General features: G+C 63.0%; 56 protein-coding genes, 1 tRNA gene and 1 pseudogene (2 of these 58 running past the window's edge). 39 read left to right on the plus strand and 19 right to left on the minus strand.

What is annotated here, in order from left to right; all coding sequences use genetic code 11:
* The 9 genes from RG2_RS06375 to RG2_RS06415 form a co-directional block, all read left to right on the plus strand.
* Positions 1–328, plus strand: partial view of an SAM-dependent methyltransferase gene (locus RG2_RS06375; RefSeq protein WP_033231123.1) — the 3' end only. Its footprint begins 944 nt before the window's first position; 328 of the gene's 1272 nt are visible here — the last part of the coding sequence; its start codon lies beyond the left edge, outside the window; it ends in the stop codon at positions 326–328.
* Positions 316–1095, plus strand: a complete 780-nt coding sequence (locus RG2_RS06380) for a DUF1295 domain-containing protein (protein WP_033231122.1) — start codon at positions 316–318, stop codon at positions 1093–1095. Before RG2_RS06375 ends, RG2_RS06380 begins: the two co-directional genes overlap by 13 nt.
* Positions 1096–1157: 62 nt before the next feature.
* Positions 1158–1535, plus strand: coding sequence for a fluoride efflux transporter FluC (locus tag RG2_RS06385; protein WP_033231121.1), 378 nt, complete (start codon positions 1158–1160; stop codon positions 1533–1535).
* The gene (gene crcB, locus RG2_RS06390) at positions 1532–1876 is read left to right on the plus strand and encodes a fluoride efflux transporter CrcB (protein ID WP_033231120.1); all 345 of its coding nucleotides are present in this window, start codon (positions 1532–1534) and stop codon (positions 1874–1876) included. The genes RG2_RS06385 and crcB overlap by 4 nt, the downstream gene beginning before the upstream one ends.
* Positions 1877–1932: 56 nt before the next feature.
* Complete coding sequence (gene pgm, locus RG2_RS06395) at positions 1933–3570, plus strand: phosphoglucomutase (alpha-D-glucose-1,6-bisphosphate-dependent) (RefSeq protein ID WP_033231119.1); 1638 nt, start codon at positions 1933–1935, stop codon at positions 3568–3570.
* Positions 3571–3612: 42 nt separating this feature from the next.
* Entirely contained in the window at positions 3613–4824 is a 1212-nt protein-coding gene (locus RG2_RS06400) for an MFS transporter (protein ID WP_033231118.1), read from the plus strand.
* A 9-nt stretch (positions 4825–4833) separates the two neighbouring features.
* Positions 4834–5322 carry a MauE/DoxX family redox-associated membrane protein gene (locus RG2_RS06405; RefSeq protein WP_033231117.1) on the plus strand — a complete coding sequence of 163 codons (489 nt, stop codon included), beginning with the start codon at positions 4834–4836 and terminating at the stop codon, positions 5320–5322.
* Positions 5323–5382: 60 nt separating this feature from the next.
* On the plus strand, positions 5383–6120 hold the full coding sequence (locus tag RG2_RS06410) for a DsbA family protein (RefSeq protein WP_033231116.1): 738 nt from the start codon (positions 5383–5385) through the stop codon (positions 6118–6120).
* Positions 6121–6258: 138 nt separating this feature from the next.
* Positions 6259–6334, plus strand: a tRNA-Ala gene (locus RG2_RS06415).
* A 55-nt stretch (positions 6335–6389) separates the two neighbouring features.
* Here the strand turns inward: RG2_RS06415 and RG2_RS06420 are convergent.
* Complete coding sequence (locus RG2_RS06420; RefSeq protein WP_033231115.1) at positions 6390–8924, minus strand: alpha/beta fold hydrolase; 2535 nt, start codon at positions 8922–8924, stop codon at positions 6390–6392.
* Between the two features lie 163 nt (positions 8925–9087).
* Between RG2_RS06420 and RG2_RS06425 the strand changes: the two genes are divergently transcribed.
* The 3 genes from RG2_RS06425 to bluB are packed head-to-tail and all read left to right on the plus strand — an operon-like array spanning position 9088 to position 11385.
* On the plus strand, positions 9088–9702 hold the full coding sequence (locus RG2_RS06425; RefSeq protein ID WP_033231114.1) for a lipocalin family protein: 615 nt from the start codon (positions 9088–9090) through the stop codon (positions 9700–9702).
* A 34-nt stretch (positions 9703–9736) separates the two neighbouring features.
* Entirely contained in the window at positions 9737–10759 is a 1023-nt protein-coding gene (locus tag RG2_RS06430) for a CobW family GTP-binding protein (RefSeq protein ID WP_033231113.1), read from the plus strand.
* Positions 10756–11385, plus strand: coding sequence for a 5,6-dimethylbenzimidazole synthase (bluB, locus tag RG2_RS06435; RefSeq protein WP_033231112.1), 630 nt, complete (start codon positions 10756–10758; stop codon positions 11383–11385). The genes RG2_RS06430 and bluB overlap by 4 nt, the downstream gene beginning before the upstream one ends.
* 15 nt (positions 11386–11400) lie before the next feature.
* Here the strand turns inward: bluB and RG2_RS06440 are convergent, their stop codons facing one another.
* The 4 genes from RG2_RS06440 to RG2_RS06455 all read right to left on the minus strand — a co-directional run bounded on the left by RG2_RS06440 (position 11401) and on the right by RG2_RS06455 (position 15697).
* Positions 11401–12813, minus strand: coding sequence for a DEAD/DEAH box helicase (locus tag RG2_RS06440; protein WP_033231111.1), 1413 nt, complete (start codon positions 12811–12813; stop codon positions 11401–11403).
* Positions 12814–13047: 234 nt separating this feature from the next.
* Positions 13048–13461 (minus strand): molybdenum cofactor biosynthesis protein MoaE, encoded by a 414-nt coding sequence (locus tag RG2_RS06445; RefSeq protein ID WP_033231110.1) that lies wholly within the window; start codon positions 13459–13461, stop codon positions 13048–13050.
* Positions 13454–14446 (minus strand): bifunctional molybdenum cofactor biosynthesis protein MoaC/MoaB, encoded by a 993-nt coding sequence (gene moaCB, locus RG2_RS06450; protein ID WP_033231109.1) that lies wholly within the window; start codon positions 14444–14446, stop codon positions 13454–13456. The genes RG2_RS06445 and moaCB overlap by 8 nt, the downstream gene beginning before the upstream one ends.
* Positions 14447–14497: 51 nt before the next feature.
* On the minus strand, positions 14498–15697 hold the full coding sequence (locus tag RG2_RS06455) for a molybdopterin molybdotransferase MoeA (RefSeq protein WP_033231108.1): 1200 nt from the start codon (positions 15695–15697) through the stop codon (positions 14498–14500).
* A 117-nt stretch (positions 15698–15814) separates the two neighbouring features.
* Here RG2_RS06455 and moaA point away from each other — a divergent pair, with 117 nt between their 5' ends.
* The 3 genes from moaA to RG2_RS06470 all read left to right on the plus strand — a co-directional run bounded on the left by moaA (position 15815) and on the right by RG2_RS06470 (position 18276).
* Positions 15815–16888, plus strand: a complete 1074-nt coding sequence (moaA, locus tag RG2_RS06460; protein WP_033231482.1) for a GTP 3',8-cyclase MoaA — start codon at positions 15815–15817, stop codon at positions 16886–16888.
* Positions 16881–17138, plus strand: a complete 258-nt coding sequence (locus RG2_RS06465) for a MoaD/ThiS family protein (RefSeq protein ID WP_080711593.1) — start codon at positions 16881–16883, stop codon at positions 17136–17138. Before moaA ends, RG2_RS06465 begins: the two co-directional genes overlap by 8 nt.
* A 364-nt stretch (positions 17139–17502) precedes the next feature.
* The gene (locus RG2_RS06470) at positions 17503–18276 is read left to right on the plus strand and encodes a hypothetical protein (RefSeq protein WP_033231107.1); all 774 of its coding nucleotides are present in this window, start codon (positions 17503–17505) and stop codon (positions 18274–18276) included.
* An 83-nt stretch (positions 18277–18359) separates the two neighbouring features.
* On the opposite strand, the gene nadE is transcribed toward RG2_RS06470, so the two are convergent.
* Entirely contained in the window at positions 18360–19184 is an 825-nt protein-coding gene (gene nadE / locus RG2_RS06475; protein ID WP_033231106.1) for an NAD(+) synthase, read from the minus strand.
* Positions 19185–19217: 33 nt separating this feature from the next.
* Here nadE and RG2_RS06480 point away from each other — a divergent pair, with 33 nt between their 5' ends.
* Complete coding sequence (locus tag RG2_RS06480; protein ID WP_033231105.1) at positions 19218–19772, plus strand: nucleosidase; 555 nt, start codon at positions 19218–19220, stop codon at positions 19770–19772.
* Between the two features lie 15 nt (positions 19773–19787).
* Here the strand turns inward: RG2_RS06480 and RG2_RS06485 are convergent, their stop codons facing one another.
* Both RG2_RS06485 and RG2_RS06490 read right to left on the minus strand, forming a co-directional pair.
* Complete coding sequence (locus RG2_RS06485) at positions 19788–20567, minus strand: META domain-containing protein (protein WP_033231104.1); 780 nt, start codon at positions 20565–20567, stop codon at positions 19788–19790.
* Between the two features lie 36 nt (positions 20568–20603).
* Positions 20604–21203: a TetR/AcrR family transcriptional regulator gene (locus RG2_RS06490; protein WP_033231103.1), complete on the minus strand. Its 600-nt coding sequence runs from the start codon at positions 21201–21203 to the stop codon at positions 20604–20606.
* Between the two features lie 107 nt (positions 21204–21310).
* On the opposite strand from RG2_RS06490, the gene RG2_RS06495 reads away from it, so the two are divergent.
* Entirely contained in the window at positions 21311–21877 is a 567-nt protein-coding gene (locus tag RG2_RS06495; RefSeq protein ID WP_033231102.1) for an NAD(P)H-dependent oxidoreductase, read from the plus strand.
* Positions 21878–21952: 75 nt separating this feature from the next.
* Here the strand turns inward: RG2_RS06495 and RG2_RS06500 are convergent, their stop codons facing one another.
* A complete protein-coding gene (locus tag RG2_RS06500) occupies positions 21953–22792 on the minus strand; it encodes a siderophore-interacting protein (protein WP_033231101.1) in 840 nt (279 codons plus the stop codon).
* A gap of 302 nt (positions 22793–23094) precedes the next feature.
* Here RG2_RS06500 and RG2_RS06505 point away from each other — a divergent pair, with 302 nt between their 5' ends.
* The 3 genes from RG2_RS06505 (at position 23095) to nrdE (ending at position 26048) form a co-directional block, all read left to right on the plus strand.
* A complete protein-coding gene (locus tag RG2_RS06505; RefSeq protein WP_033231100.1) occupies positions 23095–23325 on the plus strand; it encodes a redoxin NrdH in 231 nt (76 codons plus the stop codon).
* Between the two features lie 102 nt (positions 23326–23427).
* Positions 23428–23907: a class Ib ribonucleoside-diphosphate reductase assembly flavoprotein NrdI gene (gene nrdI, locus RG2_RS06510; RefSeq protein ID WP_033231099.1), complete on the plus strand. Its 480-nt coding sequence runs from the start codon at positions 23428–23430 to the stop codon at positions 23905–23907.
* The gene (nrdE, locus tag RG2_RS06515) at positions 23865–26048 is read left to right on the plus strand and encodes a class 1b ribonucleoside-diphosphate reductase subunit alpha (protein WP_033231098.1); all 2184 of its coding nucleotides are present in this window, start codon (positions 23865–23867) and stop codon (positions 26046–26048) included. The genes nrdI and nrdE overlap by 43 nt, the downstream gene beginning before the upstream one ends.
* Positions 26049–26118: 70 nt before the next feature.
* Here the strand turns inward: nrdE and RG2_RS06520 are convergent, their stop codons facing one another.
* On the minus strand, positions 26119–26331 hold the full coding sequence (locus tag RG2_RS06520; protein WP_020969285.1) for a type II toxin-antitoxin system antitoxin: 213 nt from the start codon (positions 26329–26331) through the stop codon (positions 26119–26121).
* A 12-nt stretch (positions 26332–26343) separates the two neighbouring features.
* A complete protein-coding gene (locus RG2_RS06525; protein WP_033231097.1) occupies positions 26344–27261 on the minus strand; it encodes an SPFH domain-containing protein in 918 nt (305 codons plus the stop codon).
* A gap of 171 nt (positions 27262–27432) precedes the next feature.
* Between RG2_RS06525 and nrdF the strand changes: the two genes are divergently transcribed.
* The gene (gene nrdF / locus RG2_RS06530; RefSeq protein WP_033231096.1) at positions 27433–28398 is read left to right on the plus strand and encodes a class 1b ribonucleoside-diphosphate reductase subunit beta; all 966 of its coding nucleotides are present in this window, start codon (positions 27433–27435) and stop codon (positions 28396–28398) included.
* A gap of 89 nt (positions 28399–28487) precedes the next feature.
* On the opposite strand, the gene RG2_RS06535 is transcribed toward nrdF, so the two are convergent.
* Genes RG2_RS06535 through RG2_RS06545 form a run of 3 tightly spaced genes read right to left on the minus strand, consistent with a single transcriptional unit; the run spans position 28488 to position 31063 of the window.
* Positions 28488–28964, minus strand: coding sequence for an NUDIX hydrolase (locus RG2_RS06535; protein ID WP_033231095.1), 477 nt, complete (start codon positions 28962–28964; stop codon positions 28488–28490).
* Positions 28965–28968: 4 nt separating this feature from the next.
* The gene (locus tag RG2_RS06540; protein WP_033231094.1) at positions 28969–30033 is read right to left on the minus strand and encodes an iron-siderophore ABC transporter substrate-binding protein; all 1065 of its coding nucleotides are present in this window, start codon (positions 30031–30033) and stop codon (positions 28969–28971) included.
* Positions 30034–30070: 37 nt separating this feature from the next.
* Positions 30071–31063, minus strand: coding sequence for an ABC transporter substrate-binding protein (locus RG2_RS06545; protein ID WP_033231093.1), 993 nt, complete (start codon positions 31061–31063; stop codon positions 30071–30073).
* A gap of 359 nt (positions 31064–31422) precedes the next feature.
* Here RG2_RS06545 and ctaD point away from each other — a divergent pair, with 359 nt between their 5' ends.
* From ctaD to yczE, 4 genes are all read left to right on the plus strand, one after another.
* Positions 31423–33156, plus strand: a complete 1734-nt coding sequence (gene ctaD / locus RG2_RS06550; protein ID WP_072782333.1) for an aa3-type cytochrome oxidase subunit I — start codon at positions 31423–31425, stop codon at positions 33154–33156.
* 150 nt (positions 33157–33306) lie between these two features.
* A complete protein-coding gene (gene serB / locus RG2_RS06555) occupies positions 33307–34527 on the plus strand; it encodes a phosphoserine phosphatase SerB (RefSeq protein WP_033231092.1) in 1221 nt (406 codons plus the stop codon).
* Positions 34524–35297, plus strand: a complete 774-nt coding sequence (locus RG2_RS06560) for a peptidyl-tRNA hydrolase (protein WP_116538731.1) — start codon at positions 34524–34526, stop codon at positions 35295–35297. The genes serB and RG2_RS06560 overlap by 4 nt, the downstream gene beginning before the upstream one ends.
* A gap of 120 nt (positions 35298–35417) precedes the next feature.
* Entirely contained in the window at positions 35418–36107 is a 690-nt protein-coding gene (gene yczE, locus RG2_RS32225) for a membrane protein YczE (RefSeq protein ID WP_307718106.1), read from the plus strand.
* 14 nt (positions 36108–36121) lie between these two features.
* Here the strand turns inward: yczE and glgX are convergent.
* Positions 36122–38062: pseudogene (gene glgX / locus RG2_RS06570) on the minus strand (glycogen debranching protein GlgX); the annotation flags it as partial.
* A gap of 33 nt (positions 38063–38095) precedes the next feature.
* On the opposite strand from glgX, the gene RG2_RS06575 reads away from it, so the two are divergent.
* Genes RG2_RS06575 through RG2_RS06595 form a run of 5 tightly spaced genes read left to right on the plus strand, consistent with a single transcriptional unit; the run spans position 38096 to position 42810 of the window.
* Positions 38096–38947: an ABC transporter ATP-binding protein gene (locus tag RG2_RS06575; protein WP_033231090.1), complete on the plus strand. Its 852-nt coding sequence runs from the start codon at positions 38096–38098 to the stop codon at positions 38945–38947.
* An 11-nt stretch (positions 38948–38958) separates the two neighbouring features.
* Positions 38959–39786, plus strand: a complete 828-nt coding sequence (locus tag RG2_RS06580; protein ID WP_033231089.1) for an NUDIX hydrolase — start codon at positions 38959–38961, stop codon at positions 39784–39786.
* A 10-nt stretch (positions 39787–39796) separates the two neighbouring features.
* Entirely contained in the window at positions 39797–40576 is a 780-nt protein-coding gene (locus RG2_RS06585) for an enoyl-CoA hydratase/isomerase family protein (RefSeq protein WP_033231088.1), read from the plus strand.
* A gap of 52 nt (positions 40577–40628) precedes the next feature.
* Positions 40629–41642: a class I SAM-dependent methyltransferase gene (locus RG2_RS06590; RefSeq protein ID WP_033231087.1), complete on the plus strand. Its 1014-nt coding sequence runs from the start codon at positions 40629–40631 to the stop codon at positions 41640–41642.
* 4 nt (positions 41643–41646) lie between these two features.
* Entirely contained in the window at positions 41647–42810 is a 1164-nt protein-coding gene (locus RG2_RS06595) for a THUMP-like domain-containing protein (protein WP_033231086.1), read from the plus strand.
* Between the two features lie 13 nt (positions 42811–42823).
* Here the strand turns inward: RG2_RS06595 and RG2_RS06600 are convergent, their stop codons facing one another.
* Positions 42824–44131, minus strand: coding sequence for an outer membrane protein assembly factor BamB family protein (locus tag RG2_RS06600; RefSeq protein WP_033231085.1), 1308 nt, complete (start codon positions 44129–44131; stop codon positions 42824–42826).
* 117 nt (positions 44132–44248) lie between these two features.
* Here RG2_RS06600 and RG2_RS06605 point away from each other — a divergent pair, with 117 nt between their 5' ends.
* On the plus strand, positions 44249–45010 hold the full coding sequence (locus RG2_RS06605) for an acyltransferase (RefSeq protein ID WP_033231084.1): 762 nt from the start codon (positions 44249–44251) through the stop codon (positions 45008–45010).
* Between the two features lie 28 nt (positions 45011–45038).
* Positions 45039–45668: a maleylpyruvate isomerase family mycothiol-dependent enzyme gene (locus tag RG2_RS06610; protein ID WP_033231083.1), complete on the plus strand. Its 630-nt coding sequence runs from the start codon at positions 45039–45041 to the stop codon at positions 45666–45668.
* Here RG2_RS06610 and RG2_RS06615 read toward each other — a convergent pair.
* From RG2_RS06615 to RG2_RS06625, 3 genes are read right to left on the minus strand one after another with little or no spacing between them, the layout of a single operon-like run.
* The gene (locus tag RG2_RS06615) at positions 45654–46898 is read right to left on the minus strand and encodes a glycosyltransferase family 4 protein (RefSeq protein ID WP_033231082.1); all 1245 of its coding nucleotides are present in this window, start codon (positions 46896–46898) and stop codon (positions 45654–45656) included. The genes RG2_RS06610 and RG2_RS06615 overlap by 15 nt on opposite strands.
* Positions 46895–48430: a 1,4-alpha-glucan branching protein domain-containing protein gene (locus RG2_RS06620; protein WP_033231081.1), complete on the minus strand. Its 1536-nt coding sequence runs from the start codon at positions 48428–48430 to the stop codon at positions 46895–46897. Before RG2_RS06620 ends, RG2_RS06615 begins: the two co-directional genes overlap by 4 nt.
* Before the next feature lie 29 nt (positions 48431–48459).
* Entirely contained in the window at positions 48460–49269 is an 810-nt protein-coding gene (locus RG2_RS06625) for a class I SAM-dependent methyltransferase (RefSeq protein WP_045070389.1), read from the minus strand.
* A 247-nt stretch (positions 49270–49516) separates the two neighbouring features.
* Between RG2_RS06625 and RG2_RS06630 the strand changes: the two genes are divergently transcribed.
* The 7 genes from RG2_RS06630 to RG2_RS06660 form a co-directional block, all read left to right on the plus strand.
* Positions 49517–50317, plus strand: a complete 801-nt coding sequence (locus tag RG2_RS06630; RefSeq protein ID WP_033231080.1) for an electron transfer flavoprotein subunit beta/FixA family protein — start codon at positions 49517–49519, stop codon at positions 50315–50317.
* A gap of 48 nt (positions 50318–50365) precedes the next feature.
* Complete coding sequence (locus tag RG2_RS06635) at positions 50366–51322, plus strand: electron transfer flavoprotein subunit alpha/FixB family protein (RefSeq protein ID WP_033231079.1); 957 nt, start codon at positions 50366–50368, stop codon at positions 51320–51322.
* Between the two features lie 135 nt (positions 51323–51457).
* Positions 51458–52288: a GNAT family N-acetyltransferase gene (locus RG2_RS06640; RefSeq protein WP_033231078.1), complete on the plus strand. Its 831-nt coding sequence runs from the start codon at positions 51458–51460 to the stop codon at positions 52286–52288.
* Positions 52285–53142, plus strand: a complete 858-nt coding sequence (locus RG2_RS06645; RefSeq protein WP_051730202.1) for a lysophospholipid acyltransferase family protein — start codon at positions 52285–52287, stop codon at positions 53140–53142. The genes RG2_RS06640 and RG2_RS06645 overlap by 4 nt, the downstream gene beginning before the upstream one ends.
* Before the next feature lie 44 nt (positions 53143–53186).
* Positions 53187–54416, plus strand: coding sequence for a cysteine desulfurase family protein (locus RG2_RS06650; RefSeq protein WP_033231476.1), 1230 nt, complete (start codon positions 53187–53189; stop codon positions 54414–54416).
* Entirely contained in the window at positions 54416–55528 is a 1113-nt protein-coding gene (gene mnmA / locus RG2_RS06655; RefSeq protein WP_033231077.1) for a tRNA 2-thiouridine(34) synthase MnmA, read from the plus strand. The genes RG2_RS06650 and mnmA overlap by 1 nt, the downstream gene beginning before the upstream one ends.
* Positions 55525–56531, plus strand: partial view of a uroporphyrinogen decarboxylase/cobalamine-independent methonine synthase family protein gene (locus tag RG2_RS06660; RefSeq protein WP_033231076.1) — the 5' portion only. It continues 16 nt past the right edge of the window; the window shows 1007 of its 1023 coding nt (coding positions 1–1007); it begins with the start codon at positions 55525–55527; the stop codon falls past the right edge of the window. The genes mnmA and RG2_RS06660 overlap by 4 nt, the downstream gene beginning before the upstream one ends.

The raw sequence follows: 56531 nt of genomic DNA on the forward strand, positions 1-56531 counted from the left end.
GACCGGGCCGCATCCGGGTGGTGGGCCATTCATCGAGTCGTTCATTGCGCCCGACATGTATATGCGTCCAGTTGGGCGCACCGTGGCGATGATCGAGGAGGGTGGGCTGGAAGTGCTTGACGTTCAGGCGCTTCGGGTGCACTACGTGCGCACAGTCGACTCATGGATCGAGACGTTCGAGTCCAACTTCGATCGTGTCGTCGAGCTGGTCGGCATGGAGGTCGCGCGGGTGTGGCGTCTCTACCTCGTCGGCGGTGGCATGGCATTTCGTGACGGGCGGATGGGTGTGGATCAGATTCTTTCGGTGAGGCCGTCATGTCTTCGATGACGCTCGCTCCGATATTATTCGCGAGCTTTCTGGCGGTTGTCGTCACGATGGCGGTTACGGCGTCGATCGGTATACGTATCGGCCGGCACAATGTTGTCGACGTGTCCTGGGGCGTGGGCTTTGTGGTCATTGCCGCAGTGTCCGCAGTTGTCGGTGCGGGAGATCTGTGGCGCCGACTACTGATGCTCGCGTTGGTCGGCATCTGGGGCCTGCGATTGGCGTGGCACATGGCAGTGCGCTCGCGCGGTAAGGGCGAGGATCCTCGGTACGAGCAGATGCTGGGAAAGGCGTCCGGCAGCCGAACTCTGTATGCGATACGGAAAATCTATGTGACGCAAGGTATCTCCCTGTGGTTTGTGTCGCTGCCGATTCAGGTGTCCGCGGTGTCGTCAGGTGGGTTCAACCTGTTGGTACTCCTGGGCGTCGTGTTGTGGCTGGTCGGTGTGACGTTCGAGGCGGTCGCCGATCGTCAGATGGCCGAGTTCAAATCCGATCCCGGCAGTTACGGGCACATCATGGATCAGGGACTGTGGGCGTGGACGCGTCATCCCAATTACTTCGGTGACGCCTGCGTGTGGTGGGGCATATTCCTCGTCGCGGCATCGGTATGGCCAGGAGTATTGACGGTACTCTCACCGATTGCGATGACATATTTTCTCGTGTTTGCGACCGGCGCGCGACTTCTCGAGCAGCACATGGCGCACCGCCCCGGTTATCGTGAGTACCAGGAGCGGACGAGCTACTTCATTCCGCGGCCGCCGAAGTAGGTCTGGCTCAGGAGTGGGTCTGGCTCAGTAGTAGATCTGGCTCGAGCGAGTGAGGAGCGTGAATGAGTGAACTGGGCTTGCCGGCGGCTATCGGAGCGGTGGCCGCCGGTGGTGCGCTCGGCGCGCTGACGAGATACGGGTTGGGTGAGTGGTTTCCCCATATCTGGACTACTCTCGTGATCAATGTCGTGGGGTCGCTGATCCTCGGAGTGCTTGCGGCACTGCTGATTCACGACAAGGTCTGGTACATCTTCCTGGGCACGGGATTCTGCGGTGGCTTCACGACGTTCTCGTCGTTTGCGGTTCACGCGGTTACCGAAAGTCCGATGCGATCTATTCTGTACGTTCTCGGCACTTTGATTCCGGCGATCTTGGCCGCAGCGTGGGGCAGAGCCCTTGGCGAGCGCTGGATGCGTCGTCGTGAGGGGGCGAACGTATGACCGTTCTCCTCGTAGCGATCGGCGGAGGCGCCGGAGCGACCGGTAGGTACCTGCTCGCGAAATACGTCCCGACATACCGGGGATTTCCGGCAGCAACATTCGCGGCTAACGTCCTGGGTTGCTTTCTCCTCGGATTGTTCACCGGCGCAACACTCTCCACCGCTATGGCGGCCTTGCTTGCAACCGGGTTCTGCGGCGGTTTGTCCACGTACTCGACGTTTGCGACCGAAAATGTAGGCATGCTGGACAAGCGTCAGACGGCGATGTCGCTGGTGTACATCATCGCCAGTCTTGTCGTTGGGCTGAGCGTCGCCTGGTTGGGAATTCAGATCACAGGGTAGAGAATGAGCGGCAGTCGTGTCGGCTGCGTAGTCGACCACCGGGCTTAGGGGGATTCGTGGCGCACGAACGAGCAGGACAGGTGGCGCAACCACAGGATTTGATCGACGTTCCGCACTTGGTTTCCGCGTATTACACACGGACACCTGATCCTGAGGATCCGATGCAGCAGGTGCTGTTCGGGACGTCGGGGCATCGGGGTTCCAGTCTGGACGGCGCGTTCAACGAAGCGCATATCCTGGCAACGACGCAGGCGATCGTGGAGTACCGCGCATCGCAGCACATTGACGGGCCGTTGTTCATCGGCCGCGACACGCACGCGTTGTCCGAGCCGGCCTGGCTGTCTGCGCTCGAAGTTCTTGTTGCCAATGACGTAGTGGTGCTGGTTGATTCGCGCGACGCCTATACCCCCACACCCGCTGTGAGTCACGCGATTCTGCGATACAACTCCACTGCGCCCGAGGCCAAGGCCGACGGAATCGTCGTGACGCCTTCGCACAATCCGCCCCGTGACGGTGGGTTCAAGTACAACCCGCCCCACGGCGGCCCAGCTGATACCGATGCCACGTCGGTCATCGCGGACCGTGCCAACCAACTGCTCCGCGACGGACTGGCCGGCGTCCGGCGCGTCACGACGGAACAGGCGCTGGCCAGGGTCGAGCGGTACGACTTCCTGCGCTACTACGTCGACGACCTGCCGTCGGTGCTCAACCTCGACGCCATTCGCGACGCGGGTATCCGCATCGGCGCAGATCCGCTCGGCGGCGCCAGTGTCGACTACTGGGGAGCCATCGCCGAGACTCATCACCTCGACCTCGAGGTCGTCAATCCTCTGGTCGATCCGACGTGGCGATTCATGACGCTCGACACCGACGGCAAGATCCGCATGGACTGCTCCTCGCCTGACGCGATGGCGTCGTTGATCGGTATTCGGGATCGCTACGACATCGCCACCGGCAACGACGCGGATTCCGATCGGCACGGAATCGTCACCCCCGATGGCGGTTTGATGAACCCCAATCACTATCTGGCCGTTGCCATCGAGTACCTCTTTGCTCACCGCCCACAGTGGGCTGCAGGCACGAAGGTCGGGAAGACGCTGGTCAGCTCATCGATGATCGACCGCGTTGTGAACGGACTGGGACGCGAACTCCTGGAGGTACCCGTCGGCTTCAAGTGGTTCGTACCCGGGTTGCTCGACGGTTCGGTCGGGTTCGGCGGCGAGGAAAGCGCGGGAGCGTCCTTCTTGCGTCACGACGGTTCGGTGTGGACGACAGACAAGGACGGCATCATTCTTGCGCTGCTCGCGTCCGAGATCACGGCGGTGACCGGCAAGACGCCGTCGGCGCACTACACAGCGCTGACCGAGAAGTTCGGTAGCCCCGCCTACGCCCGCATCGACGCGCCCGCGAGTCGCGCGCAGAAGGCGGTACTGGCAAAACTGTCACCCGAGCAGGTCACCGCGACGGAACTGGCGGGGGAGCCGATCACCGCGGCGCTGACGGCAGCGCCCGGAAATGGCGCCGCGATCGGCGGATTGAAGGTGACCACCGAGAACGCGTGGTTTGCGGCCAGGCCGTCGGGAACCGAGGACGTGTACAAGATTTATGCCGAGTCGATGAAGGGCGCCGATCATCTGGCTCAGGTTCAGTCTGCGGCGAAGGACTTGGTGTCAGGTGTCTTGAACGCGAACTAGCTCGCGGCCCGCTCGTGTCGCCCGGCTAGAATCCCGGGCGACATGAAAACTCGCGCAGCCAGGCTGCCACAGGAAATCTGGGTGCTGGTTTCCGCCAGCTTCGTCATCGCTCTCGGATTCGGCATCGTTGCCCCGGCGCTACCGCAATTCGCCCGCAGCTTCGATGTATCGGTTACGGCCGCCACAGTCGTCATTTCGTCGTTTGCGTTCATGCGCTTGGTGTTTGCGCCGATGAGCGGCACCTTGGTGCAGAAACTCGGCGAGCGCCCGGTGTACATCCTGGGACTGTTGATCGTCGCGTTGTCCACCGGAGCGTGCGCGTTTGCGCAGGAGTACTGGCAGCTGCTGCTGTTCCGGTCACTTGGCGGTATCGGTTCCACCATGTTCACCGTGTCGGCGCTTGGCCTGCTTATCCGGATGTCGCCGCCCGACCATCGGGGACGCGTATCCGGTCTGTATGCGACGAGCTTCCTGATGGGCTCGATTACCGGTCCGATATTTGGCGGCGCGCTGCTGCAGTTCGGCCTGCGGATGCCGTTCCTCATCTATGCGGCAACGCTGGTTATCGCTGCCGCTGTGGTTTTCTTCAGTCTGCGCGGTTCACATCTTGCGTCGCCGGACAAGGGTGCGGCGATCACGCCTATGACGTTGGCCGAGGGTCTACGTTCACCGGTCTACCGCGCTGCTCTGGGTTCGAACCTGGCATTCGGCGGTGTCATCTTTGGCGTGCGCGTCGCGATGGTTCCGCTTTTTGTCGTCGAGGCTCTCGGCCGCGAAGACTCGGTGGCCGCATATGCGCTGGCAGTTTTTGCGGTCGGAAATGCGCTGGTTCTGACCTTCTCGGGTCGGCTCTCGGACAAGTACGGACGTAAACCGTTCGTGCTTGCCGGGCTGGTTGTCTGCGGCGCCGGCACGATGGCGATCGGATTCACGCACAACTTGGTGGCGTTTTTCCTGATTGCTGCCGTGACGGGCGCAGGATCCGGTTTGATGAGTCCGTCGCAGCAGGCTGCGGTTGCCGACGTCGTCGGGTCCAAGGCGCGCGGTGGTCCCGTTCTGGCGGTGTTCCAGATGATGTCCGACGTTGGTGGTGTGGTCGCGCCGATCTGCGCCGGACTACTGGTTGAGCATTTCTCGTACTCGGCGGCCTTCGCGACGATGGGAGCTGTGGTGATCATTGCGAGCGTGGGTTGGCTGCTGGTGCCTGCGAAGGCTGTGACCGCGAAAACAGTCAGTTCGGAAGTCCCTCTGTAGGCTCGGCTCGTGGCTATTCGCATCGTGAGTCTTGTGGCCCGCTTGGGTTTGGCAGCCGTGTGGCTGATTTCGGGTGGCATCAAATTCCTCGATCCCGTTCAGACGAAGATCGCCGTCCGGGCGTATCAATTGTTGCCCGAGAGCCTGGTCGGCCCCGTGGCGATTGCGATGCCGTTGGTCGAGATCGTTCTCGGATTACTGCTGCTCGTAGGCCTCGCCGTACGAGCGTCGGCTGCAGTGTCGGTTCTCATGCTGGTTGTGCTCATCAGCGTGATCATCTCGGTCTGGGCACGTGGATTGTCCATCGACTGCGGCTGTTTCGGGGGAGGTGGAGCTGCCGACGTCGACGCGTGGGACTACCTCAGCGAGATCCTGCGCGACATCGGATTCCTGGCATTGGCCCTGTGGTTGTGTTTCTTCCCACGGTCACCGCTCGCATTGGGACAGGGATCACGTACCGCATTCTCAGTTGAAGCACAGTCTTCAATGGCAAGGTGAATACCCGGGGAAGGTAACCCCTCGGTAAAATCGTTTCGACGCACGAAGGACTGCATCAGCGTGAGCGCCAAGAACAACAAGTACAAACCGGAACCGGTGTCGAGTCGGTCCACTTATGTCATCGGTGGAATCGCGGTCCTGGTGATCGCAGCCCTCGTCATCGGCGGTGTCCTGTGGCAGTCGAGCAAGAACAAGGTGCAAAACGACGGCTACGGCTCGGTTCAGAACTCCGAGGTGGTTGTCACCGTGGAGGACAACGGCGTCGTGCTGATCGGAAAACCGGACGCACGTACCACTCTCGACATCTTCGAAGACCCGCTGTGCCCGGCGTGCGCTGCACTCGAGCACTTGAGTGGCCAATCGGTGTCGGCGGCAATCGACGCCGGTGACGTCGCTGTTCGCTATCACATGCTCAACTTCCTCAACCGGGCATCGAGCAGCGGTGATTACTCCACCCGCGCGGGCGCCGCATTGCTGTGCGTCGCGCAGGACGGCGACGCGATTGCCTACTCGAATCTGCACACCACACTCTTCTCTCCGGACAACCAACCGTCTGAAGGCGGCAAGAGTGATCACACCAACGACGATTTGGCTCGGATAGCCGGCGAAGCCGGTGCATCGGATGCAGCGACTACGTGCATCTCCTCTGGAGCGAACGTGGAGGCCGCTGCGGCCAATGCTGCTGCGGCGAGTGAGGCGCTCTCCGCCGCCGGCGGAACGGGCACCCCGACGGTTATCGCCGACGGCAAGATCGTCAGCACCAAGAACAGTGACTGGGTTTCGCAGTTCACCTCCTGAAGCAGTGTGCGGCCGCTCTGAAACCCGGAGCGGTCGCACCAGCTTGACCTGGCGATTTGTTGCTCACCGCGCAAGTGGTGTAACTTTCTTCAAGCAAGCGGCAAGCAGAACAACCGCCTGCGAGTTCGAACTGAATACGGGGCTATGGCGCAGCTGGTAGCGCACCACACTGGCAGTGTGGGGGTCAGGGGTTCGAGTCCCCTTAGCTCCACCAAAAAGAGCAGGTCAGACAAAATGTCTGACCTGCTCTTTTTTGTCGTTTTCGGCCGTTAGCTCAATGCCCGCTCGAGTGCCTCGCCCGTAGCAACGGCGTACGGGGCCCGCAGAATGTCCTCGTGCGATCCGGCTACATCCTCGAAAGTGATCTGGCCGGTGGCGATGGCCGACCAATCGTGTGCATCCTGTCGGTTGTCGTCGCCGCGGATGACCACAACAGAACCGCGATACGGGCTTGGCGCGTACTTGCGCAGGGACGCCAGTCCGCGATGGTAGAAGAGGTACCACTGCATCGACGGGTCGAACTGCATGATGCCCGCGACTTGGTACCGGAGCCAGATACCCAGAACCGATGTTTTCGAGGTCCGGGCTCGGGCATTGAGCACCGGCTCGCCGGATTCCGATGGAGCCGGCGGCTCAGTGGTGTCAGGCCGCGGCCCGATCATGTTCTCCCGCAACCGAGTGTCCAGAATGACAACGTGTTCGACGATCTCGCCTTCCGCGTGGAGGCGATTCGCGATTTCGAGGGTGACAAACCCGCCGTGGGAGTAGCCGCCGAGCACATACGGGCCGTGCGGACGGACCTTCCTGATCTCACGGATGTATCGGTCGGCCATCTTGGCAACGGTGCGATCGGGGAGCCCGCGAGATTCCATCCCGTGTGCTTGCAACGCGTACACAGGTCGATCACCGGACATCGCCTGCACCGTCGCGAGAAAGCTCAGTGCAGGCGCACCGGCTCCGGTGATCAGGAAGAGCGGAGTTCGGGAACCGCTCGTGGCAAGGGGAACAAGCACAGATGCCCGGCCTTCGTCACGCTTCTTGTTGCGCAGCATCGCGTCGACCAGCGCGGCGAGTTCGCGGATGGTGGTGGCGCCGGCAAACTGGGCGGCGCTGACGGTGACCAGTACAGCGGCTCGTAGTGCGGCGAGCATTTCTGCGGCAGCGAGTGAATCTGCGCCGAGGGCAAAGAAGTCGTCGTCACGGTCGAGTGATTCGATCCCGATGATCTTGGACCAGACGATGGCCACCCGAAATTCGGTGATGGTCTCGAGAGTCGGCGTGGCGGTGGAGGTGGAGGTAGCGACCGGCGCCGGTGTCGGCAGTGCGTTGCGATCGATCTTTCCGCGTTCGTTGCGGGGAATCGAGGCCAGCATCACGATGTGGCGGGGAACCATCCAGCCGGGCAGGCTCAGAGATACCGCGCGTCGAATCTCCGCGGGAGACAGAGCAATTCGCTGTGAATCACTCACGACGTATGCGCAGAGCTCTGGGTGGTCGTTCTCGGTCCGAACGATCACGGCCGCATCGACGACGCCGGCCACCGCGCGGACGGCGACGTCGACTTCGGTGGGTTCGACAAGGTATCCACGAATTTTCACAGCATCGTCGAGTCGGCCTTTGAGTTGCAGTTCGCCGTCCCTGTCGATGCATCCGCGGTCGCCGGTGCGATACAGGCTGATGCCGTCGCCCAGCGGTGTGAATCGTTGCGCTGTCCGCTCCGGGTCGCCGTGATAACCGTCGGCCAAGTCGCTGGAAATGACATGGATTTCGCCGATCTCGCCGTCGGGCAGCTGGTTGCCCTCGGAATCGACTATCCGGACTTCCTTCCCGTCACGTGCTCGACCGGCGGGGACGATGCCCGCCGGGAACGTGGCTGCGGGAGGAAAGACGTTGTAGGCGACGACCCCCGTTTCCGTGGTTGCCATCCAGTTGACATAGGTCACGTCCGCGAACCCGCGATCACGGTGACGTTGGTAGTCGTCGCCGTGAACAGCCTCGCCGTAGGTAACGACAACGCGTAGGGAACTCTGGGGATCTGCGCCCGGTTCGGCGGCATTCTGCTGCGTCCACGCCCGCAGGAACGACGGAGCGCAATGAGCTGTGGTGATCGAGTTTCTGCGGAGCCAACTGCCCAGGGTGGAACTGCCGTCGACGCGGGGGTCCCAGCAATACACGGTGACACCGCTCATCAAACCCATGATGAGTGCGGTGATACCCGCGCCGAAGCTGACGGGCAGAAGGTTCCCGATGTGATCGTCCGGTCGGAGATCGATGGCGGCGGCAAGTTCGTCCGCCTTGTTCAGACACATCGAATGGCTGAGCACCACTCCCTTGGGTGCGCCGCTGGTGCCGGAAGTGAATGCGATCATGGCTGGATCGGAGCTCAGTGACTCGAGTGCGTTGCCGAAACGGAACGGAGTGGCAGCGGCGTGTTCGAGGATTGTCGCGATGGAGACCGCGCCCGACGTGGACAGGATGTGCTCGCGCCTGGCCGGCGGCAGCTGCGGGTCGATCATGACGAGTGGCCGACCGGAGATCAGTGTGGCAAGGATGCGGACAACGGCCTCGGCGGTGGGGTCGAGTTCGACAGCTACCGGACAGCGGCCGTGCGGCCCGCGAATATCGAGTTCACGCGCGAGTGCGTCTGCGCGGACTTCGAGATCTGCGAACGTGATCTGATCCCGTGGGGTGACGACGGCAACGGTGTCGTGCTGCATAGAGGTGACGCGGCGCCACCGCGATTCGATGGTTTCGTCGATGACGGCATACCGCGTCCGTTCGAGCCCTAGATCGACCACGTTCATGTCTGACGCTCCGTTCCAGCTATCAGTTACTTATTAGCAAAGACTACAGAAGGTTGGGTATCGAGGTCTATAACAAACCAAAAGTAGTTTTCCATACGACCAATCCGCGGGACCATCCGCTCCGAATGTCAGGCGAGAAAACAAACGAACGGAAGGCAATGACATGAAGTGGTCGGGGAGATGTGCGATTGCGGCAGTCGGAGCGGGTGTCGGTATGGCGATGACGGCCATGCCGGCGCAGGCAGCTCCGATGTCAGCGGACTTGTGGCAGCCGTTGGCACCCGTCGAAAAATTGGATGTCGAACGCTACGTCGGCGACTGGTACCAGCTGGCAGCGGTGCCTCAGCCGTTCAACCTGATGTGCGCCAAGGACACCCGGGCGCGATACGAGGTGCTCGACTCGTCGAATGTGAGCGTGCAGAATACGTGCACGACCTGGGCTGGGGACCAGAGCGGCATCGCCGGTAATGCGCGGGTTACCGATACGCAGTCCGCAGCGCAACTTCATGTCAGTTTCCCGGGCGTACCTTTTCAGGATGGACTGGACGGGCCGCCCAACTACATCGTCACCTACATTGCCGACGACTACTCGTGGGCACTGGTGGGTGACCCGCTTCGAACGTCCGGGTTTGTATTGTCGCGTTCACCCGCAGTCGATGCCGCGGGGTGGAGTGAGATACGCCGAGTTGCCGAGAGTCGCGGGTACAACGCATGCACGATCGTGACGTCACCGACAACCGAAGGCAAGAAGGAGATTCAGCCGCTCTGCACAATCTGACGGCCCGCTAGGATTGCGTGGTGCCTAGGATTTCTTGGTGAAAAAACAGATTCCCGTGATCGTCGTCGCAGGATTTCTGGGTTCGGGAAAGACGACGCTCCTCAATCACCTTCTGCACAACAACAACGGTGTGCGCATCGGGGTCATCGTCAACGACTTCGGCTCGGTCAACATCGATTCGATGATGGTGGCCGGCCAAGTCGACTCGACGCTCTCACTGAGCAACGGGTGCCTGTGCTGCGCGGTCGATGTATCCGACATGGACGAGATGCTCGACAAGTTGGCGCACAGTCAATCCGAGATCGACGTCATCGTCATCGAAGCCAGCGGACTGGCGGAGCCGCGCAACATGATCAGGTTGGTGCTGGGCAGCGAGAATCCGCGGGTCGTGTACGGCGGCCTGGTTGTTGTAGTCGACGGGGCCAACTTCCGATTGACACGTAGCACCCATCCCGAGCTCGATCAGCACGTCGGGTTAGCGGATCTACTCGTCGTGAACAAGATCGACTGCGTCGACTCTGCGGAGCACGAGGTCTTCACGGAGGTGATTCGTGGGCTCAACCCCCGAGCGCCGATTGTGGACACGACTCACTCTCGCGTGGACCCAGCTCTGCTGTTCGATTTCGCGGCCGCGCCGCAGCCGTTACCTGGTCAGCAGATGAGCCTCGACGAACTGCTGCGCGACGATCATCACGACCACATTCACACCCACTACGAGGCAGTCGATTTTGTGTCCGACACGGCGCTCGATGCGCGCGCCGTCACAAAATTTCTCGAGAACCAACCGGCCGGTGTGTACCGGATCAAGGGGTTCGTGAACTTCGATATCCGGGGTTACACAGGCAAATTCGAAGTACAGACAGTGGGTGATCACGTGCGAATCACACCATTACGGTGGAAGGCCGGCGAGCCGCGGACTACACAGTTGGTCGTGATCGGCAGCGGCATGGACAGTGCGGTCGTCCGGGACACGTTGAGTGAGTGCATACGCGTCGAGGGAGTCGAGTTGCACCCCGATGCGATGCTGGGATTGCACCGCTATACCGTCGGAGCGTGAGTGAATCAGCTGTATCTGTGTACGAAGCGATCCGGCGCCGGCGCGACGTGCGGGCAGAGTTTTCCGGTGAGGTTATTCCGGACGATGTGCTGATGCGCATCCTCGACGCGGCACATCGGGCGCCGAGCGTCGGGAACACGCAGCCGTGGGATTTTGTGGTGGTCCGCAATCCGGACACGCTCTCGACATTTGCCGCGCACGTCGCGGAGGCGAGGGTCAATTTTGCTCAGTCTCTGCCTGACGATCGGCGCGAGACGTTCGACCCCATCAAGATCGAGGGGATCACGGAAAGCGGTACCGGGATCGTTGTAACCTACGACCCGTCGCGCGGAGGCCCCAACATTCTCGGCCGTCACACGGTCGACGACACCGGCTTGTTCTCTGCAGTTCTCGCAATTCAAAACCTGTGGCTGGCCGCGGTTGCCGAGGACATCGGCATCGGGTGGGTGTCGTTCTACGACGAGGAATACCTCACCGAACTGATGAACATTCCGGCTCCGGTGAGGCCCATTGCCTGGCTGTGCATCGGGAAAGTAACTCAGTTCCAACAGGTTCCGGATCTCGAGCGTTTCGGATGGAAACAGCGCCGGCCATTGGCCGACGCTGTCCATTTCGAAACTTATTGAGTTGTCCGCTCGCGGTTAGCGGGCTGCGGGACGTCCACCGGTGCGGGCCCGGCCTGCGCCGCCGGACCGCGCGCCACGAGACTGACCACCCTGGCCGCTGCGAGCCTGGCCGCCCTGACCGGAACGTGCCTGGCCGCTACGAGCCTGACCGCCCTGACCGGAACGTGCCGGACGAGATCCGCGGCCGCCGCCCTGCGGTGCCACCGGAGCCTTGGGTGCGGGGGTGACATGCGGTGCGATGTCGCCGACAAGCTTCACGACGTGCTCGGAGTTCGCAGTCGATCGAACGGGCGTCACCTTGATAGCTGCCTTGCGCATGAGGATCGCGAGATCCTTGCGCTGCTCGGGCAGGACGACGGTAACTACGTCACCGGCGCTGCCGGCGCGAGCGGTACGGCCACTGCGGTGCAGGTACGCCTTGTGCTCGGCCGGGGGATCGACGTGCACAACCAACTCGACGTCGTCGACGTGAACGCCGCGAGCGGCAACGTCGGTGGCAACCAGAACGCGAGCCTCGCCGGCGGAGAACGCGGCAAGGTTGCGATCGCGGGCAGCCTGCGACAGGTTGCCGTGCAGGTCGACGGACGGAATGCCCGACTCGGTGAGCTGGCGAGCCAACTTACGAGCCTGGTGCTTGGTGCGCATGAAGAGGATGCGTCGGCCGGTGCCGGACGCCAGCTTCTCCACTAGGGCCTTCTTCGCTTCGACGCCGTCGACGTCGAACACGTGGTGCGTCATCGCGGCGACGGGGGAGTTGGCCTCGTCTACCGAATGCATGACCTCGTTCTTGAGGAAACGCTTGACGAGCTTGTCGACGCCGTTGTCCAGGGTGGCGGAGAACAGCAGTCGCTGGCCGTCGGCCGGAGTGGACGAGAGAATGCGGGTGACAACGGGCAGGAAGCCGAGGTCGGCCATGTGGTCGGCCTCGTCGAGGACCGTGATCTCGACGGCGTCGAGGCTTACGAACTTCTGCTTCATGAGGTCTTCGAGGCGACCGGGGCACGCGACGACGATGTCGACTCCGGCCTTGAGTGCCTGGACCTGACGGTGCTGCGAGACGCCACCGAAGATGGTGGTGACGCGCAGGTCGTAGGCCGCGGCAAGCGGCTCGAGGGTTGCGGTGATCTGGGTGGCGAGCTCGCGGGTCGGCGCGAGAACCAGTCCGAGCGGGCGGCCCGGACGACGCTTGCCGCCGGCCAATTCACCCGCGAGGCGCGAGACCATGGGGATGGAGAAGGCAAGCGTCTTACCGCTGCCGGTCTTTCCGCGGCCCAGGACGTCGCGTCCCGACAGAGTGTCGGGGAGGGTGTCGATCTGGATCGGGAAGGGGGAGGTGATTCCGCCGTCTTCGAGTGCTTTGACCAGCGGCGGACGTACACCGAGGGAAGCGAAGGTAGCGGTAGTGGTGACAGTCGAGGTGTCGGACAAGTGTGTTCAGAGCCTTTCGGGGCACTTTGCGTGCCCGGATGCCGACACGGCAAAACAGCCGTATCTGACAATCAAGCACAGTGGTGGCGGCGCTGCCGGTCGGCAGGCTTCTTCGCCGTAAGAAGTGCGGGTGCGTTAAGCACTCTTCGCGAACTGAAGTTGCGTTCTTTCGACGCTGGGTGCCCACTTTCGGACACCTAGTGATGCTGAGTCTACCTGGACCGCGCGGCTTCTCTACAACCCGACCCACTCGGAAACGCCACTGGCGAAGCGCTGACGCTTCCAGATCGGCACTTCGGCCTTGATTCGTTCCACCAGTTCGGCGCACGCTGCAAACGCTTCCGCGCGATGTGGGGCAGCGACCGCGGCAACCAAAGCGTGGTCGCCGATCTCGAGATGTCCGACGCGGTGAATCGCTGCGACGGGTAGGCCGGTAGAAGCCGACACTTCCTCGCAGCAGGTGCGCAGAAACCGTTCGGCGTCGGGGTGTGCCTGGTACTCGAGGGCTGAAACAGCTTGGCCACCATCATGATTGCGCACCGTGCCGGTGAAGACGACAACTGCGCCGTTCTTCGGTCCGGCGACGGCAGCGTCGACGGTGGCGGCTTGAATCGGATGTTCGGAAATTCGTGCGAGCAGTTCAGTCATCGTGCATTCCTCCGCCTGCAACCTGCGCGAGCAAGTGATCGATGATGGGGTCGAGGACGGCAAGTCCGTCCTTCACGCCGCCCGGAGATCCGGGCAGATTGACGATGACAGTGCGCTCTGTGAGTCCTGCCACTCCGCGGCTGAGCGAGGCGTGTGGGGTCTTTTCGAGCCCCTTTGTGCGGATCGCTTCCGCGATTCCCGGTAGTTCGCGGGTGAGAACGGCAAGCGTCGCTTCGGGCGTGGCATCAGTGGGAGAAGCGCCGGTTCCGCCGGTGCTGATGATCAGGGCTGGGGAACCGGTTCTGGCGTCGTCGATGCCCGCGGCGATGTCGGCGTCGGCGTAGACCAGTGGGCCGCGCACTTCGAAATCGCGATCCCGGAGCCATTGTTCGATGACCGGGCCGGTTGTGTCGGGGCGGGTCCCAGCGGCGCCACCGGTAGACGCGACAAGGACGGCCGCGGTGCGCGTGGTGTCGAATGTGTTTGGGGCAGTGCCAGATTCAGGTGCCGGGCCGCTCTCGCGCGTCCAATGTCCGCGTTTACCGCCGTCTTTGGTGAGCAGGCGGACGCCGTTCATGGTGGCAGCGGGGTCAATGGCTTTGACCATGTCGTGCAACGTGAGCCCGGCCACGGCAACCGCTGTTAGCGCCTCCATCTCGACGCCCGTCTGCCCGCGAGTCTTGGCCGTAGCTTCGACGGTGATCGAGGTCTCGGTGAACCCGAACTCCACTTTGACGGACGACAACGCGAGTTGATGACACAGCGGAATGAGCTCGGACGTCTTCTTTGCGCCCGCGATGCCGGCGATCCTTGCTGTCGAGAGGACATCGGCTTTGGGCATTCCGTCGGCCCGGACGAGGCGAATGACTTCCGCAGTGGTGACCAGTTCACCTGCGGCCACCGCAATGCGCGTCGTCTCGGCTTTTGCGCTCACGTCGACCATGCGGGCGCGGCCCTCGCCGTCGACGTGTGTCAGTTCGGTCATTGAAAGTCCTTACCGTCCTTTTCAGTTCCAGCGTTTTCAGTTCCAGCGTTTTCAGTTCCAGGCAGAGAGCGGAATGACGCTTACCGGTGTTCCGGCATCAAGTTCGGTGACGTCGGCTGGAATGTCGAGAAGTACGTCCGCCCAGGCCATCATGGCAACAAGATGGGAGCCGGTGCCGGACACCGGTTCGACGCCGTCGCCGGAGCGTCGTCCGCGGAGGAACTGGCGCTTGCCGGGGATTGATCGCAGCGCGGCAGTCAAGGGGCGACGTTCGGATGCGATGGGTGGCAGTCCGGCGGCGCGTCTGATGTTCTCGCGTGCAAACACTTCGAACGACACCATTGTGCTCACCGGGTTTCCGGGGAAGCTCAGTATCGGAACCTCGTTGACCACAGCTGAGCCCTGCGGACCGCCCGGCTGCATCGCGACGTGACCGAACGCAGCACCGAGGGGTTGCAGCGTTTCCTTCACGACCTCGAAGTCGCCCATGGACACACCGCCGGAGGTGAAGACAAGGTCTGCGACAGATGTTGCGTACGAAAGTAATTCGCGGAATACATCCGGATCGTCGGTGCTGCGGGCGATGGATACGACGTCGGCCCCGTTGGCGCGGGCCAAGCTCGCCAGGGCGGGCCCGTTGGAGTCGTAGATCTCGCCGGGGTTGAGTTGTGTTCCTGCGCTTTTCAATTCGGCGCCGGTAGTGATGACGGCGACCCGTGGCGGTGTGTATGTGATGACAGTTGCTGCGCCGACGGCCGCGAGTGCCGCGATGTGCCGCGGTTCCAGGCGAGTGCCTTCTCGAACCAGGAGCATGCCAGCCGTGATGTCGCTTCCGCGTTCACGGACGAACTCTCCGGCGGCGCGTCCACGGTTGATCGTGACGGCGTGCTTCGAGTCGCCGGTGGTGTCTTCGACTGGGATGACGGTGTCTGCGCCTTCGGGCATGGGGGCGCCGGTCATGATCCGAAATGCCGAGCCCGCGAGATGTTTCGGGGGAGTGCCACTACCCGCTGCGAGAACTCCTCGCACAGCGAGTGTGACGGGCGTGTTGCGTACGGACTCGGCGTCGACGGCGTAGCCGTCCATTTGCGAATTGCGGAACAGCGGCAGATCGACAGGGGAGGTGACGTCCGCCGAGACTATCGACCCCAGCGCCTCGGTGAGGGGCAGGGCGGTGGGTGCCAAAGTGTGCAACGCGGCCAGCAATCCGGATACGTGCTCTTGATGGTCTTCGACGGAACGTGCGCTCACAGCGATAGCCTCGACATGGTCCGATTCTAGATGGTCTGGTTCCAGGTCGAGTGATACGAGTGACACTTCCCGTTGCCCGCTGCGCCATACTGGAGTGATGTGGAACCTGGTGCAGCGATGACTCCGGTGGTGGTGGGGATCCCCACTGTCCGGAGCAATTCTGTCCGTGGCAATCCCGCGTCGATGACGGGCCGGCCTGACACCGAAGTATTGATCGACAAGTTCGGGCGCGTTGCCCGTGACTTGCGAATCTCGATCACCGAAAAGTGTTCACTGCGTTGTACATATTGCATGCCCGAGGAAGGCCTGCCGGTCATTCCCGCTGAAGATCTGTTGTCCACCGAAGAGATTGTTCGCGTTGTAGGTATCGGAGTCGATCGTCTCGGCATTCGAGAAGTTCGTTTTACCGGCGGCGAACCGTTGATGCGCAAAGATCTCGAGAAGATTATCTCCGGCTGTGCTGAGCGTGTTCCCGGAATTCCTTTGGCAATGACTACTAATGCCGTCGGATTGGAACACCGCGCGCAGCAATTAGCGGCAGCCGGATTGACCCGCGTCAATGTCTCTTTGGATTCAGTGGATCGCGCGCACTTTGCAGAACTGACGCGCCGCGACAGACTGCCGTCGGTGTTAGCGGGAATTCACGCTGCGGCGCGAGCAGGTCTGGCTCCACTGAAAGTGAACGCTGTTCTTATGCGTGAGACGTTGAGCGGGGCGGCGGAGCTTCTCCACTGGTGCGTGGACGCCGGCGTGGAATTGCGATTCATCGAGCAGATGCCCCTCGACGCCGATCACACGTGGGCGCGAGAGAACATGGTGACCGCCGAGGAACTTCTCACCGTATTGGGCACTCGATTCACTTTGACCGCGATCGGGCGTGACGACCCCAGTGCGCCGGCCGAGGAATGGAAAATCGACGGCGGTCCGGCGACGGTGGGAATTATCGCTTCGGTGACTCGATCTTTTTGCGCCGACTGCGATCGGACACGTATGACAGCCGAGGGAACTATTCGGTCATGTCTGTTCAGCGATCGTGAAGTGGACCTGCGAGCAGCACTGCGTTCAGGCGGCGGTGACGATGAGATCGCTGATCTGTGGCGGGGCGCAATGTGGAACAAGTGGGCAGGTCATGGGATTGCGGCAGAAGGCTTTGTGCCGCCGGAGAGAAGTATGGGTGCAATCGGTGGCTGATTCGGAATCGATGTCGGTTCGATACTTCGCTGCAGCCGCAGACGCGTCGGGGTGTCGTAGCGAGACACTCGCGCTGCCGCATTCAAGCACGCTCGCTGATCTTGTTGCTGTTCTGTCTGACAAATACGGCCCCGACATGAAGCGCGTTTTGTCCGTTTCTGCGTATCTCGTCGGCGAGGAATTGACGCGTGATACCGGTCGCGTCGCGGGGCCTGCGGTAGACATTTTGCCGCCTTTCGCGGGCGGCTAGAGCTGTCGATCAAAATAAACCTCAAAATTCTTTTACGGTTTACTGTCGCTGACAGGTACCGACCTAAATGATGAGATCGGATGTCCTAAGAGGCCCGGTATGACGTGTTGATCCGATTTACGATGCAGCTTCGTTGTGCTGGTCAGCGCATTTTACCTCGGTGTTCGACTGACATTTGATTGTCGTTCTGATTAGTCGGAATTGTCTGACTGAACTCATACTTTTGGGGGATGTAACGTTTTCGGTACCCTGGTAGATGCGTCATTCACATGAATGACAAAGGAATTTCCGGGACGAAATTTTCACCAAATTCATGTGTTACCTTTTGTCGTAATTCCCCCAGTGAATGGTGAAAGGTACTTACATGTCCCGCAATTCCACACGTCGTCTCGGTTTCGCTTTTGCTCTGGTAGGCGCAGCAGCGCTGACCGCACCGGCACTTGCCGGAGCGACCACCGGCTCACTCGGTTCTTCCGATGCCCCCGCCGCAGGCTTCACCTGCTCGGCACTGTCGACCGAGACAACCCCCAATGGCTGGGGCATTCCGTTCGACGACGAGAAGAACCAGCTTGCCTTCTACTCGGATACCAGCGTCATTGATGACGACGGCTCGCTGAAGCTGGAGATCGTCAAGGCCACCCCTGACAACCGTTCGGCGTGGTATCACTCTGCAGGCTCGATCCCGCTCGCCGATGCGGCCAAGAACGAGATCGGTTTCGCGGAAAAGGCAGCCACGTCGCAGACTTCGTTCCAGTTGCGTCTGACCGGTACAACGAACGCAAAGGAAGGCGAGAACGGTTTCGCGACGCTGTACTGGGTAGCAAACGGAAACGACTCCGTTGGCACCGCCACCGGCGGAACGCACACCAATATCCAGGACGGCAAGTGGATCAGCACCCGCGACATCGAAGGTGCGCCCAAGAACGTTCCGTCCGATCTTGACGACATCATCGCAGGCAACCCCGACGCCACGATTGAGCACTACGGCGTAAGCGTCGGACGCGGGGACATCGGCACCACCACGTACGTCGACGCCGTGAAGTTCAACGGTTGCACCACCAACTTCGCGCTGAAGGACGAGCCTGCCGGCGCGTTCGGCAGCCTGAGCGACATCTTCGGCAGCCTGTCGGCCAGCTGACAGCCCCTTTAATTACGGACGCGGCGCCCACCTTCCTTTCGGAGGGTGGGCGCCGCGTTCGTATGTAGGGGGAGCGGGCCGGGCTAGCGCCACCAGGTGTCGAGCGGGGTAACCGGAACGGTTCGCTTGTGACGGGTGTTCAGGTACATCTTCTCGAGTTTGTCGGATACCTCCGTGGAGACGTCCTTGCCTTCGAGGTAGTCGTCGATCTGGGCGTAGGTAAGGCCAAGCGCCACCTCGTCGGGGAGGGCGGGGCGGTCGTCTTCGAGGTCTGCGGTGGGCACTTTGCGCCACGTGCTCTCGGGCGCGCCCAGTTCCTGCAACAGTGCGGCGCCCTGCCTCTTGCTCAGGCCGGTCAGCGGGGTGATGTCGACTCCGCCGTCGCCGAACTTGGTGAAGAATCCCGTGATGGCCTCGGCAGCGTGATCGGTGCCGATCACGATGTACCCCAATTGGCCGGCGATGGCGTACTGGATCATCATGCGCTCCCGAGCTTTGATGTTGCCGCGCACGAAGTCTCGCAGTTCACCGTCGCCCAGGGCCTCGGAAGCTTCACGGGCTGTGGCGTCGGCTCCTGGCTTGACGTTGACGGTCAGGCTGCGGTCGGGCTTGATGAAACCGAGCGCGATCTGCGCGTCGGACTCGTCGGCCTGCTCGCCGTACGGCAATCGAACGGCAACAAACTCGGCGCTGTGGCCCTCCTCGCGCAGTTCTGTCACCGCGCGCTGAGCGAGCGCACCGGTCAGTGTGCTGTCCTGCCCGCCGCTGATGCCCAGCACGTATCCCTTGGCAGGAGTGGACAGCAGATAGTCCTTCAGGAACTGAACCCTGGTGCGGACCTCGGCCGCCGGCTCGATGGACGGCTTCGCGCCTAGTTCGTCGATGATGCTCTCGCGCAATGTGGCCATGAGGGAACTTTAGCGACAGGTATCGTCTCGCGCATGAGTGCGAAGAAAGTTCTGGTGGTCAGCGCAACCAAGGCGGAGGCGGCGTACGTTCCGCAGGAGTTCGAGTTGGTGATCACCGGTATCGGAAAGGTCAGTGCGGCAACGGCAGTCGCGTCGGCGCTGGCACGGTTTCTTCCCGGAGAGTTGCCGTTGGTCGTCAATATCGGCACTGCAGGCGCGCTGCACGTGCATCACGGCGGGCTGTTCGTGCCGGGTGTCGTGATCAATCACGACATCAGCAGTGCGGCGATCAGATCGTTCGGCCACGAGGTTGTGGATCGACTGGCCTTAGTCGACGGCGACGATTCGGTTCTGGCCACCGGCGACGCATTTGTCTCCGACGCGGCCGTCCGGGATGCGCTCGCGCAGCGGGCCGATCTGGTGGACATGGAAGGTTTTGCGGTCGCCTACGCGGCGCAGGCCGCCGGTGCTCGGTGCCGGTTGGTCAAGCATGTGAGCGATCAAGCTGACGATTCCGCTCTGGACTGGCCGGCCCAAATCGATGCCAGCGCCCGCGAATTGGGGCGCTGGCTGGCCGAGAACGTCTGAGTCGGACTCGTTCGATCAAGCCTGGGCTGTCAGGATCAAGCCGTTGCCGTCGGGCTTGCGGAGCGTCATGGTTGCGGCGTCGACGGCGACGGTGACCTCACCGTCGAGCACTGTCAGGACGTGCCGTTCGATGTCGGCAACTTCTGGTTCGCACGCCATCCTCGTGGTACCCATCGGGGCGAAGGTGATGGTGGTGTCGGTGACCGTTGCCGACCCCATCATGCGGTTACATCCGGTGCTGCCGGTGACCGATCCGTCGGCGGCGATCGTGAGTTCCGGCGCCGAGGTTTCGAGTGCCAGGCTGGATGTGACGGCGTCGGGAGTGATGAGCGACGTCACGGTCCAGGCAGTGCCCTGAACAGGACGGTCCGGGTCGACGACCTTCTTGTCGGCAAGCGTGACGGTGAACGTGTCGGTGGAGAGGGTGAGCGTGTCACCGGACAGTGTCCAGGACGGTTGCGCGGAAAGGAGCGTTGTCACCCAAGCGTCGGATTCCATGACTGGGGGCTCACACGCCATCATGGTGGAGGCCATCGTGTCGGTGGCGATCTTGCCGTCCGTGAATTCGACTGCGCCGCTCGCTGTGTTGCAGCCGGCAGTCGCCGCCACCAGGCCGGGCGTCGTGAAGTCGAGGGACAGTGGGCCGCCGCCGGGAATCGGGGTTCCGTCCACCTGGGTGGAGATGAATACCCGCCCTGCGGGATCGGCGACCGAGTCCGGTGTTTCCGAGTTGCTGGAACAGCCACTGACGGCTGCGATGGCGAGGAGGCCGAGGACGGCGGCTGCGATGCGCATTGGCTCAGACTAGGCGCTGGAATGTGTTCGAGGTCTTCAACATCGAGTAACGCGCCGGGCAAGATTTTCCCAACCGTCAGCGAGTCTTTCCGTCGTCATCCCGAGGTCGCGAACCTGGTACAGAACCAACGACGCTTCGAGTGGCGCCAATAGTGCCGAGGCGAGAAGTTCCAGATCGCCCTCGACGCCGGCCGTGCGGAGCAAACTGATCACGTGCGCGATGCTCAGCGAGCGGGCCGGGCCACCGAAGCGAAACTCCGGCGCGTTCTCGGCAGCGCGGAGAACGTCGCCCTGGACCTCGACCATGGCGATGCGGGCGCGACCGAAGGCGACCAGTCGGTCTATCGGCGGCGCGCCAGGCCCCAGTGGCGGCGGACCGAACATGAAGGCGTGCTGCAACTCTCGCTCGGTGTGGTCCAGGAGTGCTTGCATCAATCCAGCACGACTGCCGAAGCGGCGAAAGACTGTGCCCTTGCCCACACCTGCGCGGCACGCGACGGCGTCCATGGTGACGGCGTCGACTCCGCGTTCGGCCACGAGCAGCGCTGCGGCGTCGAGCAGAAGTGCCCGGTTACGTGCGGCGTCGCCGCGCTCGGCCGGTTGCGCGCCGATCTGGGGTAGGGGGATTGCGCTCACCCGGTCGAGGTTACATGGCTGCGGAATATAAGTGGACCGTGGTCCGTTTAGGGGGTATAACTTTCAACCAGAGCCGCCCACCGCACCAATCTCGAAGGAATCACCCAATGTCACAGAGCAATGTTCTCGTTCTCGTCGGAAGCCTGCGCGCCGGATCCGTCAACCGCCAGCTCGCCGAGACTGCAGTGTCCGCTGCGCCGGAGGGTGCTGCCCTGACGATCTTCGAAGGCCTCGCCGACGTTCCCTTCTACAACGAAGACCTCGACGTCGAAGGTGCATCGATCCCCGCAGTCGACGCCCTGCGTGCCGCAGCCGGCAATGCCGACGCCTTCCTGCTCGTCACCCCCGAGTACAACGGCACCATCCCCGCTGTCCTCAAGAACGCCATCGACTGGATCTCGCGTCCCTACGGCGCAGGTGCTGTCTCCGGCAAGCCGGTTGCAGTAATCAGCGCATCGCCCAGCGGCAACGGTGCGAAGTGGGCCAACGACGACACGGTCAAGGCTGTCGGCATCGCCGGCGGCAACGTGCTCAGCGATTCCGCTCTTGCTGTCGCCAGCACGTTCGACAAGTTCGGCACCTCGCACGCACGCGAGAACGCTGAGGTTGTCGCACAGGTGTCCAAGGTTGTCGCAGACCTGGTCGACGCCACGAAGACGCTCGTCAACGCATAATCTGTACCAGTTCTCGAACGAGGGTCACGCCGGACAGGCGTGACCCTCGTTTCATGTCAGCCGGGGTCGGCCGCGCTACAGGCCTTCGCGTTCCATGGCGGCGTCGACGGCATCACGAACGGACTCGAAGTCCTTGCCCGCCATCATTGCTGCGCCCATTGCCTCGTCGATGCGTTCCGCGGCCAGAGCATAGCGACGTTCCCAGTTCTCCTTGTCGGCGCGCCAGTAACCCATGGTGTGCATGGCGGTCGCGGGGATCTTCAGCGTGTGACGCAGGTAGGCGCGAACCTTGCGCGCTGCTGCGGCCTCGACTGCGCACCAGACGTATCCGGTGCCGGGAGGTAGGGGATCGGCGGCCAACTCGGTGAGAAGGGAGTCGGCGTCACCGATCCATCGGATGTCGGCGTCGGTCGCGGTCGTGAAGCTCTGCTGCTCGCTCGGATCGGGAATCTGCGCGATCACCTGTACGGAAATCCCGGCCGGCAGGCTCTCGAGAATTCGGCCGACTGCGGGGAGTGCGGCGTGGTCGGCGAGCAACGTCAGCCACTCGATGTTCTCGGGCGGGCGGAACCATCCGTTGGCGCTCGACAGGTGCACTGTGTCGCCGGGGATAGCCGTCTCGGCCCAGCGCGCCGCCCCGCCGTGTCCGTGCAGAACGAAGTCGATATCGAGCTCGCCGGTGTCCGCGCTCCAGCGGCGCACTGTGTAACTACGCGCGTGTGGGGGCTCGAGTGGGAACCGGACAAGCACCCGTTCGTCGGGTAGGTCACTTGATGCGAAGTCGGCCAGGCCGGCACCGCCGAAGGTGATTCTGCGCATCCCTGGCGTTATCTGCGTTGCCTCGAGAACAGTTGCCAGGTGGCGTGGGGCTTCGTCGCTGGGGAGGTCGATCGGGGCTGATTCCACGTCGCTCATGGTAGAGCTGCGGGGTGTTCGGAGACCCGGTCGAGTAGGCGGCGCACATGTGAGCGCCGACACGCCGACACGGCGTGGAATTGGCGCGGAGTTATGGGTGCTGAGCTGGGTCGACCTGGGAATTTCATCTATGTGACTCACAACATCTTCGGTTATGTGATTCTGTCGGCCACTAGGTGTAGTGTCTTGAGCACTGAGAGACCACAACGCGGAACGCCTCGAGCGAAGCTCCGGCAATCGGTCGAATCGGTGCTGAACATCACTACATCGGCCTTTGTTGGCTAAGCGAAAGAGGGACTCTCATGAGCATCACCGTCTACACCAAGCCCGCTTGCGTTCAGTGCAATGCCACCTACCGCGCCCTCGACAAGGCCGGTCTCGAATACGACATCATCGACATCACCGAGGATGCCGAGGCACGTGACTACGTCATGGCGCTCGGATACCTCCAGGCACCCGTCGTGGTTGCCGGTGAAGATCACTGGTCGGGTTTCCGTCCCGATCGCATCAAGACGCTGGCCGTCGCTGCTTGAAGCGCGACCGCGCAGGTGGCCGACGACGCTGTCGGCCCTGTAGTTGAAAGTGTTGAATAGTCGAAAAGTTCCGGGCACCGCATGAGGAAATGGTGACAACCGATGACTTCGCTGGTTTATTTCTCCAGCGTGTCGGAGAACACCCACCGATTCGTTCAACGTCTCGGGCTGCCTGCGACACGCATACCCATCCATGACCGTGACGGCTCATTTCTCGTCGACGAGCCATATGTACTGATCCTGCCGACTTACGGCGGCGGGGCAACAGTGACAGGCCGCGACACCAGCTATGTGCCCAAGCCGGTCATTCGTTTTTTGAACAATCCACACAACAGGTCGTTGATCAGAGCTGTGATCGCGGCAGGAAACACCAATTTCGGTGAATCCTTTTGTTACGCAGGAAACATCATTTCCCAGAAATGCCACGTTCCTTTTCTGTACCGCTTCGAACTCATGGGCACTGCCGAGGACGTCGAACGGGTACGAGAAGGCTTGGGGGAGTTCTGGAATCATCTCGAAGCAGAGAAGGAGAACGGGCAGTGGCGCCAACCATCACTGACACGATCGCGGCTGGAAGCGTAGAACGTGACGCACGCGGCGGTGATTCCACCAACGGTCTCGACTACCACGCACTCAATGCCATGCTCAACCTGTACGGCGCAAACGGCGAGATCCAGTTCGAGATGGATGTCGCGGCGGCCCGTCAGTACTTCCTGCAGCACGTCAACCAGAACACGGTGTTCTTCCACAATCTCGACGAGAAGCTCGACTACCTCGTCGAGGAAAACTACTACGAGCCTGAGGTTCTCGATCAGTACTCACGTACGTTCGTGAAGTTCCTGATCGATCACGCGTACTCCAAGAAGTTCCGCTTCCCGACGTTCCTGGGCGCGTTCAAGTACTACACGTCCTACACGCTCAAGACGTTCGACGGAAAGCGCTACCTCGAGCGTTTCGAAGACCGCGTGTGCATGGTGGCCCTGACGTTGGCTGCCGGCAACGAAGATCTGGCCGTCGAACTTGTCGACGAGATCATTGCCGGTCGCTTCCAGCCCGCAACCCCCACGTTCCTCAACTCCGGCAAGAAGCAGCGCGGCGAGCCCGTTTCCTGCTTCCTCCTGCGCATCGAAGACAACATGGAGTCCATCGGGCGCTCCATCAACTCGGCTCTGCAGCTCTCCAAGCGTGGCGGCGGAGTTGCGTTGCTGCTCACCAACATTCGTGAGCACGGTGCGCCGATCAAGAAGATCGAGAACCAGAGCTCGGGTGTCATCCCGATCATGAAGCTCCTCGAGGACTCGTTCTCGTACGCAAACCAGCTCGGAGCGCGTCAGGGTGCCGGTGCCGTCTACCTGCACGCACACCACCCCGACATCTACCGCTTCCTCGACACCAAGCGTGAAAACGCCGACGAGAAGATCCGCATCAAGACGCTGTCGCTCGGCATCGTGATCCCGGACATCACGTTCGAGCTGGCGAAGAAGAACGAGGACATGTACCTGTTCTCGCCGTACGACGTCGAGCGCATCTACGGCGTTCCGTTCTCCGACATCAACGTCTCCGAGAAGTACTACGAGATGGTCGACGACAAGCGAATTCGCAAGTCCAAGATCAAGGCTCGCGAATTCTTCCAGACCGTCGCAGAGTTGCAGTTCGAATCGGGCTACCCGTACATCATGTTCGAGGACACGGTGAACAAGGCCAACCCCATCGAAGGCAAGATCACGCACTCGAACCTGTGCTCGGAGATCCTGCAGGTCTCCACGCCGTCCGAGTTCAACGAGGACCTGACCTACAGCCACGTCGGCAAGGACATCTCCTGCAACCTCGGTTCGCTGAACATCGCGAAGACCATGGACTCGCCCGACTTCGCCAAGACCATCGAGGTCGCGATCCGCGGCTTGACCGCGGTGTCGGATCAGACGCACATCTACTCCGTGCCGTCGATCGAGCAGGGCAACAACGACTCTCACGCCATCGGCCTCGGCCAGATGAACCTGCACGGCTACCTTGCTCGTGAGCGAATCTTCTACGGCAGCGAAGAAGGCATCGACTTCACGAACATCTACTTCTACACCGTGTTGTTCCACGCTCTGCGGGCATCGAACCGGATCTCCATCGAACGCGGTTCCTACTTCAAGGGCTTCCCGCAGTCGAAGTACGCGTCGGGTGAATTCTTCGACAAGTACACCGACCAGGTGTGGGAGCCGGCCACGGAGAAGGTTCGTGGACTGTTCGCCGCCGCCGACCTTCACATTCCGACGCAGGACGACTGGCGTGAGCTGAAGGCGTCGGTGCAGAAGCACGGCATCTACAACCAGAACCTGCAGGCCGTGCCGCCCACCGGTTCGATCTCGTACATCAACTACTCCACCAGTTCCATCCACCCGGTGGCATCGAAGATCGAGATCCGCAAGGAAGGCAAGATCGGTCGCGTCTACTACCCGGCGCCCTACCTGACCAACGACAACCTGGAGTACTACCAGGATGCCTACGAGATCGGGTACGAGAAGATCGTCGACACCTACGCTGCCGCAACGCAGCACGTCGACCAGGGCCTGTCCCTGACCTTGTTCTTCAAGGACACCGCCACCACCCGCGACATCAACAAGGCGCAGATCTACGCATGGCGTAAGGGCATCAAGACGCTCTACTACATCCGTCTGCGTCAGCTCGCACTCGAAGGCACCGAGGTCGAGGGCTGCGTTTCCTGCATGCTGTAAAGGGCTCCGCCCCCGTGCGCCTTTTTGGTAGTAACCACTACCGGAAAGGCGCACGGGGGCATTTTCTCTGTTAGGACGGCGGCCGGCCGGGACCATGCATCTTGCCGGCGTTCTTCGGCATTCGGCCGTGCTCGGTGAGCGCCCGTCGGAGTAGGAATTCGATCTGGGCATTGGTACTTCGGAGGTCGTCGGCGGCCCAGCGGGCAAGAGCGTCGTGCACCGCCGGGTCCAACCGAAGAAGGATCTTCTTCCGCTCTGATCTCGGAGCTGGATCCGTGGCCATGTGGCCTTCCCTTTACTGGTAGAGCGAACCGGTGTTGAGCACCGGTTGTGCGTCGCGGTCACCGCACAGCACGACCAGAAGGTTACTGATCATCGTGGCCTTGCGTTCTTCGTCGAGTTCGACGACGTGCTTTTCCTCTAGCTGCTTGAGTGCCATGTCCACCATCGACACTGCGCCTTCGACGATCTGCGTCCGGGCTGCGATGACAGCGCCCGCCTGTTGGCGGCGCAGCATCGCGCTGGCGATTTCCGGTGCGTAGGAAAGCCGGTTGATGCGGGTCTCGATCACTTCGACCCCTGCCGCCCGCACGCGGGCGTGAACTTCCTCCGACAGCGTCGTTGTAATGATGTCGGCGTTCTCCCGCAACGAGACTCGGCCTTCGGCGTCGTACGGGTAACTGCCGGCGATGTGGCGTACAGCTGCCTCGGTCTGAACCGAGACGAACTCCTCGTAGTCGTCCACCTGGAATGACGCGAGCGCGGTGTCGGCCACCTGCCAGACGACAACGGCCGAGATCTCGATGGGGTTGCCGTCGGCGTCGTTGACCTTGGACTGGCCGGTCTCGTGGTTTCTGATGCGGGTGGAGATGGAACGACGCACGGTCAGCGGGTTTGTCCAGCGCAGTCCAGGGGTGCGCAATGTGCCGCTGTACGAACTTCCCAGGAATTGCAGAACACGCGCCTGGTTCGGCTGCACCAGTGTCAGGCCGATCAGTGCGGGGAGTGACGCGAGGAACAGCACCACTCCGATCGGGATCAGCGCTATGAGTCCGAGGAGCCCTCCGACAACAGCCAGGGCGATTCCGCCGAGGAACAGAATCAATCCGCCGAGGAGCATCCAACTGCCCGACAGGTCCCAACCTGGGCGTTCGGCGATTGTGGTGGTGGCAACTCCGGTTGGTTTCTCGGCCACGGTGGGCGTGCTGGTCATGTGAGACTCGCTTCCTCATCGGTAAGTGATATTTAATTGATATCACATTTTTCGCGTTGGCGGGTGGGCGCGTACGACACATCTTGTTGTGTTGGCGTCTGGAGTCGGACACAACGGGTAGTGTTCAGGCAAGCCAACATTCGGCAGTATCTCTCGCGCTAGGTAGGAATCATGGTCAAGCTGGTCAGTCGCGTTTCCGCAATCAACTGGAATCGCGTCCAGGACGAGAAGGACGCCGAGGTGTGGGACCGCCTCGTCAGTAACTTCTGGCTGCCCGAAAAGGTGCCGGTCTCCAACGACATCCCGTCCTGGGGGACTCTGACCGCGCCTGAGCAGCAGCTCACGATGCGCGTATTCACGGGTCTGACGCTGCTCGACACCATTCAGGGAACCGTCGGCGCCGTCAGCCTCATCCCCGACGCCATCACTCCACACGAAGAAGCGGTGTACACCAACATCGCCTTCATGGAATCGGTGCACGCCAAGAGCTACAGCTCAATCTTCTCGACGCTGTGCTCCACGCCCGACATCGACGACGCCTTCCGCTGGTCGGAGGAAAACCCGAACCTGCAACGCAAGGCTCAGATCGTTCTCGACTACTACAACGGTGAGTCGCCGCTCAAGCGCAAGGTCGCGTCGACCCTGCTCGAGAGCTTCCTCTTCTACTCGGGCTTCTACCTGCCGATGTACTGGTCCTCGCGGGCCAAGCTCACCAACACGGCCGACCTCATCCGCCTCATCATCCGCGACGAGGCCGTGCACGGGTACTACATCGGCTACAAGTACCAGAAGGGCCTCGAGCAGCTGTCCGAGGCAGAGCGCGAAGAGCTCAAGAACTACACGTTCGAGCTTCTCTTCGAGCTGTACGAGAACGAGGTCGAGTACACCCAGGATCTCTACGACGAGGTCGGACTGACCGAGGACGTCAAGAAGTTCCTGCGTTACAACGCGAACAAGGCGCTCAACAATCTCGGTTACGAAGGACTGTTCCCGAAGGACGAGACGGACGTCAATCCGGCTATCCTGTCGGCACTTTCACCCAACGCCGACGAGAATCACGACTTCTTCTCCGGCTCGGGCAGCTCCTACGTCATCGGCAAGGCCATCAACACCGAAGACGACGACTGGGATTTCTAGAGCGACGCGCTCAGGATTTCCAGTCCCTGACAACTGAGCCCGATTCCTGCGCATGCGGGAATCGGGCTTTTGTTGTCGGTAGGGGAGGGCTAGCTCGCCGAGAACCAGGCTTCTGCCTTGTCCTGCAACGCTTTTTCCAGACGCAGGCGCGACGTGTCGGTCAGATCCGAGGGCAAGTTGTCGGGCGCGAACCACGCAACCTCGAGATTCTCGTCGTCCGCGACATGCGCGTCGCCGCCCGTCCAGCGGGCCAGGAAACAAACGTCGAGATATTGCGTGATATCCCCGTTGGGGTACGTAATGGGTTCTGTGACATCAACACTCGTGATGCGAATCAACTCCGCGTCGACGCCCGTCTCTTCCTTGGCTTCACGAACGGCAGCCGACGCGGGTTCCTCGCCGGGCTCGAGAACGCCGGACACCACTGCCCACAATCCGTTGTCGGCGCGGCGAGTGAGGAGCACGCGGCCCTCGTCGTCGCGAATCACGACACTGACTCCGGACAGCCAGAGTGGCGCGTGACCGATTTTTTCGCGCAATTCGACGATGAACTCAGGGATCGGCATCGCGTCAGCTCGCGTAACCGTTGAGCGTGTGCTGGAGATCGTCGAGAACGGCGTGCGCGGCAGTCATACCGTTGCCGTTCCAGATCTCGTCCTCGGCAGCAAAGACACGGTTCCCGGAGGGCGCTCCCAGATCGTGCCACTGGTCGCTCTTCATGACCTCGGTTCCGAACTTCAGCCCGTTCGGACCGTCGAACAGCACGTAGATCAGATCACCTTCGGCAGCGCTGAGATCGTCGGCGGGAACCTCGGCGGTCACGGTGTCGGTGAGTCGTTGTGCTGGGGGCCGGCGCACCCCGACATCGCTCAGAATCTGACCCGAGAACGAGGCGGGGCCCTCGATGTTCAGCGAGTCCGAATCGAACCGCACCACAGATGCCTGCGTCTGCGCCGAATTGAGCGACTCACCCAGTTCCCGAGCGTCCCGTTGGTAATCGTCCAGAGCGGCTGCTGCTGCGGCGGACCGTCCGAGGGCCTGGCCGGCCAGAGCGAACTGCGACTTCCAATAGACGGGATCGGAACCGGCAAACACTGTCGGGGCGATGCCGGTCAGTTGCCCGTACAGGTCCGCCGACGCCGGACTCGATCCGAGAATCAGATCCGGTGCTGCTGCCTTGATCGCAGCGACATCGGGCGCGCTGACCGGGCCGACGCTCGGAATCTCCGAAATGCCGAAACCGAGGTACGACGGCTGAGGTGAATCGACGCCCGTCGCGGCGCCCACCACACGTTCCCACAATCCCAATGCACACACCGCGTCCATCGACGCACTGTCGAGCACAACGATGCGCGCAGGATCCGAGGGAACCTCGGCCGTGCCTGCCGTGTGCGCGACCTGTCGCGTCACCGTGGGGCCGGCTCCGGCGTCGGCCGCTGTCGGGGTGGGGCACGCGCTCGCCGTATCGCGCGCGAGCCCCATGACACCGGCTCCGGCGATGGACGTCGTGGTCCGCACGATGCTGCTGGCGATGTCGTCGGAGGTGTCCGACGAACAACCACTCAATACAAGGAGTGTGGCTGCGATGCCGAGTATCGAGACGCGGCGGAGAGTGGTGCGGGAGAGAACGGTCAAGTCGACGGCTTCCTGTGTGGGCGGGCGCCGCTTTAGGTTAGCTGCTCGACTTGTCCACTCCGAACGTGTCCGCGAGGTCGTCCAGAATCAGGTGCGCGCCCTGAATACTGACCGGAGACATCCACTCCGAATCGTCGACGTCGACGGTACGGCCACGCAGAGTTTGCCACAGCGGACTCGTGAGGAACGGCTTCGCGGCTTCGGCGCTCTTGCCCTCGGGATCTTGCCACGTGCTGACGAAGATGACGTCGGCGTCGGCCTCGTTGATCAGCTCTGGACTGATCTTCATCATGATATTGCCCGGGTCGGCAGGATCGGGGCCCTGGTTGCTCGGGCGGGCGAGGCCGGCGTCCTCGAGGACGATGCCGCTGAACGAGGTGGTGCGGTACAGGCGTGCTGTCGGTTCGCCGGCAAAGCGGACGACGGAGATGACCGGGTTGTTCGCGGCCTTGTTGACGGCGCTTCCGACGGCGGCCGCACGCGCTTCGTATTCGCCGATCTTCTGCTCGGCAAGATCTTCCTTGCCGAGGGCCTCACCGACGAGTCGGATGTTGGCCTTCCACGTCGGTCCCGTTGTCTGGGTGAACACGGTCGGGGCGATTGCGGAGAGTTGTTCGTAGTTCTTGCCGTCGCGGACTTCGGCCGAGATGATCAGATCGGGCTGGAGTGCCGCGATCTTCTCGAGGCTTACGGCGCCGACTGTTCCGACGGAAATTGCGTCGGCTGCGAACTCGTCGCGGGTTGATCCGAGGTAGTCGGGCAATCCCGGCTCGCGGTAGTCGACGTATCCCACGAGGGGTGACTCGAGGAGCAGTGTGGCGTCGGTGAAGCTGTTGTCGAGCGCAACGACTCGCTTGGGCTGCGACGGAATCTCGGTGCTACCGCGGAAGTGTTCGATCGTGCGGGGAAATGCCCCCGGTTCGGTCGACGTCGCGGTGGTGTCCGGCTCGTCACTCGAACATGCGGGGACGATCAACGCCAGGGCGGCAACGACGGAAATCGCCGCGGTTCGGCGAGCAAAGTGTTTCACGGGTACTCCTGTACTAGGTTAGGCAAGCCAGACCTTAACAACCGGACCGAACAACGGGACAGTTCGGGCTTCGACTCCCTGGCGATGCGAAATCAGGGTGCGACACGCCGCAACACGAGATCACACTCGTCACTTCGGGAACATAAACCGCAGGTCGATCGTTTAGTGGGAGCCAAAACGGTCCCTCGAGTACGACGCTGAGTAGGACCGGGTCGCGAGGCGTCACGGTCACGGTCTACGATTCGATGAGCGCAAGCCAGAAGCCGTTTCCCGCACGCCGGGAAATGGACCCTGCGGCGCGACCAAAGGCTCTGTCGAAGGAGTCTGCGGAGCGACCAAAGGCACATTCAGGAGGATCAGTGACTGCCGTAGCGCCCCAGCCAGTCCCCGCGATAGCTGCAGCCAGGCCTTACCCGCCGCGGCAGGGACCCAAGGGCTCATTCATTTTCAAGATGATCACGACCACCGACCCCAAGGTGCTCGGAATCATGTACTTGGCGACTTCCATCGCCTTCTTCCTCATCGGTGGCCTCATGGCACTGATGATGCGTGCCGAGCTAGCTGTGCCCGGCATGCAGTTTCTCTCGAACGAACAGTTCAACCAGCTGTTCACCATGCACGGCACCATCATGCTGCTGCTGTACGCGACGCCGATCGTCTTCGGCTTCGCCAACTACATTCTTCCGCTGCAGATCGGCGCGCCCGACGTTGCGTTCCCGCGTCTGAACGCGTTCAGCTACTGGCTGTACCTGTTCGGTGCGATCATCGCGACGGCCGGATTCGTGACCCCCGGTGGCGCAGCCGACTTCGGTTGGACCGCCTACACCCCGTTGACGAATGCACTGCATTCTCCGGGCGTCGGCGCTGACCTCTGGATCATGGGCCTCGCTGTCGGTGGTCTCGGCACAATCCTCGGTGGCGTCAACATGATCACCACCGTGATCTGCCTGCGTGCACCCGGTATGACCATGTTCCGCATGCCGATCTTCACCTGGAACATCTTCATCACCAGCATTCTCATCCTGCTGGCGTTCCCGCTGCTGACCGCTGCACTGCTCGGCCTGTTCGTCGACCGACATCTGGGTGGTCACATCTTCGACCCGGCAACAGGCGGTGTGTTGCTCTGGCAGCACCTGTTCTGGTTCTTCGGTCACCCCGAGGTGTACATCATCGCGCTGCCGTTCTTCGGCATCGTCTCGGAGATCTTCCCGGTCTTCAGCCGTAAGCCGATCTTCGGCTACAGCGGTCTGGTGTATGCAACGCTCGCCATTGCAGCTCTGTCGATCGCCGTGTGGGCGCACCACATGTACGCAACCGGCGCAGTTCTGCTTCCGTACTTCTCGTTCATGACGTTCTTGATCGCAGTGCCGACAGGCGTGAAGATATTCAACTGGATCGGAACGATGTGGAAGGGGCAATTGACCTTCGAGTCGCCGATGCTCTTCTCGATCGGCTTCCTGATCACCTTCCTCTTCGGTGGTCTGTCGGGTGTCATCCTCGCGAGCCCGCCGCTCGACTTCCACGTCACGGACAGCTACTTCGTGGTTGCCCACTTCCACTACGTGGTCTTCGGCACCGTTGTGTTCGCCACCTACGCCGGTATCTACTTCTGGTTCCCGAAGATGACCGGCCGCATGATGGACGAGCGCCTCGGCAAGTGGCACTTCTGGACCACGTTCGTCGGCTTCCACGGCACGTTCCTCGTGCAGCACTGGCTCGGAGCCGAAGGCATGCCGCGTCGCTACGCCGACTACCTGCCGTCCGACGGCTTCACGTCGCTGAACACGGTCTCGACAATCTTTGCCTTCGTACTCGGTGCCTCGACGCTGCCGTTCATCTGGAACGTCTTCAAGAGCTACCGCTACGGCGAAGTTGTCACGGTCGACGACCCGTGGGGTTACGGAAACTCGCTCGAATGGGCAACCAGTTGCCCGCCGCCGCGTCACAACTTCACCGAGTTGCCGCGCATCCGCAGCGAGCGTCCGGCATTCGAACTGCACTACCCGCACATGGTTGAGCGGATGCGCGCAGAAGCGCACGTCGGCCCCGGCCACAACAGTAAGAACGACGCCCTCGAAGGCAGTTCTCACTAAATGAGCAACCCGACCTACACGTAGGTCAACGCCAAAGGCCCCGCCCGAACAACGGGTGGGGCCTTTCGCTTGTTCGATTGCCGATTGGCACAATAGGTGTCGACGCATGTCGATCACGACACGATTTCCAAGAAATGATCGGAGTTCTCGGTGGGTGCCTCAGACACCACTGTTCTGGTGACCGTGACCGGGCCTGACCGGCCCGGTGTCACCTCGGTACTGTTTGCCGCACTGTCGCGGCACAATGTGAGCCTGCTCGACGTCGAGCAGGTGGTCATCCGAGGTCGGCTCACGCTCGGCGTCCTCGTTGCATGCCCGAACGATCCGGAGGCGCTGCAAGAAGAACTCGAGCAGGCGATGGCGACGGTCGGCATGAACGTCGACATCGAAATCGGCGCAGATCCCGGTCGGCCCGCTGTGTCCACCCACGCCGTTGTCGTTCTCGGCAGTCCCGTGAATGCTCGCGCGATGCGCGGAGTGGCACGCGAGTTGGCCAAGCAGGGCGCCAACATCGATTCCATTCGCGGTGTTGCCGACTACCCGGTGACAGGCCTGGAACTCAGTGTCAGCTCCGCGGGCAGCGCCGACGCAGACGCGAAGTTGCGCACCGGTCTTGCCGAAGTCGCAGCACTCGAGAACGTCGACATCGCGGTCGAGCGCGCCGGTTTGGCAAGGCGCGCCAAGCGTCTCATCGTGTTCGACGTCGACTCGACGCTCGTTCAGGGTGAAGTCATCGAGATGCTCGCTGCCAAGGCCGGCGTCGAAGACGAGGTTCGCGCTGTCACGGAAGCTGCGATGCGCGGCGAGATCGACTTCACCGAATCGCTTCATCAGCGAGTGGCCACCCTAGCGGGACTGGACGCCTCGGTGATCGACGAGGTAGCTGCGAGCATCGAACTGACTCCAGGTGCACGCACTACCATCCGCACCTTGCGTCGTCTCGGCTTCCATTGCGGCGTTGTCTCCGGCGGATTCCGTCAGGTCATCGAAGGATTGGCACACGAACTCGAACTGGACTTCGTTCACGCCAACACCCTGGAAATCGTCGACGGCAAGTTGACCGGCCGCGTGATCGGCGAAATTGTCGACCGCGCCGCCAAGGCGGTCGCGCTCCGGAAGTTCGCCGATCAGGTCGGCGTCCCCATGGAACAGACCGTGGCCGTTGGTGACGGCGCAAACGACATCGACATGCTCAATGCTGCCGGCCTGGGTGTGGCGTTCAACGCGAAGCCGGCACTGCGCGAGGTTGCCGACGCGGCGCTGTCGCATCCGTTCCTCGACGCCGTGCTCTTCATCCTCGGCGTGACCCGCGACGAGGTCGAAGCAGCAGACGCGATCGACGGCGGCGTTCGGCGCGTGCCGATCCCATGATCGACGACCCCTGCGCCGCGGTGATGTCGGGCCCGGACGCGCTCTGGCGCGCCCGGCACGCCGTGCTGGCTGCGGGTTACGGTGGCCGACCCGATCCGGCCGATCCCGCCCAGGTTTTGGCGATGCCGATCGTCCTGCATATCCCGAAAGCTGATCCGCCCCTGCGTAGTTCGATCCTCGAAGCGGCCGCATCGGCGGCGGTGGCTCTGTGTCTCGACGAGCGAGTCGGGTTGGCCGAGGACGGCGAACCCGGCCCGTGGCGAGGCAACTTCACGGCATGGGTGAGCGGGCGAATTCGTAAGGTGTCGCGCCGCGCGCGGGGAGCGCAGTGGTTGGCGGCGCAGGATGTCGCGGGAATCACTGTCGATGTCGACGGCGCCCAGGCCCGGGCTCTGGTGCCCGGACCTGTCGGGGAACTTGATCCGCGGATCAAGAAGATGCAGATCGGCGGCACCGATCTCGAACACGACAACCCGGGTCCGCCCATACCTGGACTGCCCGTGCTGTGGATTGACCCCGCGCTCGAGATGACCGTGGGAAAAGCATCGGCACAGGTCGGGCATGCGTCAATGCTGTTGGCGGCAGCCATGTCCGACGAGGAAGCCTGGCGCTGGGCTCAGGCGGGATTCCGGTGTTCGGTTCGTGACGCGGAGCCGGCGCAATGGGCGGATGCTGTGGCTCGGTTGCGTTCCGACGCCGTCGCTGTCAGGGATGCCGGTTACACCGAAGTTGCGCCCGGGTCGATGACGGTGATTGCGGTTCCCGGCTAGACCAGTCCAGTATCGCCATCTTGGCTATGGGTTAAGTGTCCAGTGAGCCTGCAGGATGGCTGAGTGCTCATACGTAGATTTGCCTCGCTGTTCCTTGGCCTGTGGCTGTACGGCTTCTCGATGGCGATGATGATCGCCGCCGGACTCGGCCTGGACCCCTGGGATGTTTTTCATCAGGGTGTGGCAGAGCGGTTCTCGTTGAGTTTTGGTGTCATCACCGCGATCACCGGTGCGCTTGTGCTGTTGTTGTGGATCCCGCTGCGTCAACGACCGGGATTCGGAACCGTCGCCAACGTTGTTGTCATCGCCATTTCAGTGGATACCTCATTGGCCTTTTTGCCGGACTTTGATTCCATGCCAGTTCGAATCCTCATGCTGGTATCCGGTGTTCTTCTCAACGGGTTGGCCAGTGTCCTGTACATCGGAGCGGGCATGGGCCCCGGCCCACGCGACGGCCTGATGACGGGATTTGTCGCGCGCACCGGGCTGTCCGTTCGCCTGGTTCGGACCAGCATCGAGGTTGTTGTCCTTGCCGTGGGGTGGGTCCTCGGCGGCACGGTCGGTGTGGGAACCGTGCTGTACGCCTTGGGGATCGGACCCACCATTCAGCTTCTGATCAAGGTGCTGCCGGACTCCATGACGGCGGCAGTGACAGGGACGCGTAAGGCCAGGACCGTCGGACCGCTCACCGTCAACGTGGAACCTACTGCGACGGGGCCGGCCGACCCTGGTTCGCCGGTGGCGGTTGCCGAGTCGAACACCGGCACCAGTGAACCGTCGAACCATTCCGGGGTTCCGACCGTGATCTGAGCCGGTCCGCCGGAATGCAGAATCAGTAGCCAGCTGCTGTCGCCGAGTGGTCGCCCGGCACGCGTATGCGAGCGGACGTCGGCGCCGTCTATCCACGCTTGCACTGTTCGGTTGCGCTCGTCGTACCAGGCGCTGTCGTCGAATTCGGTTCCGGTGGAGTCGAACCAGACGAGGTCGGGATGGTCGATGCGTCGGCGCCCCTCGAAGAACTCAGGTTGCCGGAGGGCAGGTGCCGATCGGCGCAGTGCAAGTGCTCGGGAGACAAAACTGACCAGGGTGGGATCCGCACTCGACCAATCGAGTGCCCACGACTGTGCCGGCGTTGCATGCGTGGGAACGCAATACGCGTTGTTGTTGCCGCCGAGGCTGCGTCCGAACTCGTCGCCCGCGGTCAGCATCGGTGTGCCGGTCGAGAGGACGAGTGTTGCCAGGAGTGCCCGGACGTGTCGGCGACGGGCTTCGATGACGTCGCTGTCGTAACTGGGGCCTTCGATCCCGTGGTTGAACGAATCGTTGTTGTCGGCGCCGTCACGGTTGTCCTCACCGTTGGCCTCGTTGTGTTTCGTGTTGTACGACACGAGATCGGCCGCGGTGAAGCCGTCGTGTGCGGTCACGAAGTTGATCGATGCCCACGGCCGCCGGCCGTTGCCGGCAAAGACGTCCTCCGAGCCCGCGAGTCGTGACGCAACTTCCCGGACGCTGGAATCGCCGTTCCAAAAGCGTCGAATACTGCTGCGGTACTTGTCATTCCACTCGGACCACTGCAAGCCGAAGTTGCCCACCTGATAGCCGTCGCCGGTGGCGTCCCACGGTTCGGCGATCAATTTGCGACGCGTCAGGACGGGGTCGGACGAGATCGCCGAGAGCACGGCAGCTCGCGAATCGAAGGCCGCGCCGCGTGGTCGTCCCAGCGCGCTGGCAAGGTCGAAACGGAAGCCGTCGACGCCCATCTCGTCGGCCCAGTAACGCAGGCTGTCGGTAATCATGCGCACCGAGACAGGGGAGGAGGCGTCGACGGTATTGCCGCACCCGGTCAGGTCGATATCGCTGCCGTTTTCGCTCAGGAGGTAGTAGCCATGCGCATCCAATCCGCGCCAGCTGACGCTGATTCCGTCGACGCCTTGCTCACAGGTGTGGTTGTAGACGACGTCGAGAATCACTTCGATTCCGGCGTGGTGCAACGCGTCGACCATGAACCGGAACTCGGAGACCTCGTTGCCCGGGGTAGCCGCATAACCGGGGTGCGGCGCGAAGTACGACGCCGTCGAATAGCCCCAGTGATTGCGCATTCCGCGCGACCGAACGCTGTCTTCGGTCAGAAATGCTTGGACGGGAAGCAGTTCCACGGCCGTGACGCCTAGGCCTACGAGGTAGTCGACGATGGCTGGGGCTGCAAGCCCGAGATACGTTCCGCGGTGCGCGATCGGTACGTCGGGATGAGTGGCGGTGAAGGCGCCGACGTGAAGTTCGTAGATCACCGTCTCCTCCCACGGTGTCTCGAGTCGATGGTGCGGCGGTGTCAGACCGGCCGTCACGACGCAGACGGGGACGTGGCCGAGCGAGTCGACTGTCGACGGTTCGCCGAACGGATCGTGTTGGTAGTCGCGCAGCGCTGCAGCGTCGCCGAGGTCACCTTCGATGCGGCGCGCCCACGGGTCGATCAGAAGTTTGTGGGGATTGAACCGCTGACCTGTCCGCGGACTCCACGGTCCGTCGGCGCGGACGCCGTAACGTTGCCCGGCCCCGACGCCGTTGATCACTCCGTGCCAGATTCCGTACGTGTGTTGGCGGAGGTTCACACGCTGTTCTCGGCCGGCATTGTTGATCAGGCAGATCTGTACCGCCGTGGCGTCCGGCGAATGGACGGCAAACTGGGTTCCGCCGTCGACGACGGTCGCTCCGAGTGGGAACGGAGAACCCGGAAGTGGGGTGTGAGATTCATCTAGAGGCGACACGCAAGTAGATCCTGCCGTGGATGGCCGGAGAATGTGCGGGAAGATGGTCGGGTGCCAACACCTGATCCTGACCTGCTCATCGATTTCGACAACGTTCTCATCCGCCGCGGCGGGTCCACTCTTGTGGGTCCGGTGACGTGGAAGGTGGAGCTCGACGAGCGATGGGTGGTGCTCGGACCGAACGGTGCGGGCAAGACGTCGCTGCTGCGTATCGCGGCCGGCGAGGTGTTTCCCACCAGCGGTACCGCGCATCTGCTCGGCGAGGTGCTCGGCCGCGTCGACGTCAACGAACTCAAGCCGCGCATCGGCCTGTCGTCGTCCTCGCTGGCCAACCGGGTGCCCGCCGACGAGAAGGTCAGCGACCTTGTTGTCTCGGCTGGCTATGCGGTTCTCGGCCGCTGGCGCGAGGAGTACGAGTCGATGGACACATCCCGTGCCGTCGAGATGCTCGAGAGCCTCGGCGCCGAACATCTCGCGGACCGCACGTACGGGACTCTTTCCGAGGGCGAACGTAAGCGAGTGCTCATCGCGCGTGCCCTGATGACCGATCCTGAACTGCTGTTGCTCGACGAACCCGCAGCCGGCCTCGACCTCGGTGGCCGCGAAGAACTGGTCGCCCGCCTCGCTGTACTCGCGGCCGATCCCGACGCGCCCGCCACTGTCCTGATCACCCACCACGTCGAGGAGATCCCGCCGGGATTCACTCATGCCCTCCTGCTCAAGGAAGGTGGCGTCGTGGCTCAGGGGCTCCTCGAGGACGTCATCACCGCCGAGAACCTCAGCAACGCGTTCAGTCAGTCGATCACCCTCGATCAGGTCGACGGTCGGTACTTCGCGCGTCGTACGCGAGCATCCGGAGCGCACCGGGCACCCGTGACGGTGTAGGTTCCCGAAACATGGCTAACGAGTTTGCGGACGCTGTCCCCACACCCAAGGACGCATCGACGGTGATTCTGGTGCGCGACGCGGAAAACGCGGCATCGGGCATCGAGATATTCCTGCTCCAGCGGGTGAAGGGGATGGCGTTTGCCGGCGGGATGACCGTGTTCCCCGGCGGCGGCGTCGACAAGTCCGACGGCACGGCCGAGGTCGAGTGGGCGGGTCCGTCGGCTCAGTGGTGGGCGGAGCGTTTCAGCACCGATGTCGCGCGAGCGAAGGCGCTCGTGCTGGCAGCAGTCCGTGAGACGTTCGAGGAATGCGGTGTCCTGCTCGCCGGGCCGAGTGCGGATACCGTCGTCGCAGACACGTCCGGCTACTCGGCGTCGCGGGTGGCTCTCGAGAACCACGAACTCACGTTCAGCGATTTCCTCAAGCAGGAGAATCTGGTTCTGCGTACCGATCTGTTGCGTCCGTGGGCGAACTGGATCACCCCGATCGGTGAGGCCCGTCGATACGACACTCGCTTCTTCGTGGCCGCCTCACCCGAGGGCCAGGTGGCCGATGGAGTTACCTCCGAGGCAGCCGAGGTTCGCTGGCAGAGTCCGCAGGACGCGCTGGACCATTGGCGCGCCGGCGACAGTATCCTGTTGCCGCCCACCTGGACTCAGCTGACGGAGTTGGCGAAGTACAACTCCGTTGCCGACGTCCTGGCGGCCGAACCCGAGATTCCGATCATCCTCCCGACGCTCTACCGCGACGAGACGACGTTCCGGATCGACTTCCCGAATCAGGATGACTACTACATCCCCGGGCCGCATCCTTGGGCTGCCCGGCCCGCCAAGTAATCTCCAGGGCATGTCTGAATTCGTAACTCTCGAGGTTTCCGACGGTATCGGCACGATCCGTCTCGCGCGCCCCCCGATGAACGCTCTGAACCGTCAGGTCCAGGACGAACTCGCGGTCGCGGCACGCGCGGCGGCAGTCGATCCGGCAGTGAAGGCCGTCATTATCTACGGCGGCGAGAAGGTCTTTGCTGCCGGTGCGGACGTCAAGGAAATGGCCGAGATGGACTTCGCTCAGATCAGTGACGCGGTGGCCGGAATCCAAGCCGGAATCGGCGCCGTCGCCGCGATCCCGAAGCCGACCGTTGCAGCGATCACCGGCTATGCCCTTGGCGGCGGACTCGAAGTTGCACTCTCCGCGGACCGTCGTATCGCGGGAGACAATGCCAAGGTCGGCGTCCCCGAGATCTTGCTCGGCATCATCCCCGGCGGCGGCGGCACCCAGCGATTGGCCCGTCTCATCGGACCGGCCAAGGCCAAGGATCTGGTGTTCACCGGCCGTTTTGTCGGTGCTGACGAGGCGTTGGCAATGGGCTTGATCGACGAGGTTGTTGCACCGGACGACGTGTACACCGCTGCCCGGAAGTGGGCGTCGCAGTTCGTGGGCGGCGCATCGCGGGCGATTGCGGCTGCTAAGGCTGCTATCGACGAGGGCCTGAACACGGACCTGGAAACGGGCCTGAAGATCGAGCAGCATCTGTTCGCAGGACTGTTTGCGACCGAGGATCAGTCGATCGGCATGGCGTCGTTCATCGAGAACGGTCCAGGCAAGGCCGAGTTCACGGGCCGGTAGGCTTCCCTAAATTAGAACTTGTTCATCTCTTACCAGCGAGTAGGATAGCCGAATGACTGCCAGCCCCACTGACGACGACATTGCCACGCCGCCTGCTGCCGAGGAAGCAGTAATGGACCCCGCGCCGCGGCCGCACGCCACGGCCGAAGAGGTCGAGGCCGCTCGCAAGGACACCAAGCTTGCTCAGGTGCTCTACCACGACTGGGAAGCCGAGACCTACGACGACAAGTGGTCCATCTCGTACGACGAGCGCTGCATCGACTACGCCAGGGGCCGGTTCGACGCCGTCGCCGGTGATCAGCCGCTGCCGTACGAGCGGGCACTGGAACTGGGTTGTGGCACCGGCTTTTTCCTCCTCAACCTGATGCAGGGCGGGGTTGCCAAGACGGGTTCGGTCACTGACCTCTCGCCCGGCATGGTCAAGGTCGCGATGCGCAACGCCGAAAACCTCGGTCTGCCCGTCGACGGACGCGTCGCCGACGCCGAGACCATTCCCTACGAGGACAACACCTTCGACCTCGTGGTAGGACACGCTGTGCTGCACCATATTCCCGACGTGGAGAAGTCGCTGCGCGAGGTTCTTCGTGTCCTCAAGCCCGGTGGGCGCTTTGTCTTCGCGGGGGAGCCGACCACCGTCGGTAACTTCTACGCTCGCTGGCTCGGCCGCGCGACATGGGAAGCCACGACCACGGTGACCAAGCTGCCTTTCCTCGCCGACTGGCGTCGTCCGCAGGAGGAGCTCGACGAGTCCTCACGCGCCGCCGCTCTCGAAGCTGTTGTCGACATTCACACGTTCGACCCGACGGACCTCGAGAACATGGCGAAGTCCGCCGGCGCCGGCCAGGTTCACGCCGCCACCGAAGAATTTGCCGCAGCACTGCTCGGGTGGCCGGTTCGCACCTTCGAAGCCGCAGTTCCGCAGGAAAAGCTCGGTTGGGGCTGGGGGCGCTTCGCTTTCGGTGGTTGGAAGACCCTCAGTTGGGTCGACGAGAAGATTCTGCGCCACGTCGTACCGCGCGGCTTCTTCTACAACGTCATGATCACCGGCGTAAAGCCAGGCAACTGAAACATTGGGTTATGACTTCACCCTCGCTGACATCGCCTATCTGGAAAGTGACTCCGGCATAGCGGCATTGGCCGAGTTGGAACAGTTCGAGCTGTCCACGCGTACGCGTCTGGCCGACATCGGCCGGGCGCGTACGCGTTTCGGCGACCACATGCCCGCGCTTGTCGACACGGTTCTGCTGCGCCGAAAGGCGGCTGCAAAACTCCCCGGCAGCGGGGGCTGGTTGTTCACCGACGACGCGATGCAGCAGGCCACCCCGGCGGCTGTCGCAGATCACCGTGCGCAGCGACTTGTCGGGCGCACGGTGCACGACGTGACGTGTTCCATCGGTGCGGAACTGCACGCCCTCACTGGCGTTGCGGATCGGGTAATCGGTAGTGACATCGACGCCGTCCGTTTGGCGATGGCCCGTCACAACGTGCCGTCGGCGGCGCTGTTGCGGGCTGATGCTTTGCGTCCGACAACGCGCGGCACCGTGATCCTTGCCGACCCGGCACGCCGTTCGGGTGGACGGCGAACACACGATCCGGCCGCATTGATGCCGCCGCTCCCGGATCTGCTCGATGCGTACGACGGCCGCGACATTGCCGTGAAGTGTGCTCCCGGACTCGATTTCGACAACCTCGGCTGGAACGGCGAGGTCGAGGTCGTCTCACTCGACGGCGGTGTCAAAGAGGCCTGTCTGTGGTCGTCGGGACTTACCGAGGCGGGCGTGACGCGTCGGGCATCGGTACTGCGGTCCGACGGCACCGGGTGGTCGGTGACCGACGCCGAGGACGACATCATCCCCGAACAGGAACCGGGGGAGTGGATCATCGACCCGGACGGCGCCGTCGTTCGCGCGGGCCTGGTGCGCCACTACGCGGCCAGACATGGTCTGTGGCAACTGGACCCACGGATTGCGTATCTCACCGGAAACAGCGTCCCCGAGGGTGTTCGCGGATTCCGGATTCTCGAACAGATCAAGTACTCCGAAAAGTTGTTGAAGCAGACTCTCTCGAAGCGCGACTGCGGCGTCGTCGAGATCCTGGTTCGTGGTGTCGACGTCGATCCGGCAGTGCTGCGTCCACGGCTCAAACTCAAGGGTTCTGTGTCGCTGAGTGTGGTGATCGTGCGCATCGGACGCTCGGCGTCGGCCTTCATCTGTGAGGCGTCGCGCTGGCCCTGAGTCGTCGCAGAGCTCACTTGAAGACGAACAGTTCACCGATTGCGCTGGGCGTCAACACTTCACCGTTCGGGCCGATGGAAGTGCCGACAGTGAAGCCGACCGCGCCTGGCAGGGTGTTCTGAGCAACGGTTTCACCGGATCGGGTGTCGAACGTGATCAGGCTCAGCCCGTTGTCGCCTTCGCGGACGACGGTGTACCCGGTGTCCCCGGCAGTTTGAGCCGGAACACCCAGCTGCAGTAGATCCTTGCGCTCCCAGACGAGTTCGGCGTGATCGCCCTTGTCCTGGACGGCAAGCAGGTGACCGTCGGCAGCTCCGGCGGGGATGATCAACCCGTCGTCGGAGGTGGAGGGGCTACCCGCGGAGTTGAAGCCGATGTCGTAACTCCACACCGGGTCGCCGGTTGCGGCATCGATCGCCCACAGCGTTCCGTTGTTGTCGGTGGTGTAGACGGTCTTTCCGTCCTTCGACAGGTCCGGGCTCGACGCGGTACCGCCGGGCAGTGCGTCGGTGGACCACTCCGGGGTGATCGAGGGATTGTCGCCGCCTGTGTACTTCATGGCGACCAGATCGGCGGCCTGGGAGTTGGGCCCGTAGAACGTGAAGTAGAACGTGCCGCTTTCCAGATCGATTGCGGGGGTGTTTGCCACCGGGCAGCCCGACGTGCCGAGGAAGCACTCGTCGAGTCCCTGGTTGTCGGGAATGAGTTCGGCGTTGGTCTGCTGCTCGAACGTCGGCGGCGGAATCAAATTGAACGACGAGACAACCTTGGCGCCGGTCTGGGGATTGAGCACGTTGATCTGGCCGAGCTGCGTGATGAACAGCAGGTTGCCGTCGCCCGTGAACTGCGCCGACAGGGGAGTGCCGACAACAAGTGTGCGCCAACGCAACTGGCCGTTGCGGGTGTACGACGCCATCGCCCCGCTTTCACCCACGTAGACGTTGGTCGCGGTGTCCACGATGGGCGTCGACGCGGCAACACCGTCGTTCATCCGGGTACACCACACCTTGCGGCCGGTGTCGAGCTGAAACGAGAAGAGGTTGCAGCCGTTCTCGGCGCGCGCCGTCACGAAACTCTGGCCGTTTGCTCCCGCGGACGCATACGCGGCAATGGGGCCGCCGAGTGGACGAGACCACGCGAACTCGAGATCGCGAGATCCCGTGACCTCGCTGGTGTCGCTGTTTCGGGCGTCGGCGTGCATCGCCGGCCAACCGGCAGTTGCGTAGCGGTCGACGACGGAACTCTCGCTTCCGCACCCGGCAGCCATCACCGTAGCGATCGCCGCCATCACCATCACGGACGACCGTAGGACCCGCCGCATCTCACATCTCCCTGCCGCTCGCGAAAGTAGTTCGGACCAGAGACTATCCCGCCGTAGGCAACGTGACGGGGCACACCCCGAGGGTCGGTGCGTCGACTGCCCGTACTCTGAATACTCATGACGAGCATGTGGGGCGCACCGTTGCGCACTCGGTGGCGGGGATCACGCCGAAACGACAGCGATCAGGCCAAGTTCCTGACCGTCGATTCCCTCAAATGGGTTCTGGCGAACAAGGCATATACCCCCTGGTACCTGGTGCGGTACTACCGTCTTGCCAAGTTCAAGATGGCCAATCCGCACGTGATTCTGCGCGGCATGGTGTTTCTCGGCAAGAACGTCGAAATCCACTCGACTCCCGATCTGTCCCGCCTCGAAATCGGGCGCTGGGTCCACATCGGTGACGGCAACGCGATCCGCTGCCACGAAGGGTCCCTGCGCATCGGAGACAAAGTGGTCTTCGGCAAGGACAACGTCGTCAACACGTACCTCGACATCGAAATCGGCGCCTCGACGCTGGTTGCCGACTGGTGCTACATCTGCGACTTCGACCACCGCATGGACGACGTCAACACCCCCATCAAGGATCAGGGCATCGTGAAGGGCCCCGTGCGCATCGGTCCGGACACCTGGGTTGCCGCGAAGGTCACCGTCCTGCGTAACACCCGCGTCGGTCGGGGTTGTGTTCTCGGAGCGCACGCCGTAGTCAAGGGCGACATCCCGGACTACAGCATCGCCGTCGGTTCCCCGGCCAAGGTCGTCAAGAACCGTAAGGCCGACTGGGAAGCGGGCGCAGCGGACCGTGCCGAGTACATCGCGGCCCTCGAAGACATCGCGCGGAAGAAGGCAGCCGCCGAGGCGGACAAATCTGTCAAGAAGTAGAGCGTGACGCTCGGGAGGGGAGTGCGGCATGAGCGAACAGACACCCGATTGGGTTGTGGAGCACCGACGCGAGTTGGTGACCTTCCTGGACGGTCTCACCACTGCGCAATGGGACACACTCTCGCTGTGTGAGGGGTGGCGTGTGCGTGAAGTGGTCGCGCACATCACCATGCCGTACCGTTATCCCGCTTCGCGATTCGTACTCGAAATGGTGAAATCGCGCGGCAACTTCAACCGCATGTCCAACCGCCGTGCGCTTGCGGACGCACGCGATCTGACCGAGCAACAGCTGCTTGGCTCCCTGCGCGAGCACGTCGCATACCCCTGGAAGCCGCCCGGTGGCGGCTTCGACGGGGCGCTGTCCCACGACGTCATTCACGGCCAGGACATCCGCGTTGCCCTCGGCGACGACTACGTCGTACCGGAGGACCGCCTCAGTCGTGTTCTGGGCGGCTTGTCACCCAAGAACGTGAAGTACTTCGGCGCGGACCTCGAAGGCGTGCGTCTGCGCGCTGACGACCGGGACTGGGAATTCGGCGCAGGCGCCGAAGTGCACGGCGCCGCACAGGACTTGCTGATGGTGCTGTGTGGCCGCATCCTGCCGCCGGGCCATCTGCTCGGCGACGCGCGGATGCGGTTCACGTCAGCGTCCGGGTAGCGGGCGCTCCGGAATCACCGGGCGGGCCAGGGGATGGCGCACCCGACGCTTGGCTCCCGCGTACACGTGCGCGGTTTCTTCAGCCACTTGGTGCCAGTCGAAGTCCGAGGTGAGGCGCGCCCGCGCTGCGACGGCGCGTTCCTGAGCGCCCGCCGGGTCGTCGAGCACTTCGCGTACGGCCGACGTCAATCCCGCAACATCGCCGGGTTGGAACGACATGCCGGTTACGCCGTCGACAACGGCTTCGCCCAATCCACCTGCAGTAGAGGTAATCAGCGGTGTACCGGCTGCTGCGGCTTCGAGAGCGATGATGCCGAACGGTTCGTACCGTGACGGCAGAACTATGGCGTCGGCGCCGTGCAGCCAACTCAGAAGTTCGGAGTGGTCGAGGTTGCCGAGAAAGTTGACCGACCGCACGACGCGATGGGTGCGCGCCTGTTCGGCGAGCCAGCCGAACTGAGTGCCCTCGCCCGCGACAGCGAGTGTGGTGCCGGGATGGCTACGACGGATTCGCGGCAGCGCAGCAATAGCGTCCTGGACACCTTTCTCGTATTCGAGGCGTCCGACAAAGAGTAGTTTCGGTGGCCCCGACCTCGGTGCACGTTCGCGAAAGTTCCACGTGGTCAGGTCAATTCCGTTGCGGATGACCGTGAGCGGCGGCAGTGAAGGGCCGTAGAGCTCGGTAACCTCGTCCTGCATTGACGCGGAACATGTTATGAGAGCGTCGGATTCGTTGGCCAGCCACCATTCGACGGAATGGACCTGACGGTTGATGCGTCCGGAGATCCAGCCGCTGTGCCGGCCGGCTTCCGTGGCGTGGAGCGTGGAAACCAGTGGCACGTCGTAGAATTCGGCCAAGGCGATTGCGGGGTGAGCGACCAGCCAGTCGTGGGCGTGAACCACGTCAGGCTGCCAGCCTTCGCCGACGCCGGGCTTGTGCAGCGCCGTTCCGGCTCTGACCATCGCGTGACCCATCGCGAGTGTCCAGGCGAGCATGTCCTCGCCGAACACGAAGTGTGCTGGGTCCTCGGCAACCGCGACGACAAGCACGCCTTCTGAGATGTGCGTGACCGTCGGGTGCGTCGACGCGTCGGTACCGGACGGACGACGCGACAGAACAACCACCTCGTGCCCGGCCGCGGCCAGTTCGGTGGCGAGATGGTGGACGTGCCGACCCAGTCCGCCGACCACAACCGGGGGGTATTCCCACGAAACGATGAGAATTTTCACGAGATGCTCCCGTTTGCCAGTTCGCTCTGGGGCAGACGCCGTGCGTCGAGGCCGGGGAACAGGCCGTCCGCGCGATTCCAGCCGTCGGCGAGGCGGGTGGCAACCGCATCCCTGCCGGAGACCACGGCGTCGGCGATCTCCCTGGTTGCGTGAGCGTGCTTGTGTGCGCGTTCGCGCGCATACCCCGCTGCGGAATCCTTGCTCACCATGAACGCCCAATCGCTCGACACTGTCATCAGTGTCTCCCGAAGCACCTGATCGTTTACCCGGTTTCGCAGTTCCGGACGTCCGGGGACATTGTCGTGCCCACGAGACTTGTCCACCGCATTCAGTGCCGTGTCGACAACTTCGGTGTTGAGTTGCACGAGATCACTGACCTGATCGCCCGCCCACACTCGCCAGTCCTTACCTGATCCCCACGACGAATCCTCCAGTTGCACAGGCTTACCCACGTATCCGGCGGCCTGCGCATCGCCTAGGGTTCCGACGCGGATGCCCGCCTCTGGTAGGGCGCGCAGAACCTTTTCGAGCCACTGCGGACCCTCGTACCACCAGTGCCCGAACAGCTCGGTGTCGAACGCCGCGACCACCAGTGCGTCGCGCCCGATGCGCGCGGATTCCGATCGCAGTCGCGCCCGGACGGCCTCGACGAAGTCGGTGACATGCTTGTCGACGGCGGCCGCTGCGAGGTCCGGATCGTAGGGAGCCTTGTCAGCGGAGTCGACCGTTCGGCCGGTGACCCGGGACGGTTTCAGGCCGGTCTCGTGGTCGTACGTGTGGAAATCGCGGTACGCGCCGTGGCCGGGATATCCGGATTTCGGAGACCAGACGCGGTAGCTGACCTGCAGGTCGCGGCCGAAGGCCACAACATCGGAGTCGCGGACCGGGCGGCCGAGGGTGGTGTCACCGCGCAGGGCAGGGCCGTCGACCATGAAGTGTGTGACGCCGGCTTCGGCGTACCCACGTTCCATGCCGGGGGTGTACCCGCATTCGGGTCCCCAAATGCCGGTGGGAGTGTGGTTCCACCGCGCCTGAGCGTCGGCGAGGCCCTCGCGGAGGGAGAACGCGCGCAGCCGAGGATCGAGAAGCGGCTGGAACGGATGAGCCAACGGGCCCCCGAGCAATTCGAAGGCGCCGCGGTCGATGAGATCGCGGAAAACCGGGGAAGCGCCGTGCTGCCAACGGGTTTCGAAGTCTTCCAATGCTGCGGCAGACGCACGGTGCTCGCGCGCGCCGAGTTCACGGTGCGCCGCGTCGGGCATCCCGGCCGCTTCGTGCGCGCGGATCTGCCAATTGCCGAGCCAGTGGTGCATCCCGGCGAGGCAGTGAGGATCGTCGAGCTGTGCCGCGAGTACCGGCGTGATTCCCAGCGTCAGAAGATTGGATCGACCTTCGTCGGCGAGGCGTCGTAGCGCCGCGGTGAGGGGGAGGTACGACCCGGCCCACGACTGGTAGAGCCATTCTTCGCCGACGGGCCATCGCCCGTGGTTGGCGAGCCACGGCAGGTGCGAGTGCAGGACCAGGGCGAACATCCCCGGTTCTCGGACGGGTGTTGCGTTACTCACTCGGCAGGATCTTTCACTGCGGGGTCTTTGACAGCGGCGTCTTTCACGGCAATTGCGACGAGGTCGAGGCTTGCGTCGATGTCGGGGACGGCGAGCGTGAAGTCGTCCACGGTGATGCCTTCGACGTCGCGGGTCAGGTCCGCCGGCCATGGCTCACCGGCGAGGGCACGGTCGATCTGCGCATTGATGAACGATCCGCCGTGTTTGGCGTCGAGGTCCTTCAGTCGCGGGCCGTGATGGACACCCGTCATGAGTTGGACGCGGAATCCGGCGTCTACCAGGAGTTCCGTCATCTCGTCTGCGTTGAGTTCGCGGGTGTGAAACGGGTTGAGCGGTGTGTCCCGGCCCGGGGAGAAGGTGATCCGATTGGGGGTGCTGATGAGAAGTTCGCCGCCAGGAGCCAAGACTCGGAAGCACTCGCGCAGGAATTGTCCCTGGTCCCACAGGTGCTCGATTACCTGGAAGTTCACTACTACGTCCACCGAATTGTCTTCGAGTGGCAATTCGGCGAGATTGCCGTGGACCATCTCGACGCGGGGGTAACGAGCGCGGACGTGTTCGACGGCGGAGATGTCGTAATCGAGACCGGTGACCTTGGTGGCGACATCGGCAATCATGTTGGCGCCGTAGCCTTCTCCGGAACCGGCTTCGAGCACGCGGCGATCGGTGCAGCGTTCCAGCAACGCGCGGTAGACAACTTCGTGGCGCCGGAACCAGTAGTTCTCCTCGGGAATTCCCGGCACAGTTCGTTCGCCCGTCAGGGGCAGGGGTGCGTCCTCGTGGTTGCTGACACTTGTTTCACTCACCTCTGGGAGATTAGTGCCAAACGGATAGAACGTGTTCACGTGGTCCAGATCACAGCGATAATTTGCACTCCGTGCCGTTATGGTGAGGGTGGTTCCACGTTAAGTTACCGACGGGTAACTTAACGTGAGGTAATCTAACGCACAGCCGACGTGAGACGAGAAATCCATTTGCGGAATCCCTCGGCCTGCGCGTAGCAACACAGACGATTTATCAGGTGAAATACACACAGGAGGTCGACGAAGACCCATGACGAATATCGTTGTTTTGATCAAGCAGGTCCCCGACACATGGTCCGAGCGCAAGCTGACCGACGGCGACTACACGCTTGACCGTGAAGCCGCAGACGCAGTGCTCGACGAGATCAACGAGCGCTCCGTCGAAGAAGCACTCCTCATCAAGGAAGCTCAGGGCGGTGAGGTGACGGTGCTGTCCGCAGGCCCCGACCGCGCCACCGACGCTATCCGCAAGGCACTGTCGATGGGCGCCGACAAGGCTGTCCACATCAACGACCCCGCGCTGCACGGATCCGACGCCATCCAGACCGCGTGGACCCTCGCAGCCGCACTCGGACAGATCACGTTCGAGAACGAAGAGCCTGCAGACCTGATCATCGCCGGCAACGAGGCCACTGACGGCCGTGTCGGCGCTGTTCCGGCCATCATTGCCGAGTACCTGGGCATTCCGCAGCTCACGCAGCTGCGCAAGCTCGTCGTCGCTGACGGCACCGTCACCGGTGAGCGCGAGACCGACGAGGGCGTTTTCGGCCTCGAGGCTTCGCTGCCCGCAATCGTCTCGGTCACCGAGAAGATCAACGAGCCGCGCTTCCCCTCCTTCAAGGGCATCATGGCCGCGAAGAAGAAGGAAGTTCTCGTCTACACACTGGCCGACCTCGGTGTCGACCCGGAGACCGTGGGTGTTGCCAACGCCGGCACGACCGTGACCTCCTCCACTCCGAAGCCCCCCCGCACCGCTGGTGAGCGCATCGCAGACGAGGGAGACGGTGGCACCAAGATTGCCGCGTACCTCGTCAGCAACAAGGTCATCTGATCGCGCCCTTCTAGGCAACCAGCAGAAAAACTCAGGGAGAGTTAAGTCATGGCAGAAGTACTTGTGCTCGTAGAGCACGCAGAAGGTGCGCTGAAGAAGGTCAGCACCGAACTCATCACCGCTGCACGCGCACTCGGTGAGCCGTCGGCAGTTGTCGCCGGCCCCGCCGGCACCGCAGCCAAGCTCGCCGACGCACTGGCAGCAGCCGGCGCAGAGAAGATCTACGTCGCCGAGTCCGACGACATCGAGGGCTACCTCGTCACCCCCAAGGTCGACGTTCTCGCCGCACTCGTCGAGTCCACCAGCCCCGCAGCGGTCATCACCGCAGCCGGCACGGAGGGCAAAGAGGTTGCCGGTCGTCTGGCCGCACGTCTGGGCTCCGGTCTGCTGACCGACGTCATCGAGATCAAGGCCGACGGAACCGGCGTCCACTCCATCTTCGGTGGCGCGTTCACCGTCGAGGCCAAGGCAAACGGCGACGTCCCCGTCTACTCGGTTCGCCCGGGTGCAGTCGAAGCAGCTCCGCAGGCCGGCGCCGGCGAGCAGATCGCTGTCGAGGTTTCGGCTCAGGACGAGAGTGCCGTCAAGGTCACCTCGCGTGAGCCGATCGTCGGTGGCGACCGCCCCGAGCTCACCGAAGCCAGCGTTGTGGTTTCCGGTGGACGTGGCGTCGGCAGCGCCGACAAGTTCTCCGTCGTCGAAGAGCTCGCCGATTCCCTCGGCGCAGCAGTCGGCGCTTCGCGTGCGGCTGTGGACTCGGGTTACTACCCCGGACAGTTCCAGGTCGGTCAGACCGGTAAGACGGTCTCCCCGCAGCTGTACATCGCACTCGGCATTTCCGGTGCCATCCAGCACCGCGCCGGCATGCAGACGTCCAAGACCATCGTCGCGGTCAACAAGGACGAAGAGGCACCCATCTTCGAGATCGCCGACTTCGGCATCGTGGGCGACCTGTTCAACGTCGCACCGCAGCTCACCGAGGCTGTGAAGGCTCACAAGGGCTAAAAAGCACCACCTGCTGTGCGCCCTTATCAACCCCCAGCGGTTGACAAGGGCGCACAGTGCTTTATTCACCCGGCCTGCATCGGCGCGTCACTTTGCTGATGCCGCGCCGTCGCGTCCGGTCGATAAACCTGGCGCATGACAATTACGTCAGTCCTTCGCCCCGCGAGTGACAATCTCGGCCGTGAGGTCGCCGCGCCGAGATATTCCCTGATCGTCTCCTCCGACCGTGAACATCGAGTGGCCGCGCAGCTCCTTCGATACCGGGTATTCGTCTCCGAGCCCGGATTCTCGATTCCCGCTTCACCTTTCGAGCTCGACGCAGATGCGTTCGACGATTTCTGTGACCACATCCTGGTCTACGACGATCTCACCGGCGATTACGTCGGGTGCTACCGCATGCTCACCCCGGATGCCGCGGCCAGAGCAGGTGGGTATTACACCGCAACGGAATTCGATATCTCGGCTATCGATCCGGCGGCGCGCCGAGTGGTCGAGATGGGCCGCGCATGTGTCGATCCGGCGCATCGCAACGGATCGGTACTCGGACTCATGTGGTCCGGGATTCTGCAGTACCTCGAACTGACCGGCCACGAATGGGTGATGGGGTGCGTCTCCGTTCCGATCACCCCGCACCCCGGTGCCGTCCCCGGCGCGGATGTGCGCGGCGTCCGCGATTTTGTGTTGAACAAGCACGCCAGTCCGTTGGAGAGGCGGGCCGTTCCCCGAAATCCTGTCGTTCTCGGCGGCCGCACACTGGATCAGATCGCACCACCCGCACGCGTGACCATGCCACCGCTGCTGCGCGGATATCTGCGCATGGGCGCAGTGATCTGCGGTGAACCCGCCTACGATCCCGCGTTCGGCGTCGCGGATTTTGTTGCGCTGCAAGGTCTGCACTCGGCGAACAAGAGGTACCTCGATCGGCTTCGATCGGCGGCGTCTACCCAGCAAGGGCTCGCGGGATGACCCCGTACTGGGTGCCGTCGAGCCCCTGCGGCGACGGGTGTCTGCCGTCCGATCCGGCACGTGTGTCGAATGTCACGGTAGGGATTCGAGCGGTGATGGTCGGCTGCGCGTTGCTGACTGCGCCGATCCTGTCAGCGGGCTGGTTGCTGCCGCGAACCTGGCGGGCCCATCTGCAGCGTGCGTACTCACGCCTGCTGCTCCGCTGCCTCGGCATGAAACTGAGCGTCGACGATCAGCGATTGGGCAGGCCTGAACCGGACGGGGTAATGGTGGTCGCCGGCCATGTGTCCTGGACGGACGTACTGGTTGCGAGTGCTGTTGCGCCCGCGAACTTCGTCGCCCGGGCGGATCTGCTCGAGTGGGCGGTCCTTGGATCGCTGGCACGTCGGATGCGAGTTGTGCCGATCGATCGCGCTCGGCTGCGTGAGCTGCCCGAAGTCGTCGCAGTTGTGCGTGAGCGCCTGGAACGAGGCGTGCGCATCATGGTCTTTCCGGAGGGAACGACCTGGTGCGGGCGGGCGTACGGCGGATTCCGCCCGGCGATGTTCCAGGCCGCGGTCGATTCGCAGTGCCCGGTCCAGCCCATGGCGATCCGGTACGCCAACGCCGACGGCTCCCTGTGCACTGGCCCGTGTTTTGTCGGCAGCGAGACGATCGGGCAATCCATCGGGCGAATCCTGCGTCAGAAAAGTGTGGAGGTCGAGGTCCGATTGGCGCCGCTCGAAGAGGCAGGGGAGTGCCGGCGCGAGCTTGCGGAGCGGTGTGAGCGGGCAGTACGCGGCACAACTGCTCTGGTGCCCGATCTGGAGATGCGGATCACCGCCGCGCCGGAGGATGTTCGCTTAGCCGGGTAAGCGGCGCGAAGCGAGCCGCCGTGCTGGGCTATCCTGGTCAGGCCATGACTCTGCCTGCACACCGTGTTGACACCGCATTTCCGGTGTACCTCGATCATGCCGCCACCACACCGATGACGGCAGCTGCTATCGAGGCGATGACCGATATCTTCACAACCGTGGGCAATGCGTCCTCGCTGCACGGCTCCGGCCGTGCTGCGCGCCGCCGTGTCGAGGAATCGCGCGAGTCGATCGCGGCCTGCCTGGGCGCTCGGCCGTCGGAGGTCATCTTCACGTCCGGCGGTACCGAGAGTGACAACCTCGCAGTGAAGGGAATCTTCTGGGCCCGCCGCGACGCCGACCCGAGGCGCAACCGAATCCTGGCGAGCTCGGTAGAGCACCACGCGGTTCTCGACACCGTGGAGTGGCTCGAAAAGCACGAGGGTGCCAAGGTCACCTGGTTGCCGGTGGACGCCAACGGAGTAGTCGACCCGCAGACCCTGCGAGACGAGTTGTCGGTGCACGCCGACGAGGTTGCACTCGTCACGATCATGTGGGCGAACAACGAGGTCGGCACCGTCATGCCGATTCTCGAATTGGCCGAGATATCAGCGGAATTCGAAATCCCGATGCACAGTGACGCAGTCCAGGCCGTTGCCCAGTTGCCAGTCGATTTTGCCGCGAGCAAGCTCTCTGCGCTGAGTATCGCGGCACACAAGTTCGGCGGCCCGCACGGCGTCGGCGCACTGCTGCTGGGACGTCAGGTTCCGTGTGTGCCGCTCCTGCACGGCGGCGGACACGAGCGTGATCTTCGTTCGGGAACCCCGGATACCGCGGGCGTGGTGGGCATGGCCGCGGCGCTGCGCGAGAACACCGCGCACATCGATTCCAGTGCACGGGAATTGGCGGAACTACGCGATCGTTTGATCGAGGGTGTTTTCCGGATTCTTCCCGAATCGGTACTCAACGGCCCGACCGGTTCGGACCGTCTGCCCGGCAACGCGCACTTCACTTTTCCCGGCTGTGAAGGGGACTCGTTGCTGATGCTCCTCGACGCTGCGGGTATCGAATGCTCCACCGGTTCGGCCTGCACCGCAGGTGTTGCCCGGGCCAGCCACGTGCTGATCGCGATGGGCGTAGAACCGTCGACCGCGCGGGGCTCCTTGAGATTTTCACTCGGACATACGTCGAGTGTCACCGATGTGGATGCGCTCATCGCAGCGCTGCCACAAGTAGTAGAGCGCGCTCGGGCCGCCGGTCTTGCCGGTGCCGGTTCGCGTGGAGGGGATCGCTGATGCGAGTACTCGCAGCCATGAGCGGAGGCGTCGACTCCGCCGTTGCCGCCGCCCGCGCAGTTGCCGCCGGCCATGACGTCGTGGGAGTTCATCTGGCGTTGTCGACGGCACCTGGCGCTTTGCGCACGGGTTCGCGTGGATGCTGTTCCAAGGAAGACGCGGGCGATGCCAGGCGCGCCGCCGACGTTCTGGGAATCCCCTTCTACGTCTGGGACTTTGCGGATCGCTTCAAAGAAGACGTGATCGACGATTTTGTGGCGTCGTACGCCGCGGGTGAGACGCCTAACCCGTGCCTGCGCTGCAACGAGAAGATCAAGTTCACCGCTCTCGCGGATCGCGCGGTTGCGCTCGGATTCGACGCCGTTGCCACGGGCCATTACGCCCGCCTCGAAGACGGCGTTCTGCGCCGCGCAGTCGACTCCGACAAGGATCAGTCGTACGTCCTGGGAGTTCTGACAGCAGCGCAGCTTTCGCGCGCGATGTTCCCGATCGGCGACACACCGAAGGAGCAGATCCGCGAAGAGGCCGCCGAGCGCGGACTTGCCGTCGCGAACAAGCCGGACAGCCACGACATCTGCTTCATCCCGACCGGCGACACCCGAGCATTCCTCGGCGCCCGGATCGGTGTTCGCCCGGGAAGCGTCGTCGACGCCGATTCGGGTGAGGTCCTGGCAGCACACGACGGCGTGCACGGCTTCACGATCGGTCAGCGTAAGGGACTGGGCGTCGAAGGTCCGGCGGTGGACGGACGCCCGCGGTACGTGACGTCGATCGAACCCGAAACCGGCACTGTCCGAGTCGGTTCGGCCAAGAATCTCGATGTGTGGGCCATCACGGCGCAGCGTGCGATCTGGACGTCCGGTCAGGCCCCCGAAGGCCCGGTCGAGTGCATGGTGCAGGTTCGGGCTCACGGCGGACTGGCGCAGGCAGTGGCAGAGGCAGTCGACGACGGCACTTCAGGCGGCGGCATCACGATTTCCTTGCGGGAACCGCTGACGGGTGTCGCGAAGGGGCAGGCAGTGGTTTTGTACCGTCCCGACAGTGAACTGGGCGATCAGGTACTCGGCAGCGGCACTATCGCCGGAACCGAATCCGAGCCGAACACACTGTGACACAGCAGGTTTCCATCGGTGGCCTGGTCACCGGAATCGGATCCTGGCCGGGCACGGATGCCCGGGAAAGTGCCGCCACCATCCTCGGTGAGCTCGGTGGGTTTCCGCACCTGGTGGAACTACCGGCACGCGGTCTCGGCGCAGACACAGTGGGCCGAACCGGTGCCGTCCTCGTCGACATCAACCTCGACGCGTCGACGCGCTCGTACCGGGTTGTGCCCCGGCGCGGCAACATCGCCAAGCGCGCCGAGGATTTCCTGAACCAGGATCTCGACGCTCTCGAGGAAGCCTGGGAAGCAGCGCGGCTGGTCGGCGGAGATCACGTGATCAAGCTGCAGGCTGCCGGCCCGCTGACACTCGGCGCCGAGATCGAGGTCGCAAACGGTTCACGTGTGCTCGTGGATCGCGGAGCACTGCGTGACATTGCCGAATCGTTGGGCGAGGGGTTGGCCCGCCACGCCGCCGAGGTGACCCGCCGCACGGGTGCCCGCGTGATCGTTCAGCTCGACGAACCGCAGATGACTGCTGTGCTCGCCGGGTCTTTGCCCGGACGCACGAGAATGGAAAGTGTTCCGGCGCTCCCAGAACCGGAAGCCCTGGCGATTCTGGACTCGGCCATCGAGGGCTGCGGATTGCCGACCATCGTGCACAGTTGCAGCGCGGACCTCCCGTGGGATCTGCTGCGACGCAGCAAGGCGAGTGCCGTGAGCTTCGACCTGTCCCTGATTTCCTCGCGCGACTTGGACGGCATCGGCCAGTTGTTCGATGCCGGCAAGCAGCTGGCGTTGGGTCTGGTTCCCTCCACGGCGCCCGAGAAGCCGCTGACGTGGAAAGAATGCGCAATGCCTGCCGTGACGCTGATCGACCGTCTCGGGTTCTCACGGGAGCTGCTGCAGACTCAGGTGGCGGTGACCCCGCGATGCGGTCTGGCCGGCGCCGGCCTCGACTACGCCCGCACGGCGCTGAAGGTGTGCACCGACGTCAGCAAGGCCTTGGTGGACGA

The sequence above is a fragment of the Rhodococcus globerulus NBRC 14531 genome (assembly GCF_001894805.1).
GTDB lineage: Bacteria > Actinomycetota > Actinomycetes > Mycobacteriales > Mycobacteriaceae > Rhodococcus_F > Rhodococcus_F globerula.

Excerpts from the sequence above, each read along its gene's own strand:
- RG2_RS06485 (WP_033231104.1), bottom strand. The coding sequence starts at position 20,567 with ATGCGCATCGCAGCCGCCGTCCTCGGCCTCCTCGCCATCGCAGCCGTC.
- RG2_RS06600 (WP_033231085.1), bottom strand. The coding sequence starts at position 44,131 with ATGCGGCGGGTCCTACGGTCGTCCGTGATGGTGATGGCGGCGATCGCT.
- RG2_RS06445 (WP_033231110.1), bottom strand. The coding sequence starts at position 13,461 with ATGACTGAACTGCTCGCACGAATTTCCGAACATCCGATTCAAGCCGCC.
- nrdI (WP_033231099.1), top strand. The coding sequence starts at position 23,428 with ATGACTTCGCTGGTTTATTTCTCCAGCGTGTCGGAGAACACCCACCGA.
- RG2_RS06495 (WP_033231102.1), top strand. The coding sequence starts at position 21,311 with ATGTCACAGAGCAATGTTCTCGTTCTCGTCGGAAGCCTGCGCGCCGGA.
- RG2_RS06425 (WP_033231114.1), top strand. The coding sequence starts at position 9,088 with ATGAAGTGGTCGGGGAGATGTGCGATTGCGGCAGTCGGAGCGGGTGTC.
- RG2_RS06630 (WP_033231080.1), top strand. The coding sequence starts at position 49,517 with ATGACGAATATCGTTGTTTTGATCAAGCAGGTCCCCGACACATGGTCC.
- RG2_RS06585 (WP_033231088.1), top strand. The coding sequence starts at position 39,797 with ATGTCTGAATTCGTAACTCTCGAGGTTTCCGACGGTATCGGCACGATC.
- RG2_RS06560 (WP_116538731.1), top strand. The coding sequence starts at position 34,524 with ATGATCGACGACCCCTGCGCCGCGGTGATGTCGGGCCCGGACGCGCTC.
- RG2_RS06635 (WP_033231079.1), top strand. The coding sequence starts at position 50,366 with ATGGCAGAAGTACTTGTGCTCGTAGAGCACGCAGAAGGTGCGCTGAAG.
- RG2_RS06385 (WP_033231121.1), top strand. The coding sequence starts at position 1,158 with ATGAGTGAACTGGGCTTGCCGGCGGCTATCGGAGCGGTGGCCGCCGGT.
- RG2_RS06650 (WP_033231476.1), top strand. The coding sequence starts at position 53,187 with ATGACTCTGCCTGCACACCGTGTTGACACCGCATTTCCGGTGTACCTC.
- RG2_RS06380 (WP_033231122.1), top strand. The coding sequence starts at position 316 with ATGTCTTCGATGACGCTCGCTCCGATATTATTCGCGAGCTTTCTGGCG.
- mnmA (WP_033231077.1), top strand. The coding sequence starts at position 54,416 with ATGCGAGTACTCGCAGCCATGAGCGGAGGCGTCGACTCCGCCGTTGCC.
- RG2_RS06525 (WP_033231097.1), bottom strand. The coding sequence starts at position 27,261 with ATGACCAGCACGCCCACCGTGGCCGAGAAACCAACCGGAGTTGCCACC.
- RG2_RS06590 (WP_033231087.1), top strand. The coding sequence starts at position 40,629 with ATGACTGCCAGCCCCACTGACGACGACATTGCCACGCCGCCTGCTGCC.
- moaA (WP_033231482.1), top strand. The coding sequence starts at position 15,815 with ATGACTCCGGTGGTGGTGGGGATCCCCACTGTCCGGAGCAATTCTGTC.
- RG2_RS06610 (WP_033231083.1), top strand. The coding sequence starts at position 45,039 with ATGAGCGAACAGACACCCGATTGGGTTGTGGAGCACCGACGCGAGTTG.
- yczE (WP_307718106.1), top strand. The coding sequence starts at position 35,418 with ATGGCGATGATGATCGCCGCCGGACTCGGCCTGGACCCCTGGGATGTT.
- RG2_RS06520 (WP_020969285.1), bottom strand. The coding sequence starts at position 26,331 with ATGGCCACGGATCCAGCTCCGAGATCAGAGCGGAAGAAGATCCTTCTT.
- RG2_RS06645 (WP_051730202.1), top strand. The coding sequence starts at position 52,285 with ATGACCCCGTACTGGGTGCCGTCGAGCCCCTGCGGCGACGGGTGTCTG.
- RG2_RS06470 (WP_033231107.1), top strand. The coding sequence starts at position 17,503 with ATGTCCCGCAATTCCACACGTCGTCTCGGTTTCGCTTTTGCTCTGGTA.
- RG2_RS06580 (WP_033231089.1), top strand. The coding sequence starts at position 38,959 with ATGGCTAACGAGTTTGCGGACGCTGTCCCCACACCCAAGGACGCATCG.
- RG2_RS06500 (WP_033231101.1), bottom strand. The coding sequence starts at position 22,792 with ATGAGCGACGTGGAATCAGCCCCGATCGACCTCCCCAGCGACGAAGCC.
- moaCB (WP_033231109.1), bottom strand. The coding sequence starts at position 14,446 with ATGACCGAACTGACACACGTCGACGGCGAGGGCCGCGCCCGCATGGTC.
- RG2_RS06620 (WP_033231081.1), bottom strand. The coding sequence starts at position 48,430 with ATGTTCGCCCTGGTCCTGCACTCGCACCTGCCGTGGCTCGCCAACCAC.
- RG2_RS06420 (WP_033231115.1), bottom strand. The coding sequence starts at position 8,924 with ATGAACGTGGTCGATCTAGGGCTCGAACGGACGCGGTATGCCGTCATC.
- RG2_RS06400 (WP_033231118.1), top strand. The coding sequence starts at position 3,613 with ATGAAAACTCGCGCAGCCAGGCTGCCACAGGAAATCTGGGTGCTGGTT.
- RG2_RS06640 (WP_033231078.1), top strand. The coding sequence starts at position 51,458 with ATGACAATTACGTCAGTCCTTCGCCCCGCGAGTGACAATCTCGGCCGT.
- nadE (WP_033231106.1), bottom strand. The coding sequence starts at position 19,184 with ATGGCCACATTGCGCGAGAGCATCATCGACGAACTAGGCGCGAAGCCG.
- RG2_RS06535 (WP_033231095.1), bottom strand. The coding sequence starts at position 28,964 with ATGCCGATCCCTGAGTTCATCGTCGAATTGCGCGAAAAAATCGGTCAC.
- RG2_RS06480 (WP_033231105.1), top strand. The coding sequence starts at position 19,218 with ATGAGTGCGAAGAAAGTTCTGGTGGTCAGCGCAACCAAGGCGGAGGCG.
- nrdF (WP_033231096.1), top strand. The coding sequence starts at position 27,433 with ATGGTCAAGCTGGTCAGTCGCGTTTCCGCAATCAACTGGAATCGCGTC.
- RG2_RS06605 (WP_033231084.1), top strand. The coding sequence starts at position 44,249 with ATGACGAGCATGTGGGGCGCACCGTTGCGCACTCGGTGGCGGGGATCA.
- RG2_RS06505 (WP_033231100.1), top strand. The coding sequence starts at position 23,095 with ATGAGCATCACCGTCTACACCAAGCCCGCTTGCGTTCAGTGCAATGCC.
- crcB (WP_033231120.1), top strand. The coding sequence starts at position 1,532 with ATGACCGTTCTCCTCGTAGCGATCGGCGGAGGCGCCGGAGCGACCGGT.